The 56,369-nt window shown below is 63.9% G+C and carries 52 protein-coding genes and 1 riboswitch (1 of these 53 cut by a window edge); of the genes, 19 read left to right on the plus strand and 33 right to left on the minus strand.

Annotated features, from left to right (window positions below; genetic code table 11):
* The 5 genes in view from AC1RUK_RS25845 to bcoG are tightly spaced (at most 43 nt apart) and all read right to left on the minus strand, a layout consistent with a single transcriptional unit that may run on beyond the window.
* On the minus strand, positions 1-81 hold the start of the coding sequence (locus AC1RUK_RS25845; RefSeq protein ID WP_481839389.1) for an acetate--CoA ligase family protein. 1,998 nt of this gene lie to the left of the window's left edge; the window shows 81 of its 2,079 coding nt (coding positions 1-81); its start codon is at positions 79-81; its stop codon lies off the left edge, out of view.
* 43 nt (positions 82-124) lie between these two features.
* A complete protein-coding gene (locus tag AC1RUK_RS25850) occupies positions 125-1,288 on the minus strand; it encodes an acyl-CoA dehydrogenase family protein (protein ID WP_481838387.1) in 1,164 nt (387 codons plus the stop codon).
* Positions 1,289-1,292: 4 nt separating this feature from the next.
* A complete protein-coding gene (locus tag AC1RUK_RS25855; RefSeq protein WP_481838386.1) occupies positions 1,293-2,387 on the minus strand; it encodes a carnitine 3-dehydrogenase in 1,095 nt (364 codons plus the stop codon).
* Positions 2,384-3,013: an HD domain-containing protein gene (locus AC1RUK_RS25860; RefSeq protein WP_481838385.1), complete on the minus strand. Its 630-nt coding sequence runs from the start codon at positions 3,011-3,013 to the stop codon at positions 2,384-2,386. Before AC1RUK_RS25860 ends, AC1RUK_RS25855 begins: the two co-directional genes overlap by 4 nt.
* A 21-nt stretch (positions 3,014-3,034) precedes the next feature.
* Positions 3,035-3,952 carry a 3-dehydrocarnitine:acetyl-CoA trimethylamine transferase BcoG gene (bcoG, locus tag AC1RUK_RS25865; protein ID WP_481838384.1) on the minus strand — a complete coding sequence of 306 codons (918 nt, stop codon included), beginning with the start codon at positions 3,950-3,952 and terminating at the stop codon, positions 3,035-3,037.
* 135 nt (positions 3,953-4,087) lie between these two features.
* Between bcoG and AC1RUK_RS25870 the strand changes: the two genes are divergently transcribed.
* Positions 4,088-5,068: a GlxA family transcriptional regulator gene (locus AC1RUK_RS25870; protein WP_481838383.1), complete on the plus strand. Its 981-nt coding sequence runs from the start codon at positions 4,088-4,090 to the stop codon at positions 5,066-5,068.
* 9 nt (positions 5,069-5,077) lie between these two features.
* On the opposite strand, the gene AC1RUK_RS25875 is transcribed toward AC1RUK_RS25870, so the two are convergent.
* Positions 5,078-5,287 carry a hypothetical protein gene (locus tag AC1RUK_RS25875; protein ID WP_436170404.1) on the minus strand — a complete coding sequence of 70 codons (210 nt, stop codon included), beginning with the start codon at positions 5,285-5,287 and terminating at the stop codon, positions 5,078-5,080.
* Positions 5,288-5,476: 189 nt separating this feature from the next.
* Positions 5,477-6,802 carry a xylose isomerase gene (xylA, locus tag AC1RUK_RS25880; RefSeq protein ID WP_481838382.1) on the minus strand — a complete coding sequence of 442 codons (1,326 nt, stop codon included), beginning with the start codon at positions 6,800-6,802 and terminating at the stop codon, positions 5,477-5,479.
* 111 nt (positions 6,803-6,913) lie between these two features.
* Here xylA and AC1RUK_RS25885 point away from each other — a divergent pair, with 111 nt between their 5' ends.
* Positions 6,914-7,273: a nuclear transport factor 2 family protein gene (locus tag AC1RUK_RS25885; RefSeq protein WP_481838381.1), complete on the plus strand. Its 360-nt coding sequence runs from the start codon at positions 6,914-6,916 to the stop codon at positions 7,271-7,273.
* Positions 7,274-7,305: 32 nt separating this feature from the next.
* Here the strand turns inward: AC1RUK_RS25885 and xylB are convergent, their stop codons facing one another.
* The 3 genes from xylB to AC1RUK_RS25900 form a co-directional block, all read right to left on the minus strand.
* Complete coding sequence (xylB, locus tag AC1RUK_RS25890; protein WP_481838380.1) at positions 7,306-8,760, minus strand: xylulokinase; 1,455 nt, start codon at positions 8,758-8,760, stop codon at positions 7,306-7,308.
* Between the two features lie 82 nt (positions 8,761-8,842).
* Complete coding sequence (locus tag AC1RUK_RS25895; RefSeq protein WP_481838379.1) at positions 8,843-10,165, minus strand: tetratricopeptide repeat protein; 1,323 nt, start codon at positions 10,163-10,165, stop codon at positions 8,843-8,845.
* Positions 10,166-10,285: 120 nt separating this feature from the next.
* Complete coding sequence (locus AC1RUK_RS25900; protein WP_481838378.1) at positions 10,286-10,909, minus strand: LysE family translocator; 624 nt, start codon at positions 10,907-10,909, stop codon at positions 10,286-10,288.
* A gap of 325 nt (positions 10,910-11,234) precedes the next feature.
* Between AC1RUK_RS25900 and AC1RUK_RS25905 the strand changes: the two genes are divergently transcribed.
* The 6 genes from AC1RUK_RS25905 (at position 11,235) to AC1RUK_RS25930 (ending at position 17,138) form a co-directional block, all read left to right on the plus strand.
* Complete coding sequence (locus tag AC1RUK_RS25905) at positions 11,235-11,897, plus strand: L,D-transpeptidase (protein ID WP_481839388.1); 663 nt, start codon at positions 11,235-11,237, stop codon at positions 11,895-11,897.
* 87 nt (positions 11,898-11,984) lie between these two features.
* Complete coding sequence (locus AC1RUK_RS25910) at positions 11,985-13,151, plus strand: diphosphate--fructose-6-phosphate 1-phosphotransferase (RefSeq protein WP_481838377.1); 1,167 nt, start codon at positions 11,985-11,987, stop codon at positions 13,149-13,151.
* Positions 13,151-13,885, plus strand: a complete 735-nt coding sequence (locus AC1RUK_RS25915; protein WP_481838376.1) for an MBL fold metallo-hydrolase — start codon at positions 13,151-13,153, stop codon at positions 13,883-13,885. Before AC1RUK_RS25910 ends, AC1RUK_RS25915 begins: the two co-directional genes overlap by 1 nt.
* 243 nt (positions 13,886-14,128) lie before the next feature.
* Positions 14,129-15,652 (plus strand): DegQ family serine endoprotease, encoded by a 1,524-nt coding sequence (locus AC1RUK_RS25920; RefSeq protein WP_481838375.1) that lies wholly within the window; start codon positions 14,129-14,131, stop codon positions 15,650-15,652.
* Between the two features lie 131 nt (positions 15,653-15,783).
* On the plus strand, positions 15,784-16,395 hold the full coding sequence (locus AC1RUK_RS25925) for a molybdopterin-dependent oxidoreductase (RefSeq protein ID WP_481838374.1): 612 nt from the start codon (positions 15,784-15,786) through the stop codon (positions 16,393-16,395).
* Complete coding sequence (locus AC1RUK_RS25930) at positions 16,392-17,138, plus strand: ferredoxin reductase (protein ID WP_481838373.1); 747 nt, start codon at positions 16,392-16,394, stop codon at positions 17,136-17,138. Before AC1RUK_RS25925 ends, AC1RUK_RS25930 begins: the two co-directional genes overlap by 4 nt.
* Before the next feature lie 12 nt (positions 17,139-17,150).
* Here the strand turns inward: AC1RUK_RS25930 and AC1RUK_RS25935 are convergent, their stop codons facing one another.
* Positions 17,151-18,251, minus strand: a complete 1,101-nt coding sequence (locus tag AC1RUK_RS25935; RefSeq protein WP_481838372.1) for an FAD-binding oxidoreductase — start codon at positions 18,249-18,251, stop codon at positions 17,151-17,153.
* A 20-nt stretch (positions 18,252-18,271) separates the two neighbouring features.
* Entirely contained in the window at positions 18,272-19,519 is a 1,248-nt protein-coding gene (locus AC1RUK_RS25940) for an aromatic ring-hydroxylating oxygenase subunit alpha (protein ID WP_481838371.1), read from the minus strand.
* 115 nt (positions 19,520-19,634) lie between these two features.
* Positions 19,635-19,837: riboswitch (cobalamin riboswitch) on the minus strand.
* A gap of 517 nt (positions 19,838-20,354) precedes the next feature.
* Between AC1RUK_RS25940 and AC1RUK_RS25945 the strand changes: the two genes are divergently transcribed.
* The 3 genes from AC1RUK_RS25945 to AC1RUK_RS25955 all read left to right on the plus strand — a co-directional run bounded on the left by AC1RUK_RS25945 (position 20,355) and on the right by AC1RUK_RS25955 (position 21,151).
* Entirely contained in the window at positions 20,355-20,561 is a 207-nt protein-coding gene (locus AC1RUK_RS25945; RefSeq protein ID WP_481838370.1) for a DUF680 domain-containing protein, read from the plus strand.
* Between the two features lie 71 nt (positions 20,562-20,632).
* Positions 20,633-20,839, plus strand: a complete 207-nt coding sequence (locus tag AC1RUK_RS25950; RefSeq protein WP_481838369.1) for a DUF680 domain-containing protein — start codon at positions 20,633-20,635, stop codon at positions 20,837-20,839.
* Between the two features lie 72 nt (positions 20,840-20,911).
* Positions 20,912-21,151 carry a DUF680 domain-containing protein gene (locus AC1RUK_RS25955; RefSeq protein WP_481838368.1) on the plus strand — a complete coding sequence of 80 codons (240 nt, stop codon included), beginning with the start codon at positions 20,912-20,914 and terminating at the stop codon, positions 21,149-21,151.
* Positions 21,152-21,231: 80 nt separating this feature from the next.
* Here AC1RUK_RS25955 and AC1RUK_RS25960 read toward each other — a convergent pair whose 3' ends face one another.
* The 5 genes from AC1RUK_RS25960 to AC1RUK_RS25980 all read right to left on the minus strand — a co-directional run bounded on the left by AC1RUK_RS25960 (position 21,232) and on the right by AC1RUK_RS25980 (position 27,794).
* Positions 21,232-22,344 (minus strand): ABC transporter ATP-binding protein, encoded by a 1,113-nt coding sequence (locus tag AC1RUK_RS25960; protein WP_481838367.1) that lies wholly within the window; start codon positions 22,342-22,344, stop codon positions 21,232-21,234.
* 28 nt (positions 22,345-22,372) lie between these two features.
* Positions 22,373-24,037, minus strand: coding sequence for a beta-galactosidase BglA (gene bglA, locus AC1RUK_RS25965; protein WP_481838366.1), 1,665 nt, complete (start codon positions 24,035-24,037; stop codon positions 22,373-22,375).
* A 5-nt stretch (positions 24,038-24,042) separates the two neighbouring features.
* Positions 24,043-25,197 carry a carbohydrate ABC transporter permease gene (locus tag AC1RUK_RS25970; RefSeq protein ID WP_481838365.1) on the minus strand — a complete coding sequence of 385 codons (1,155 nt, stop codon included), beginning with the start codon at positions 25,195-25,197 and terminating at the stop codon, positions 24,043-24,045.
* Between the two features lies 1 nt (position 25,198).
* A complete protein-coding gene (locus AC1RUK_RS25975; RefSeq protein WP_481840318.1) occupies positions 25,199-26,200 on the minus strand; it encodes a carbohydrate ABC transporter permease in 1,002 nt (333 codons plus the stop codon).
* A 238-nt stretch (positions 26,201-26,438) separates the two neighbouring features.
* The gene (locus AC1RUK_RS25980; RefSeq protein ID WP_481838363.1) at positions 26,439-27,794 is read right to left on the minus strand and encodes an ABC transporter substrate-binding protein; all 1,356 of its coding nucleotides are present in this window, start codon (positions 27,792-27,794) and stop codon (positions 26,439-26,441) included.
* Positions 27,795-28,156: 362 nt separating this feature from the next.
* Here AC1RUK_RS25980 and AC1RUK_RS25985 point away from each other — a divergent pair, with 362 nt between their 5' ends.
* Positions 28,157-29,179, plus strand: coding sequence for a substrate-binding domain-containing protein (locus AC1RUK_RS25985; RefSeq protein ID WP_481838362.1), 1,023 nt, complete (start codon positions 28,157-28,159; stop codon positions 29,177-29,179).
* A 368-nt stretch (positions 29,180-29,547) separates the two neighbouring features.
* Here the strand turns inward: AC1RUK_RS25985 and AC1RUK_RS25990 are convergent, their stop codons facing one another.
* The 13 genes from AC1RUK_RS25990 to puuE form a co-directional block, all read right to left on the minus strand.
* On the minus strand, positions 29,548-31,023 hold the full coding sequence (locus tag AC1RUK_RS25990; RefSeq protein WP_481838361.1) for a S8 family serine peptidase: 1,476 nt from the start codon (positions 31,021-31,023) through the stop codon (positions 29,548-29,550).
* Between the two features lie 42 nt (positions 31,024-31,065).
* Positions 31,066-31,734, minus strand: a complete 669-nt coding sequence (locus AC1RUK_RS25995; protein WP_481838360.1) for an anti-sigma factor — start codon at positions 31,732-31,734, stop codon at positions 31,066-31,068.
* Positions 31,731-32,297 carry a sigma-70 family RNA polymerase sigma factor gene (locus tag AC1RUK_RS26000; protein ID WP_040582815.1) on the minus strand — a complete coding sequence of 189 codons (567 nt, stop codon included), beginning with the start codon at positions 32,295-32,297 and terminating at the stop codon, positions 31,731-31,733. The genes AC1RUK_RS25995 and AC1RUK_RS26000 overlap by 4 nt, the downstream gene beginning before the upstream one ends.
* A gap of 160 nt (positions 32,298-32,457) precedes the next feature.
* A complete protein-coding gene (locus AC1RUK_RS26005) occupies positions 32,458-33,309 on the minus strand; it encodes an alkaline phosphatase family protein (protein WP_481838359.1) in 852 nt (283 codons plus the stop codon).
* 90 nt (positions 33,310-33,399) lie between these two features.
* Positions 33,400-35,055 carry an ABC transporter ATP-binding protein gene (locus AC1RUK_RS26010; protein WP_481838358.1) on the minus strand — a complete coding sequence of 552 codons (1,656 nt, stop codon included), beginning with the start codon at positions 35,053-35,055 and terminating at the stop codon, positions 33,400-33,402.
* Positions 35,055-35,879 (minus strand): ABC transporter permease, encoded by an 825-nt coding sequence (locus AC1RUK_RS26015; protein ID WP_481838357.1) that lies wholly within the window; start codon positions 35,877-35,879, stop codon positions 35,055-35,057. The genes AC1RUK_RS26010 and AC1RUK_RS26015 overlap by 1 nt, the downstream gene beginning before the upstream one ends.
* Before the next feature lie 10 nt (positions 35,880-35,889).
* Positions 35,890-36,849, minus strand: a complete 960-nt coding sequence (locus AC1RUK_RS26020) for an ABC transporter permease (RefSeq protein WP_481838356.1) — start codon at positions 36,847-36,849, stop codon at positions 35,890-35,892.
* Between the two features lie 16 nt (positions 36,850-36,865).
* On the minus strand, positions 36,866-38,452 hold the full coding sequence (locus AC1RUK_RS26025; protein WP_481838355.1) for an ABC transporter substrate-binding protein: 1,587 nt from the start codon (positions 38,450-38,452) through the stop codon (positions 36,866-36,868).
* Positions 38,453-38,606: 154 nt separating this feature from the next.
* Positions 38,607-40,592, minus strand: coding sequence for a CocE/NonD family hydrolase (locus AC1RUK_RS26030; protein WP_481838354.1), 1,986 nt, complete (start codon positions 40,590-40,592; stop codon positions 38,607-38,609).
* An 83-nt stretch (positions 40,593-40,675) separates the two neighbouring features.
* Positions 40,676-41,269, minus strand: a complete 594-nt coding sequence (locus AC1RUK_RS26035) for a nucleoside deaminase (protein ID WP_481838353.1) — start codon at positions 41,267-41,269, stop codon at positions 40,676-40,678.
* Positions 41,269-41,772 carry an ureidoglycolate lyase gene (locus AC1RUK_RS26040; RefSeq protein ID WP_481838352.1) on the minus strand — a complete coding sequence of 168 codons (504 nt, stop codon included), beginning with the start codon at positions 41,770-41,772 and terminating at the stop codon, positions 41,269-41,271. The genes AC1RUK_RS26035 and AC1RUK_RS26040 overlap by 1 nt, the downstream gene beginning before the upstream one ends.
* Complete coding sequence (locus AC1RUK_RS26045) at positions 41,769-42,632, minus strand: bifunctional allantoicase/(S)-ureidoglycine aminohydrolase (protein ID WP_481838351.1); 864 nt, start codon at positions 42,630-42,632, stop codon at positions 41,769-41,771. The genes AC1RUK_RS26040 and AC1RUK_RS26045 overlap by 4 nt, the downstream gene beginning before the upstream one ends.
* An 11-nt stretch (positions 42,633-42,643) precedes the next feature.
* On the minus strand, positions 42,644-44,068 hold the full coding sequence (gene puuE / locus AC1RUK_RS26050; RefSeq protein ID WP_481838350.1) for an allantoinase PuuE: 1,425 nt from the start codon (positions 44,066-44,068) through the stop codon (positions 42,644-42,646).
* A 175-nt stretch (positions 44,069-44,243) separates the two neighbouring features.
* Between puuE and uraH the strand changes: the two genes are divergently transcribed.
* The 5 genes from uraH (at position 44,244) to AC1RUK_RS26075 (ending at position 50,460) form a co-directional block, all read left to right on the plus strand.
* Complete coding sequence (gene uraH / locus AC1RUK_RS26055) at positions 44,244-44,615, plus strand: hydroxyisourate hydrolase (protein ID WP_481838349.1); 372 nt, start codon at positions 44,244-44,246, stop codon at positions 44,613-44,615.
* Positions 44,616-44,618: 3 nt separating this feature from the next.
* The gene (gene xdhA / locus AC1RUK_RS26060; RefSeq protein WP_481838348.1) at positions 44,619-46,100 is read left to right on the plus strand and encodes a xanthine dehydrogenase small subunit; all 1,482 of its coding nucleotides are present in this window, start codon (positions 44,619-44,621) and stop codon (positions 46,098-46,100) included.
* On the plus strand, positions 46,100-48,448 hold the full coding sequence (gene xdhB, locus AC1RUK_RS26065; protein WP_481838347.1) for a xanthine dehydrogenase molybdopterin binding subunit: 2,349 nt from the start codon (positions 46,100-46,102) through the stop codon (positions 48,446-48,448). Before xdhA ends, xdhB begins: the two co-directional genes overlap by 1 nt.
* Before the next feature lie 61 nt (positions 48,449-48,509).
* Positions 48,510-49,496, plus strand: a complete 987-nt coding sequence (xdhC, locus tag AC1RUK_RS26070) for a xanthine dehydrogenase accessory protein XdhC (protein ID WP_481838346.1) — start codon at positions 48,510-48,512, stop codon at positions 49,494-49,496.
* Between the two features lie 127 nt (positions 49,497-49,623).
* Positions 49,624-50,460 (plus strand): PhzF family phenazine biosynthesis protein, encoded by an 837-nt coding sequence (locus tag AC1RUK_RS26075; RefSeq protein ID WP_481838345.1) that lies wholly within the window; start codon positions 49,624-49,626, stop codon positions 50,458-50,460.
* Between the two features lie 6 nt (positions 50,461-50,466).
* On the opposite strand, the gene AC1RUK_RS26080 is transcribed toward AC1RUK_RS26075, so the two are convergent.
* The 3 genes from AC1RUK_RS26080 to AC1RUK_RS26090 are packed head-to-tail and all read right to left on the minus strand — an operon-like array spanning position 50,467 to position 53,668.
* On the minus strand, positions 50,467-51,732 hold the full coding sequence (locus tag AC1RUK_RS26080; RefSeq protein WP_481840134.1) for an LLM class flavin-dependent oxidoreductase: 1,266 nt from the start codon (positions 51,730-51,732) through the stop codon (positions 50,467-50,469).
* Positions 51,729-52,688 carry an LLM class flavin-dependent oxidoreductase gene (locus AC1RUK_RS26085; protein WP_481838343.1) on the minus strand — a complete coding sequence of 320 codons (960 nt, stop codon included), beginning with the start codon at positions 52,686-52,688 and terminating at the stop codon, positions 51,729-51,731. Before AC1RUK_RS26085 ends, AC1RUK_RS26080 begins: the two co-directional genes overlap by 4 nt.
* Before the next feature lie 59 nt (positions 52,689-52,747).
* Complete coding sequence (locus AC1RUK_RS26090; protein WP_481839387.1) at positions 52,748-53,668, minus strand: LysR family transcriptional regulator; 921 nt, start codon at positions 53,666-53,668, stop codon at positions 52,748-52,750.
* A 139-nt stretch (positions 53,669-53,807) separates the two neighbouring features.
* On the opposite strand from AC1RUK_RS26090, the gene AC1RUK_RS26095 reads away from it, so the two are divergent.
* Both AC1RUK_RS26095 and guaD read left to right on the plus strand, forming a co-directional pair.
* Positions 53,808-55,025, plus strand: a complete 1,218-nt coding sequence (locus AC1RUK_RS26095; protein WP_436170365.1) for a urate hydroxylase PuuD — start codon at positions 53,808-53,810, stop codon at positions 55,023-55,025.
* A gap of 2 nt (positions 55,026-55,027) precedes the next feature.
* The gene (guaD, locus tag AC1RUK_RS26100; RefSeq protein WP_481838342.1) at positions 55,028-56,341 is read left to right on the plus strand and encodes a guanine deaminase; all 1,314 of its coding nucleotides are present in this window, start codon (positions 55,028-55,030) and stop codon (positions 56,339-56,341) included.
* The last annotated feature ends 28 nt before the right edge of the window (positions 56,342-56,369 follow it).

Genomic DNA, 56,369 nt, shown 5'->3' on the forward strand with positions numbered 1-56,369 from the left:
CTGGGCGACCACGGCGGCAGCCTGCGCCCCACCGAACACGGCAATCGATTTCGGGCGCAGGAGACGTTCGAGTTTATGCATGGTCATCTTTTCGTTTGAGCACGATCTGGATCCCGATCATGCTCTAAGCCCCGAACGGACGCAGCAGCGCCCGCGAAATAATATGTCGCTGAATCTCCGAAGTGCCTTCCCAGATGCGCTCGACGCGGGCGTCGCGCCAGATGCGCTCGAGAGGCAGATCGTCCATCAAGCCCATGCCGCCATGGATCTGGATCGCCTCATCGGCGACGAAAGCGAGCATCTCGGTGGCCTTCAGCTTGGCCATGGCCATGTCCTGATCGGTGACGCTACCCTGATCGTACTTCCAGCCGGCTTCGAACACCATCAGGTCGGCGGCCTTCAATTCCGTCGCCATGTCGGCGAGCTTGAACGACACGCCCTGGAACTTGCCGATCTGCTGGCCGAATTGCTGGCGCTGGGCGGCATATTCGACGGCATGGCCAAGCGCGCGCTCGGCGCGGCCGAGGCAGGTGGCGCCGACCTGCAGGCGGGTGGCGCCGAGCCAGGAATTGGCGACTTCAAAACCCTTGTGCACCTCGCCCAGAACCTGGCTCGCCGGCAAGCGGCAGTCGTCGAATTCCAGGATGGCGTTGGTGTAGCCGCGATGCGAAACGTTGCGGTAGCCGTCGCGCACGGCAAAGCCCTTGGTGCCCTTGTCGACGAAGAAGGCGGTGATCTTCTTGCGCTTGCCACGTGGCGAATCCTCCTCGCCCGAAGCCATGAAGACGATGGCAAAGTCGGCAAGGTCGGCGTGGGAGATAAAGTGCTTGGTACCGTTGAGCACCCAGTCGTCGCCATCCTGCACCGCGGTCGCCTTCATGCCGCGCAAATCGGAGCCGGCGCCCGGCTCGGTCATCGCCAGGCAATCCCATTTTTCGCCGCGAATGCAGGGGAAGAGATATTTTTCGCGCTGCTCGGGCGTGCCGGCCAAGAGAATGTTTGAGGGACGCGCCACGCAGGTCCAGTGCAGCGCGTAGTTGGCGCGGCCCAGTTCCTTCTCGTAGAGCAGCCAGGTCACCGTATCGAGCCCGGCGCCGCCGACGTCGGCCGGCATGTTGGCGGCATAGAGCCCGGCTTCGATCGCCTTGACCTTGATCTCCTCGATCAACTCGCGGCGTAGCACGCCGGTGCGCTCCACCTCGCGTTCATGCGGATAAAGCTCGTTTTCGACGAACGCGCGCGTCGTCTCGACGATGAGTTTTTGCTCCTCCGACAGACCGAAATCCATGGTCTCAGCCCTTCTTCTTTTTCTTCGGCTTGTCGGCTTTCCTCACCGGCTTGGTCGCCTTGGCCTTTTCGGCCGCCTTGGAGGCGGTCGGCTTCTTCGTCGCCAGCTTGGCGAGCTGCTTGGTGTAGTCCTTGTGCAAGGCGCCGGCGCCCCAGCCCTTGCCCTTGTTCTGCTTCGACAGTGCTTCCATGATGGCGACCAGATTGTCGTCGCGGATCTTTTCCAGCTCGCGGATCGACAGGCCATGCGCCTGCTCGTCCGATTGTGTGGCGATCAGGTCGACCAGCTCGTCATTGAATTCCGGCACATCCATCAGCTTGGTCCACGGCCATTGCAGGCAGGGCCCGAACTGCGCCATGAAGTGGCGCATGCCGGCCTCGCCGCCAGCGACGCGATAGACCTGGAACATGCCCATCTGCGCCCAGCGCAGACCGAAGCCATAGCGCATGATGTCGTCGAGTTCCTCGACCGTGCAGATGCCGTCCTTGATCAGCCACAGCGCCTCGCGCCACGCTGCTTCGAGCAGGCGGTCGCCGACGAAAGCCTCGATCTCCTTGCGGATGACGACAGGCTTCATGCCGATCGACGCATATATCTCCCTGGCGACCTCGATCGCCTCAGGAAAAGTCTGCTCGCCGCCGACGATCTCGACGATCGGCAAGAGGTAGACCGGATTGAACGGATGGCCGACGACCAGCCGCTCCGGATGCTTCTTCATCGCCACCTGCATGTCGGTCGGCTTGATGCCCGAAGTCGACGAGCCGACGATGGTGTTGGCCGGCGCATGGGCGTCGATCTCGGCCAGCACGCGGTGCTTGAGGTCGAGCCTTTCAGGCACGCTTTCCTGGATGAAGTCGGCGTCAGCCACCGCTTCGGCAATGGTCTTGGCGTAGGTGAGCTTGCCTTCCTTCGGCAGACCGCCGGGCAGCATCTGCTTGTAGGCGCGGCGCGCGCCCTTCATCACTTCGCCGACCTTGCGCGAGGCTTCCGGATCGGGATCGAAGATCGACACGTCGATGCCGTTCAAGAGCAGCCGCGCCACCCAGCCCGCGCCGATGACACCGCCGCCGATGGCAGCCGCCTTGTTGATGATGCTCATGCGGAGGCTCCGGTTCTTGTCCTGGCAGTTTCGGGATCGATGAGGGGCACACGTTCGCCGGCGCGGATGACGGCAGCGTCGTAGGCCTTGCGGGCAAAGACATCGAGCACGAAGGGCCGGAAGAACTCGATCGGCAGCGTCTCGTAATCCGGGTCGAAGCTCGACTGATCCCAGCGCTCGCAGAACTGGTCGCAATCGTCGAAATAGGCATGCCCGGCGAAGCGGTCGCGAGCATGGCGGTTGCCGCCGAGATGATGGGCGTAATAGAGGCGCTGAAAGTCACCGTGCTTTTCCACCACCCAGGTGCATTGCTCGCGCACGAAGGGTTTCAGGATCGCAGCCGCATATTCGTCGTGATTGTAGGGCGCGTAGATGTCGCCGATGTCGTGCAGCAGCGCGCAGGCGATCCAGTCGGTGTCGGCGCCGTCGCGCCAGGCCCGCGTCGCCGCCTGCAGCGAGTGGCCGAGCCGGGTGATCTTGTAGCCGGACAGGCCCTCGTCAAGCTGCACGAGCGCGTCGAGCAGCCGCTCGCCGGTCCTGGCGGCGTAGTCGATTTCATGCGCGGTCAGGAACTCATAGTCTTCCCGGTTGCCATCCTTCATCGCGGTGAATTTGACGGTAGCCATGCCGACCTCCCCGGCTTGAGCCTACGCGGCGATCGGTGCGCGCTTGGTCAGATTGAGCTTCTGGCGCACTTCTTCCGGCCCGAGGATCCTGGCGCCGAGATTGGTGACGATGCTGGCCGCCCGCTCGACGAGCTGCGCATTAGTCGCCAGCACACCCTTGTCGAGCCAGAGATTGTCCTCCAGCCCGACGCGGACATTGCCGCCGGCCAGAACCGCCGCTGCCACATAGGCCATCTGGTTGCGGCCGATGGCGAAGGCCGACCAGTTCCAGGTCGACGGCACGTTGTTGACCATGGCCATGAAGGTGTTGAGATCGTCGGGCGCGCCCCACGGCACGCCCATGCAGAGCTGCACCAGGGCATCGGGGTTCAGCACCTTTTCCTCGACCAGCTGCTTGGCGAACCACAGATGGCCGGTGTCAAAGGCCTCGATCTCCGGCTTGACGCCGAGCGCCGTCATCATGCCGCCCATGGCACGCAGCATGCCGGGCGTGTTGGTCATGACATAGTCGGCCTCGGCGAAATTCATCGTGCCGCAATCCAGCGTGCAGATTTCCGGCAGACACTGGCGCACATGTTCCATGCGGTTGGTGGCGCTGCCCATGTCGGTGCCTTTTTCATTCAGCGGCAGCGGTGCTTCCGGCGAGCCGAACACCATGTCGCCGCCCATGCCGGCGGTGAGGTTCAACACCACGTCGACATTGGCGTCGCGGATGCGCTCGGTCACCTCGCGGTAGAGATGGACATCGCGGCGCGGCTTGCCGGTCTCGGGGTCGCGCACATGGCAGTGGACGATCGCGGCACCCGCCTTGGCCGCGTCGATCGCCGAATCGGCGATCTGCTTGGGCGAACGCGGCACATGCGGGCTGCGGTCCTGCGAGCCGCCGGACCCGGTCACGGCACAGGTAATGAAAACCTCACGGTTCATCGCAAGCGGCATCGGTCTCTCTCCCAAATTCGACCATCATGCATGTCGCCCAAAAGTGGGAACCGGTTTTGGGACAACGACATGCACAGAAACTCCCCCAACAATGACTGACTTGCGGGAAACTGTTTTGCGTTTTACGAAGTTGTCATGATTAAAAGCGAAAACCCTGAAATCTTTCGCGCCGAGCGCTCACCACTCAAGGTGACGCTGCTGGTGTTTTCGGGCTCATCGATCATGTGCGTGGCCTCGGCTATCGACCCGCTGCGCGCCGCCAACCGCATTTCCGGCGAAACGCTGTTCGACTTCAAACTGGTTTCGGTGACCGGCGAGGCGCCGATCACCACTTGCGGCCTGCCGGTGGCGGTCAGCGGCCGCTTCGATGCCACCGAAGTCACCGACGTGCTTGTCGTGGTCGCCGGCTTTGGCACGCAGAACTATGCCACGTCGGCGCTGCTTGCCGGCCTGCGGCGCGCGGCGCGTGCCGCGCGGGCCTGCGGTGGCGTCGAGGCCGGCACCTGGCTGGTGGCACGCGCCGGCCTGCTGGAAGGGCGCAGCGCCACCACCCATTGGGAAGACATGGAGGACTTTTCCGCCGCCTTCCCCGGCGTCGATGTCCGTCCCGACCGCTATGTCATCGACGGTCGCGTCTTCACCTCGGGTGGCGCCTCGCCGACCTTCGACCTGATGCTGCACCTGATCCGCACGCGGCTCGGCATGGCGGTGGCACTCGATGTGGCGAGCGTCTTCATCTACGATCAGGCGCGCGCCGCCACCGACGCGCAGCCGCTGGTCTCGCTCGGGCGCCTCGATGGATATGATCCACGGCTGGCGCAAGCCATCCGGCTGATGGAAGCGCATGTCGACCAGCCGCTGACCATCGATGCCGTGGCCAAGCGCGCCGGTGTTACGGCGCGGACGCTGGAAAGCATCTTTCGCAAATCGATCGGCGAAACGCCTGGCGCCTATTACCTCAGGCTCAGGCTGGGTGCCGCGCGCCGGCTGGTGGTCGACACGCGCGTCGCCATGGCAGACATCGCCGGGCGGACGGGATTTTCGTCCGCCGCAGCGTTTTCCAGAGCGTTTTCAAGAGCTTTCGGCGAAGCGCCGGTGAGATTGCGCCGCGGCTGACCGCGACGACTACGCGGCGTCTTGACGAGCGCCGGCGCCGTCGATCTGTGAGCGCATCTGCCGCGCCAGATGGATCTCGAAGCGGCTGGCGACCGCGCGATCCCATTCATTCATGCGGCGCGTGCCATCCTTCGGATGCGGCAGCGCCATCAGCCGGTCGATGATCGAGCCAGCCTCGCCAGATGAGAGCAGGGCGTCGATTTCGCGTTCGTGCTGCATATCGGTTCGCCTCCTTCTTCCTGATTCCCGCCATGAGCCACACTATACGAAGTCCGTGACGGCTGTTTGAAGGCAAGAGCGAGGCGATTGAGGGGCGATGCGGGGCAGAACCGTGTCGTCGGCCCTGCCCGTCGCGCAAAGCCGTTCCGGGCAGCAATGTTTGGAACGGAATGAGACGGTTTTTCGTGCTCAGACGTAGCGGTTGACGATGTTCTCGAGCAGTTCCTGGCGGCCCGAGCGCGGTTGCGGCTCGATCTTTTTCTTCACCACGCGCTCTGCGATTTCCTCGAGCGTGCGTTTGCCCGACAGCATCGCCTTGGCCTCGGCGGAGTTCCAGCCCGCATAGCGTTCGGCCAGCGGCCCCGACAGCGCCTTGTCCTCGACCATGCGGGCAGCGGCCTTCAGCCCACGTGCACAGGAATCCATGCCGCCGATATGGCCGATCAGCAGGTCCTGCGGGTCGAGTGACTGGCGCCGCAGCTTGGCGTCGAAATTGGTGCCGCCGGTCTTGAAGCCGCCCGCCAGCAAGACATGGTAATAGGCCAGCGCCATCTCCGGCACATTGTTGGGGAACTGATCGGTGTCCCAGCCCGACTGGTAGTCGTTGCGGTTCATGTCGATCGAACCGAAGATGCCCAACGCATTGGCCAGCGCCAGCTCGTGCTCGAAGGAGTGGCCGGCCAGGATAGCGTGGCCCTGCTCGACGTTGAGCTTGACCTCCTTCTCCAGCCCGAAGCGCTTGAGGAAGCCGTACACCGTCGCGACATCATAGTCGTACTGGTGCTTTGTCGGTTCCTGCGGCTTCGGCTCGATCAGGATGGTGCCCTTGAAGCCTATTCTGTGCTTGTAGTCGACGACGAGGCTGAGGAAGCGTCCCGCCTGTTCCTGCTCGCGGGCAAGGTCGGTGTTGAGCAGCGTCTCATAGCCCTCACGGCCGCCCCACAGCACGTAGTTCTCGCCCTTCAGCCGCTTGGTGACGTCGATGCAGCTTTTCACCGTTGCCGCCGCATAGGCAAAGACATCGGGATCGGGGTTGGTGGCCGCGCCCGACATGAAGCGGCGGTGCGAGAACAGGTTGGCAGTGCCCCACAGGAGCTTGACGCCGGTCTGTTTCATCTTTCCCGCAAAATAGTCGGCGATTTCGTCGAGGCGGGCGGCGCTTTCCGAAAAATCCTTGCCTTCCGGCCGCACGTCGGCGTCGTGGAAACAGAAATAGGGTGCGCCGAGCAGCGAGAACATCTCGAAGGCGACGTCAGCCTTGAGCTTTGCCAGCTCCATCGTGTCGACACCACCGGCCTTGGCGAACCAGGGACGGTCGAAGGTCTGGCCGCCAAAGGGATCGCCGCCCTGCCAGGCGAAGGAATGCCAGTAGGCGACGGCGAAGCGCAGATGGTCCTCCAGCCGCTTGCCGGCCACCACCTCGTCGGGATTGTAGAACCGGTAGGCCAGCGGATTGGTCGAATCCGGTCCTTCATATTTGATCTTCTGGATGTCGCCGAAAAATCCGCTGCTCATGATTTTTTGTCCTCTCGAAAGTTCGCTCTGATTACCTCAGGCGTAATTGGTTTCATGCCGGCGCTGGTCGAAAAGGGTCATGTCAAAGCCACTCAACGAAGGAGACAGACCATGACCGACCTCAACACGATCGCCAAAAACTACATCACCGCCTGGAACGAGGGTGATGCGGGCCGGGCGGAATTGCTCAGGGCGACCTTCACCGAAGATGTCAGCTATCGTGACCCGATCATGCAGGGCGACGGCCACGAAGGCGTCGCCGCACTCATCGACGGCATTCAGCAACGCTTTGCCGGCTTCCGCTTCTCGCTGAAGGGCAAGCCGGACGGTTTCGCCGACACGATCCGCTTCTCGTGGAACCTCGGCCCGGAAGGCACGGAATCCGTCATCGAAGGCACCGACATCGGCGTCATCGAGAACGGCCGCCTGAAGAGCATCACCGGCTTCCTCGACAAGGTGCCGGCGCAGTGAGCCGCGACGCCGCGGCGTGGGCAAAACCCCGCTCACGCCGTGGCGCCCCTGATCGCCGGGTAAAGCGCCCGGTAGCGATGATAGGCATCGGCATAGGCGTTGATCAGCGCCGTATCCGGCTCGATGGTGGCGTCGGTGGCCGGCGCGGAGCAGACGGCAAGCGGGTCTGCGCCGGTCGCGGCAATCAGACCGAGTCGCGCGGCGCCGAAGGCAGCGCCGAAATCGCCATCGGCAGGAATGTCGACCGGCACCTGCAGCGCGGTGGCGATCGCCTTCAGCCAGTAGCGCGAACGCGAGCCGCCACCGATCGCCGTCACCCGCGTCAATGTCGTACCGGCCTTTTTCAACGCTTCGAGACTGTCGCGGAAGGCGAAAGCGACGCCCTCGAGCACGGCCTGGGTCAGCACGGCGCGGCTGGATTCGTGTGCAAGCCCTGTGAAGGAACCGCGAATGGCGGAATCATTGTGCGGCGTGCGCTCGCCCGAGAGATAGGGCAGGAAGGTAACCCCAGTCGGCGTCTTGAGCTTTTCACCGAGTTCGGCGGTCAGTTCGCCAGCGCCCTTGCCGGTGATCTCGGACAGCCAGTTGAGCGAATCGGTTGCCGACAGGATGACGCCCATCTGGTGCCAGGTGTTGGGCAGCGCATGGCAGAATGTGTGCACCGCGCTTGCCGGATTGGGCAGATAGGACGCGTTGGCGGCAAACAGCACGCCCGACGTGCCGAGCGAGACGAAGGCGTGGCCGGCACCCACCGTGCCCATGCCGCAGGCAGAGGCCGCATTGTCGCCGGCGCCGCCGGCAATCGGGATGCCGGCTGTGATGCCCCATTTTGAGGCCAGTTCGGCGCGCAGACCGCCGGCTTTCGCCGTGCCTTCGACCAGCGACGGCATCTGCTTCTCGTCGAGCGAGGTGGCGGCGAGCAGCTCCGGGGACCAGCGCCGCTTGCCGACATCGAGCCAGGAGGTGCCGGCCGAATCCGACATTTCCGACATATGCTCGCCGGTCAGCCAGAGCCGCAGGAAATCCTTCGGCAAGAGCACCTTCGCCACCTTGGCGAACACGGCAGGCTCATTGTTCTTCACCCAGGCGAGTTTTGGCGCGGTGAAGCCGGGGAAAACGATGTTGCCGGTTAGTTGGCGAAAGCGCGGGTCGGCGTCGAGCACCGCCGCTTCGGCGTGGCTGCGCGTATCGTTCCACAATATGCAGGGGCGCAGCACCTTGTCTGCAGCGTCGAGCAAGGTGGCGCCATGCATTTGGCCGGAGAGGCCGATGCCTTTCACCGCCGCGAGCTGTTTTGGATGCGATGTCTTCAGCTCGGCGATTGCCGTCTCGCAGGCTTGGATCCAATGGGTAGGATCCTGCTCGGACCAGCCGGGATGCGGCCGCGATACGTCGAGCGAACCATGGCCGGAGCCAACGACGTTCTGACCGGCGTCGATCAACAGCGCCTTGACGCCCGACGTGCCCAGATCGAGGCCGAGATACATGCATTCCTCCCACTGCCCTTAATTTTTTCGGATCTCGAAAAAATCTGGCTTGGCCAGTTTTTAAGGCAAGATTCGCCGCCGGTCAATTCTCGGACAATTCGACGGCGCGTTGCGAAAACAATGCCGAGAGCGGGCTGTCCGGTCGCGCCAGTGTGCGTTCCGCCGTTAGCGCCCGCGACAGTGCATGGTCGCCGGAACGCAGCGCCGCCTCGATCAGCGTGAGATCGATGACGTCGCGCTGCGCGTGGCTGCCGCCGAAGCGCTGGGCGATGGCGCGAATCGGCCGGATCAGGCGTACCGTCTCGGCATAATTGCCGTCGCCGAAGGCCTTGATGGCGAGTGTCAGGGGATGACCGACATCCCGGGTGAAGGCGGCATTGTCGTCGTTGCCGCGCATCGCCTCGCGCTGCGCTTCGAGCAGGGTTCGGGCCGGCGCTTCGAGGCCGGCACCGACGAAGGCCATCATCGCGTGGGCATCGTTGAAGGCGTAATTGCCGGCGCCGGCCTTGGGCCAGTTGTCGGCAAGTGCGCTCCAGCGGTCGCCGACATCGGCCCCGCCGAGATGAAGCCGCCACAAGATCGCCGAGGCATCGACCATATTGAGCGCCAGCATCGACGGCGTGCCGTAGATCGGCCCGTCATAGAGAGCCAGCACCTCGTCGGTCTCGCCGAGATCGTAGTGGAACAGCGACAGATGCCACCAATTGTGCACCTGCAGGAAGCTGTCCTTCGTCCACGCCTCCGGATTGGCGCGCATCCAGGCGATGCCGTCCTTTTGCCGGCTCTGCATTTCCATGACATGGGCAACGGCGTGCTGCGCCCAGCCGTCGCGCGGCTCGATGTCGACCGCCGTGCGGCCCAACCGCTCGGCGCGCGCGTAGTCGCCCATCTCCTCCAGCCCGAAGGCCTGCATGCCGAGCACGGCGTGGTAGCCGGGCATGTCCTTCTGCCAGGCGGGCAGAGCGCGGCCGATGCGGTCGCGCAGCATGCGGGCATTGCCGGTGAAGAAGTCGATCTGGTGCCCTGTCTGCAGCGCCACCATGTCGAGCGGGAAGTCGATGGCGACGTCCTCTAGCATTCGCGAGGCCTCATGCCAGCGACCGGCGGCGAGATGGCCAAGGGCCGCAACATGCGCCTGCTCGCGCGGCGTGGCAGCAAGCGGCAGCGCCGCCTCGTGACATTTCCTGGCCACCAAACTTGCCTCGCGCTCGGTGGCGAGACCGAAGAGATAGCCCTTGAACACATGCGCCATGACGAAATCGGGGTTTTCGGTGATGGCGCGGTCGGCTGAGGCGACCGGATCGCCGATGAAGCACTGCAGTTCGCGCGCGGCCTGGGCGTAGGGCGCGAAACCGGCCTCCGTCGCACCCGATAAAGTCAGGCCGAATGCGTCCTTGACCGCCATGCCTAGCCCTCCATCAGATGCCGGATCTGACCTATCTTAGGCCAACAAGAGCTGGCACGCCAACCTGAGGTCCAGGCACTTCGAGGGGCACGTGAGGCAGGGCAGGCTAGTTCTCCTGCGTCAATTACCCGGGCGCATCGCCATGGTTCCGATGCCGGCGCCGACCAGCAGCGTGCCGCCGGTGCGGTTGAAGATGCGGATCGCCCGGGGATTGCGCACGACGTTGCGCGCCCTTGCCGCGATCAGCGCGTAGCCGAAGGCATTGGCGAAGGCGAGCGCCAGGAAGGTCGTTTCGAAGACCAGCATCTGCGTCCAGAAATCCGCGTGGCGGTCGAGGAACTGCGGCAGGAAGGCGACGAAGAAGGTGATGCTTTTCGGGTTGAGAGCGGTGACCAGCCAGGCATGCGCCATCATCTTGGCCGCCGACACCGCGTCGGTGCGCGGCTCGGCCCTGAGCGCGCCGCCGGCGCGGAACAGTTTCACGCCGAGATAGATCAGGTAGCAGGCGCCGATCACCTTCAGCACCGTGAACACGGTGGCCGATGCCGCGAGCAGTGCGCCGATGCCCAGCATCGACAGCGTCATGGCGGTGAAGTCGCCCAGCGCCACGCCGACCGCCATCGGCAGCGCCGTGCGCCAGCCCTGGCCCAGCGCATAGGACACGACCAGCAGGATGGTTGGGCCCGGAATGACAAGAAGGATGGTGGAGGAGGCGGCGAAGGCGGCCCAGTTTTCGAAGGACATCGATGTCTCCTTGAGCGCAAAGAAAAGGATAAATCCTTGGGTGCGCGGGAATGTAAAGGGGCTTCTTCGAAATGTCCGGCGGGCCGTTTCGCCCTGCTGCCGCGGGCAACTGCCGAACAGGGTTAAGACCAAAGTCCGGCCCTTCACGCTTTTTCAACCATGATTGGCGAAACTGCCCCTATCCGGCCGGACCGTGTTTCCCGCCGACAGCGTAGGGTTTGGGTGCATGCGTAAGCCGCAAAATCTGACGCCGCCAGCAAATGGCGACGCGATCGAAACCGAAAATCTGCTTTCCCGCCGCGCGGTGCTGTCCGGCGCCGGCGCCATGACGCTGCTCGGCATGGCCGGCTGCAGCCAGACGCTCGACCTGCCGCAGTTGCAGCTCGATGACGTCACCACCGGCTCGGTGCAGCCAATCCGTCCCGCGATCAGCGTCGACAAGAACATCACCGGCCCGGACGTGATGTATGCCTCGCTCACCGATGGCGGCTTCGAGGTGCCTGAGGTGCCCTACAAGAAGGTCAAGCCGGAATTCCGCCGCCAGATCGTCGTCGACCAGACCGGCGAGGCGCCCGGTACCATCGTCGTGCATCTGCAGGAGCGCATGCTCTATCTGGTGCAGCCGGGCGGCGAGGCGATCCGCTACGGCGTCGGCATCGGCAAGGACGGCTTCCGCTGGTCCGGCCGCGCCAACATCCAGTACGGCAAGGAATGGCCGGTCTGGACCCCTCCGCCCGAAATGATCGCGCGCAAGCCGGAGCTGGTGAAATGGCAGGCCGGCCAGCCCGGCGGCCTCACCAACCCGCTCGGTGCAAGAGCGCTCTACATCTACCAGGACGGCAAGGACACCGGCTACCGCATCCATGGCTCGCCCGAATGGTGGAGCATCGGCCAGGCGATGTCGTCGGGCTGCGTGCGCCTGATCAACCAGGACATCATCGACCTGTACAGCCGCGTTTCCAAGAAGAACCCGGTCGTCGTCGTCTGACGCTTCCGCCAGTCGACTCTCCCGTTGCGTGATCCGGCAAGACAGGCGAATGTGCTTGCGAAGCCCATTGCTCAGGAGAGATGAAGCATGTCAGGAACGTTTGTGATCGCGCAGGGCGGCGGACCGACCGCCGTCATCAACCAGACCATGGTTGGTGCAGCACTGGAGATCCGCAAGCGGCATCCCGGCGCCAAGGTCCTGGGCTCGATCCACGGCGTGCGCGGCATTCGTGACGGCAACTATGCCGACCTTTCGGCCATTCCCGAGGAACAGCTCAGGCTGATCGCGGCGACGCCAAGTGCGGCGCTGGGCTCGACGCGCGACAAGCCCGACGCCGCCTATTGCGAGGTCATCCTCAACGGCCTGAAGAAGGCCGGCGCCGACGCCTTCATCTATATTGGCGGCAACGATACGTCCGGCACGCAGCAGATCCTGACCGATGCCGCCGGCGGCACGATGGCTTTCGTGCATGCGCCGAAAACCATCGACAACGACCTCGAGGAGAACGACCACACGCCGGGCTTCATCTCGGCGGCCGAGTTCGTCGCCGGCGCCTTCCTCTCCGTCGATCTCGATTTCCGCGCCTTGCCCGGCATCTATGTCGGCATCGTCATGGGCCGGCACGCCGGCTTCCTCACCGCCGCCGCCGCCGCATGGCAGCTCGATCCGGACAGCGGCCCGCATCTCGTCTACGTGCCGGAGCGGCCGTTCTCGGCAGCCGGTTTCATCGACGACGTGCGCGCCACGCTCGACCGCCACAAGCGCTGCATCGTGGCCGTGTCCGAAGGTGTCAGCACCGCCGACGGCAAGGCGCTGGTCGAAAGCCTGGTGCCGCCGGAGAAACTCGAGCGCGACGCGCACGGCAACGTCAAGCTGTCGGGCAGCGACCTGCCGGCAGCGCTCGAGCGGGCGCTCGCCGAAGGGCTGCCGGGCAAGCGGGCGCGCGTCGATGCGCTGGGCTACATGCCGCGCGGCTATGTCGGCGCCATCAGCGCCGTCGACGCACAGGAAGCCTTCGATGCCGGCGCCTTTGCGGTGGCGGTCGCCGAGGCAGGTGGCGGCTCGGTGGCGCTGCAGTATGACGGCACGAAGACCGTGCTGAAGAAGGTGCCGCTGAAGAATGTCGCCGGCAAGACGCGCCACATGCCCGATGATTTCATGAAGGCTGACGTCAACCAGCTGTCCGAGACCGGCATGGCCTATCTGAAGCGGCTGGTGCCGGAAAAATACAAGGTCGGAAAGCCCTTCGTTTGATGAACGACCGCTTGGTGGGCGACTGGTTCAGCAAGACCGGTATCGACGCCAGGACGACGATGCTGACCGAGCCGTTCGTGCATGATTTCGTGCGCGCCAACATCTGGCATCTCAAAGGCCGTGACGTCGACCTGCTCGTCGACACCGGCATGGGCATCTGCCCGCTGGCGCCTCAGATCGACACGCCCGCCGGCAAGCCGCTGCTGGTCGTCGCCACTCATGTCCATCTCGACCATGTCGGCTCGCTGCACGAATTTCCGCTGCGAGCAGGACCGGCAATGAGCGCCGGAAAATTCGACAGCATGGATGAGGCGGTGACCTACGCCTACATGTTCCACAATCTCGACGGCGCCGTCTCGAAATTGCCGGCGCCCGGCTGGAAAGCGGCCGACTACAGGATCCCGCCGGCACCGCTGACGAGGATGCTTGCCGAGGGCGATGTCATCGATCTCGGCGACCGGCAGTTCAAGGTGCTGCACCTGCCGGGACATTCGCCCGATTCGATCGCGCTGTTCGACGAGGCCGACGGCCTGTTCTTCGCCGGCGACGCCATCTATGACGGCATGCTGATCGACGACCTGCCGGATTCGGACCGCACCGCCTATCGCCACACCATGCAGCGGCTGCTCGACCTGCCGATCCGCATCGGCCATGGCGGCCACGGGCCGAGCTTCGACGGCAAGCGGATGCGAGAGATCGCCTCGGCCTATCTCAGGCGCACCAACGGGCGTTGATGCCCTGCCACCTGTCGTCTGACGACATTGTGATCGGTCAGTGTGCGGACATTAAATCTTCGTAAGATGGCACAAAAACCCTAATTCGGACCCATCCAGACCCTAGATGCAGGGCTGTCGATCCGGTCGGCTGCCATGCCAGGCGAGACGGGCAATCGCGACCATCGACACGCCGGATGGCCGGTTTCCCACACAGGAAAGGCGGCCGCGGCGCTGGATCAACTCTCGCCCGGACAAACGACCATGTCAGATATCCTTCGCAGACATCGCGTCGCGGCCTTGCTGGGCGCTGCGCTGATCCTATCCCCCTTCGTGGTGTCTTTCGCTGACAGTGCGAACAACATGGGCGCAAGCAGCACCGTTCCGACAACCCAGACCCCCGTCGCCGGCATAAAGGCGCCGAACGGGTCGTTCGCCCCGATCGTGGCCGCCGACAAGCCGGCGGTGGTGACCGTCACCACCGTCATGAAAGCGCAGCCGGAAACGATGAGCGAAGACTCACCCTTCGACGACTATTTCCGCCAGTTCTTCGGCGACCAGGGAACTCCCATGCCCAAGACCCCGCCGCAGCAACAGTCGCAGCGTGCAGAGGCGCTAGGGTCCGGCTTCATCGTCGGCGCCGACGGCACCATCGTCACCAACAACCACGTCATCGATGGCGCCACTTCGATCAAGGTGACGCTCGACGACGGTACCGAGCTTCCCGCCAAGCTGGTCGGCCGCGACGCCAAGAACGATCTCGCCGTGCTCAAGGTCAAGGCCGACAAGTCCCTGCCGACCGTCAAATGGGGCGATTCCGACAAGCTCATGCCGGGCGACCAGGTGCTGGCTTTCGGCAACCCGTTCGGCATCGGCACCACGGTCACCGCAGGCATCGTTTCGGCGCGCGGCCGCGACCTGCACAGCGGCCCGTTCGACGACTTCATCCAGATCGACGCGCCGATCAACCACGGCAATTCCGGCGGCCCGCTGGTGGATGTCACGGGCAATGTCGTCGGCATCAACGCGGCGATCTATTCGCCCAATGGCGGCAGCGTCGGCGTCGGTTTCGCCATCCCGTCGGACCAGGCCGAAAAGGTGGTCGCCAAGCTGATGAAGGGCGGCGACATCCAGTACGGCTATCTCGGCGTCCAGATCCAGGAGGTGACGCCGGACGTCGCCAGCGCCATGGGCCTTGACCATCCCGGCGGCGCGCTGGTTTCCGAGGTCACCGACGGATCGCCGGCCGCCAAAGCGGGGATCAAGACTGGCGACGTCATCACCAGCTTCGCCGGCCAGGAGATAAAGGATCCGAAAGACCTGTCGCGTGCCGTCGCCGATGTAGCGCCGGGCGCCAGGGAAACGCTCAATGTCTGGCGCGACGGCAAGGCCATGCGGATTTCCGCCGATGTCGGACGCAACAGCGATGATGCGAAGACCGCCTCGGCCGAAGGCGATGACGGCAAGTCCCAGGAACAGGCCTTGCGCGTGCCCTCGCTCGGCCTCGGCCTCACCGACCTCACGCCTGATGTTCGCGAGCAACTGAACCTGACCGACAACCAGCGCGGCGCGCTGGTCGAGCGCGTCAATCCGGACAAGGCGGCCTCGGCGGCCGGCATCCAGCCGGGCGACGTCATCGTCGGCGTCGACCAGACACCGGTGAAGAACGCCAGGCAGGCAAACCAGGCGATCGCGCAAGCCGGCAGGTCCGGCAGGAAATCCGTGCTGCTGCTCGTCGATCGCGGCGACGCTCAGATCTTCGTCGCAGTGCCCTTCGCCGCCGGCTGAGGACGAGCAACACAGGCTTGCCGCGTCTGCGGCGAGCCGGTTGGGCCGGTAAGATTCCTGTTGCCCCCCGGGATATCTTCTTGAACACTGGCTGAGGTCGATTTCGGCCGCAGCGCAAACGGATTGTCCCGATGGTTACCCGCGGCTTCTTTTCCGGACGAAAGCCCCCGACGGTCACGGACGCGCGCATCCCGCCCGGGCAATATCTCGAGCAGGGCTTTCCCGTGCTGTCGGCCGGACCGACACCGCGCGTGCGCACCGAGGATTGGTCGTTCACGCTCAAGCACGGGCCGCGGCCGATCAAGAAATGGAACTGGGCCGAGTTCAATGCGCTGCCGCTGAGCAGGATGACGCGCGACATACATTGCGTGACCGCCTGGACCAAGTTCGACACGGCATGGCAGGGCGTGCTGGTCGACGACATCCTCGCCGATGCCGGCATCGAGCCGCCGACCGCCTTCACGTTGGCGCACTCGTTCGACGGCTACGCCACCAATGTGCCGGCAAAGGACCTTGTCGCCGGCAAGGCCATGGTGGCGCTGCTCTATGAAGGCAAGCCGATCACGCCAGACCATGGCGGGCCGGCGCGGCTTCTGGTGCCGCATCTCTATTTCTGGAAATCGGCCAAATGGCTGAACGGGCTGCAGTTCACCGAACGCGACGAGCCGGGCTTCTGGGAATTGCGCGGCTATCATATCTATGGCGACCCGTGGCGCGAGCAGCGCTATACGGACGACCTATGAGCGAGGCTTCGGCGGCGCAATCGCCCTGGCAGACGGCGAAGATCACTCGCATCGAAAAGCGCACGCCGCGCGTCACCAGTTTTTTCTTCCGGCTGTCGCGGCCCTTCGTCCACCAGGCCGGGCAGCATGTCGATGTCCGGCTGACGGCGCCGGACGGCTACCAGGCGCGGCGCTCCTATTCCATTGCTTCTGCGCCGGAGAGCGGCGGGACGATCGAGCTGGCGATCGAAAGGCTTGAGGAGGGCGAGGTCTCGCCCTTCTTCCACGAGGTCGCGGCTGTCGGTGACGAGATCGAATTGCGCGGTCCGCTCGGCGGCCATTTCATCTGGTCCGACAGCGACGGCGGGCCGATCATCCTGGTCGGAGGTGGCTCCGGCGTGGTGCCGCTGATGGCGATGGTGCGCCACCGGACGGCGCGGAAATCCTCCGTGCCGGGCGCGCTGGTGTTTTCGGCGCGGATCTGGGACGAGGTGATTTTTCGCGATGAGCTGATCGGCCTCGACGACCGCCGCGACGGCTTCGAGCTGGTGCTGGCACTGACGCGCGAGGCCGCACGGCGGCCCGAGGACTATTCGCGGCGGATCGACGCCCAGATGATGATGCAATCCCTGACGCGACTGCCCGAGCCGCCGAGGCTTGCCTTCGTCTGCGGCTCGAACGCCTTCGTGTCGGCCGCCGCCCAGGCTTTGATCGATGCCGATGTCCCGGCCGGCCTTATCCGCACCGAGCGCTACGGGGTGTGAGCCGCCTGCCTTTCAGGCTTCGATTTCGAGCGCCGACAGCGGCTTAGAGCAGCAGGCAAGGATAAAGCCGTCGTCGATCTCGTGGTCGAGGATGCCGCCATTGTGGCTCATCTCGACGTCGCCCGAGACCTTCTTCACCTTGCAGGTTCCGCACAGGCCGAATTCGCAGGCCGCGGGGATCCTGAGCCCGGAAGCACGCGCCGTCTGCAGCACGGTCTGCCCGGCGACGCATTCGGCGTCGACATCCGAAAGCGCGAAGCGGATCGGGGTCGCGGCCTCGGCAGGCTCTCCCGTGCTGCCGTCCACTGGTACGGCAAACGGCGCGGGTATTTCCTCGATCGCGGGAGCGGCAAAGCTTTCCTGGTGGTATCTGGCCATGTCGAAGCCCGAGGCTTCAAGCATGCCGCGCACCGCGCGCATGAACGGATCCGGGCCGCAGCAGAAGATTTCGCGCTCGCGGAAATCGGGCGCCAAGAGCGGCAGCCGGATGGCGTCGATGCGGCCCATATGGCCGAACCAACCTTCACGACTCGACCGTTCCTCGATCATGAAGCCGAGCGACAGGCCGGGCATTCGGCTGCCCAGCAATTCCAGCTCCTTGCGGAAGATGATCTCTTCCGGCCGGCGCGCGCAGTTGACGAAGCCGACATCGGTCCATGGCGCGCAGTCGTTCAGCCAGCGCAGCATCGACATCATCGGCGTGACGCCGGAGCCGGCCGAGATAAGCAGATACTTCGCCGCAGGATGGCTGTGCAGCGAGAAGTCGCCCACCGGCCCGTAGGCCTTTACGTGGGTGCCGGGCTTCAGATGATCGAACATCCAGCGCGTGCCGATGCTGCCGGCCTGTGCCTTGACCGTCACCGCGATCGAGAAGGGCCGCGACGGCGACGACGACAGCGTGTAGGTGCGCATCAGCGGACCGTCGGCGGTCGGCAGCTCCAGCGTCACGAACTGGCCCGGCTTGTAGCGGAACCAGGTCTGGTTGTCGGAGCGGAAGGTGAAGGTCTTGACGTCGGGCGCCTCGTCGGCGACGCCGATCACCTCCAGCACCTGCAGCCTGTCGTTCCAGGGCGCCATCTCGTCGAGGTGGCGGTAGAGGCCGAGATCGGTCATCGCATTCATCCCCTCACCCCTCAGGCGACACTGCGCAACGCCGGCCGGCCGCCTTCGGCAAGGCGCGGGCCGATGAAGGACGCGTACCATTCGACGAACTGGATGACGCCGCCTTCATGCAGTTCCGAATAGGGGCCGGGTTCGTAGGCCGGCGACAGGATGCCGAAGGCGTTTTCCTCGACGATGCGGCGGTCCTGGTCGTTGGTCTCGGTCCAGACATGGGTGAGGTCTTCGAGGTTGTAATCGACGCCCTCGACCGCATCCTTGTGCACCAGCCACTTCGTCGTCACCGCGGTTTCCGTGGCGCTGATCGGCAGCACGCGGAAGGTCACCGCGTGGTCGATGAGAATGTGGTTCCATGTCGTTGGGTAGTGATAGTGCATCAGGGTGCCGATCCGATCGGCCGAGACCGTATCGGACAGGTTCTTTGTCACCGCGCGCTTGCCGTTCATCGTGTAGCTGACGGCATCGCGCAGCAGCGGCGCGCGGGTGGCGCGATATTGTCCGGCCGGGTCGATGCGGAACTTGCTCGGCAGGCCCGCCGCCTCGCATTTCGCCCAGTGCGCCAGCATTTCCGGGTCACTGTCGGCACCTTGCATGCCGGTCACCGTCGGTGCTTCCGGAAAAGTCTTGCACAGTTCGGGATGATTGCCGGCGCAGTGGTAGCACTCACGGTTGTTCTCCCAGACGAGCTTCCAGTTGCCCTTCTCGACGATAGTCGATTCGAAGGCGACCTTTGCCTCGCGCAACCGGTGCGGCAGGAGGTAAGGCTCGATCATCGCCCGCATCGGCGCGAAGTCGGCCGCCTCTTTTGCCAGGCAGATGAAGATGTAGCCGCCGACGCTTTCGCAAGCGACCGGCTTCAGGCTGAACTGGCTCTTGTCGAAACCATCGGCCATCTGCCGGGCGAACAACAGCCGGCCGTCGAGTTCGTAGGTCCACTGGTGATAGGGGCAGACCAGCTTTGCCGCAGTGCCCTTCTCGAAGTTGCAGACGCGGCTTCCGCGATGGCGGCAGGAATTGTGGAAGGCGTTGATCTTGCCTTGCTGGTCGCGCACCAGCACGACCGGATAGTCGCCGATCTGGGCGGTGATGAAGCTGCCGGGCTTCGGCAGTTCGCAATCATGGCCGATGAACAGCCAGTCGCGATACCAGATCAGCTCCATGTCGAGCTTGAAGAAATCGGCGTCGGTATAAAAGGGCTGTTCCAACGAGTAGCCCTGCTTGCGGCTGTGCAGCAGCCTCAGCATGTCGTTGCGCGCATCCATGTCCTGTCCTTATCTTTTAAGGACTGAACTGGTGGTGATGGAGGAAAGATCGGCGGCAATCCGGCGGCAGACCGGACATGCACCATCCACCTCTTGACCGCCCACCGCGATCAGTCGAGTCTAGAAATCTCCGGCTGGTTTCCGGGCTCTGGAGTGTCCTTGCGGACGGTCGCGACACCTTCCCAGGCGGATTGCCCAGTGGTCTCCCGTTGCGACTTGAACTCCACCACCGTTGCGGGGGCAGCGCCGGGTTTTGACCGGCTTCCCAATTCTCCGCTTCGTCGGCGACGAGGCGGCACCTGAGATGAATTGATCTAACCATGACGGCCGGATTGCCGGCGGTATGAAAACGACATCGCATCCATGTGTCGCGACACGGATGGTGATTACCGCAGCCAAACTCCAGGGACGCCGATTTTCGCTTCTGCCGCACTTGGTGCCCGTCACGAATCGCTCGCCGATCAGCCTTTTGCCGACGTCTAAATGGTTAACAGTATCGAAAAGTGACTATTAGCGGATTCTAAAATCGAACCGAACGGTTCGTTTCTGTTGACGGTGCGTGCAGGACGGTGTGAACGCTGGCACTCCGACACAGTTGGTGATGCATAGGCGGCTTTTTGATAACCAATTGATAAAGTTGATAAAAGGTTCGGTGGTAGTAGGCTCTGGTACAATTTCAAGATGCAGAGTCATGGTCCACGCGGAACAACTTCGTGATTGGAAACCGCCACTTGGCTTTCCCACATCGGGGCTGTCCGAACGACGCGAATTCCTTCCCAAGACACGCCGCTAGACGGACGGAAAAACTGAAATAGAAATACTGGAGTATTTAAAAATGAAAAAGATTGTTCTCACTGCCGCCGCCCTTCTGGCCATTTCCGGCAGCGCCTTCGCTGGTAGCGACAACTATGGTTCCAACGGTGCGAACCAGCCTGCCGCCGCGGTCGACAGTTCGCACACCGCTTCGATCCAGAAGCCGGCTCATGCCGACAACCAGCCCGTCGTTCAGGGCAGCGACCGCAACCTCTTTGGCAAAAACTAAGCCTGTGCCCGGCTAAGAAGGCGGCAGGCAGGGCCTGCCGCCCGGGACACCAAAATTCAGGAGTATTTGACATGAAAAAGTTCATCCTTGCCACCGCCGCCGTTCTGGCCATCTCCGGCAGCGCTTTCGCAGGCAGCGACAACTATGGCTCCAATGGCGCCGACCAGCCGGTTGCTGCAGTGGACAGCTCGTACACCGCTTCGATCAAGAAGTCGGAACCGGCCACCGAGAAGCCTGTCGACCAGGGCAGCGACCGCAACCTGTTCGGCAACAACTAACAGCCGATCCCAAGACGCAGAGCGGCGGTCAAGCCCGCCGCTCCGGGAACTGAAAATCCAGGAGCACCCAAAATGAACAAGATTGTCCTTACTGCCGCCGCGCTTCTGATCGCCGGCGGCAGCGCCTATGCCCGCAACGACAGCGTTGGTGCGAGTGCCGTCAACAAGCAGACGACCGCCAACATCGACACTACGCAGACCTCGTCTGTGCGTAATACCGGCTCGCCGGTCTACAAGCTGCTGAACTCGTCGGGCGACGTGCAGAAGTCCGCCCCTCAGGGCAGCGACCGCAACCTCTTCGGCAACAACTAACCGCCGAGGTCGTTAGCAAAACAAGAGCGGCGGGCTAGGCCCGCCGCTCTTGTTTTTATGCAATGCCAGATGGCCTGTCTTCAGGCCGCCTTCACTTCCGGCGCGTGGAGCGAGAAGGAGTGGCCGTCCGCGTCGAAGATATGCAGGTCGCCGGCGTCCGCGCTCAGCCGCAGCGTCGTCCCGCGCTTGACCTCGACATTGCCCGGCATCTTCGTCACCAGCGGCAGGTCGGCCCGGCCGATATCGACATAGACGAGCTGGACCTCGCCGAGCTGCTCGACATAGTCCACGGTTCCCTCGAACAGATAGTCCGCGCCGGTAGCAATCACCAGATCCTCCGGTCTGACGCCGAAGCTGACCGCAGCGCCTTTCGCCGATGCCGGCGTGGCGATCGGCACCGTCGCCTTGCGGCCGCCGACATGGCTGACAATGGTCGGGTTGCCGGTCTTGTCGATGGTCGCCGGCAGGATGTTCATGGCCGGCGAGCCGATGAACTGGGCGACGAACAGATTGCCCGGCCGCTTGTAGAGCTCCATCGGCGTGCCGACCTGCTCGATATGGCCTTCCTTCAGCACCACGATGCGGTCGGCCAGCGTCATCGCCTCGACCTGGTCGTGGGTGACGTAGATCATCGTCGTATTCGGCATCGATTCCTTCAGCTTGGCGATCTCGATGCGGGTGGCGACGCGCAGTGCCGCGTCGAGGTTCGACAGCGGTTCGTCGAACAGGAACACTTTCGGATTGCGCACGATGGCGCGGCCGATGGCGACGCGCTGGCGCTGGCCGCCCGACATCGCCTTGGGCAGCCGGTCGAGATATTTGGTCAGTTGCAGGATCTCGGCCGCCTGCCGCACCCTCTTGTCGATCTCGGCCTTGCTTTCCTTGCCGATCTTCATCGAGAACGCCATGTTGTCGTAGACCGTCATGTGCGGGTAGAGCGCGTAGGACTGGAACACCATGGCAATGCCGCGCTTCGACGGCGGCACATCGTTCACCACCTCGCCGGCAATCTTGAGCTCACCGGAGGTGATCTCCTCCAGCCCGGCGATGGACCTCAGCAAGGTCGACTTGCCGCAGCCCGAAGGGCCGACAAAGACGATGAACTCGCCCGACTTAATGTCGAGGTCGATGCCGTGGAGAATGTGCAGATTGCCGTATGATTTCTTCACCTGTCTCAGCGTGACATCGGCCATGATTTCCTCCTGGTGGTTTCCCTGCGAATTAATCGATGCGCCCGAACCAGGCGCCGTAGCCGCCGAGGCGGACCGAGCCTGTGCCAGACTGTCCTGAAAAGCCGTGCCCGGGCAAGGGCTGCAGCGCCTGGCCGCCGAGGGCGACCTCGGCCGGTTTGCTGCCCAGGTTGAAGACGCAGACGACCTGTTCGTTGCCCTCGCGGCGGGTGAAGGCGACGGTGTCGCCCTCGCTTTCGATGAAGGTGATGTCGCCCTTGGCCAGCGCCGCATGCTGGCGGCGGAAGGTGAGAAAGCGCCGGTAGTGCTCGAGCAGCGAGTTGGCGTCGCCCTGCTGCACGTTGACGGCTTGCGAGAGATGCTTGCCGGGCACCGGCAGCCAGGGCTTTGCGGTCGAGAAGCCGCCGTTGCTGGCGGCGGCATCCCATACCATCGGCGTGCGGCAGCCGTCGCGGCCCTTGAACTCAGGCCAGAAGCGGATGCCGTAGGGATCCTGCAGGTCCTCGAACTGGAGCTCCGCCTCGCCGAGGCCGAGCTCCTCGCCCTGATAGATGCAGACCGAGCCGCGCAGCGACATCAGCAGCGCCGAGATGACCTTGAGATAGGCGGTCGGATCGGCTTCGCCGGCGGCCCAGCGCGAGGCCGGCCGCATCACGTCGTGGTTGGAAAAGGCCCAGCATGACCAGCCATCGCTGGCGACCTTGCCGAAGGCTTCCAGAACCGAGCGTACTTTGGCGGCGCTGATCTTCTCCGGCGCCAGGAAGTCGAACGAATAGCACATATGCACGCGCTTGCCGCCGGCGGTGTAGGCCGCCACCACTTCCAGCCCGCGCTGCGAATCGCCGACTTCGCCGACCGCGGCCTGTGCCGGATACTCGTCGAGCAGGGCGCGGAAGCGTTCGAGGAAGCCGAGATTTTCGGGGCGGCTCTTGTCGTATAGATGGTCCTGGTAATTGTAGGGGTTGACTGCCGGCGCCGTCTGGTCGTTGCGCTCTTCAGGCGGCAGCGGCGGGTTGTTTTCCAGCCCCTGGCTGTGGAAGTAGAAATTGATGGTGTCGAGGCGGAAACCGTCGACGCCGCGCTCCAGCCAGAAACGCGTGACGTCTAGCAGCGCGTCCTGGACTTCCGTGTTGTGGAAGTTGAGATCGGGTTGCTCGGCCAGGAAGTTGTGCAGGTAATATTGCTGGCGGCTGGTGTCCCATTGCCAAGCCGAACCGCCGAAGATCGACAGCCAGTTGCTGGGCGGCGTGCCGTCGGGTTTTGCATCGGCCCAGACATACCAGTCGGCCTTCGCATTGGTGCGGCTCGAGCGGCTTTCCTTGAACCACGGATGGATGTCGGCGGTATGCGACAGAACCTCGTCGATCATCACCTTGAGGCCCAGCCGGTGCGCTTCCGCCGTCAAGGCGTCGAAATCGGCCAGCGTGCCGAACATCGGGTCGACGTCGCAATAGTCCGACACGTCGTAGCCGAAATCCTTCATCGGCGACTTGAAGAAGGGCGATATCCAGATGGCGTCGACACCGAGCGAAGCGATGTAGGGCAGCCGTTGGACAATGCCTTTCAGGTCGCCGATGCCGTCGCTGTTTGAGTCCTGATAGGAACGCGGATAGATCTGGTAGATCACCGCGCCCCGCCACCAGTCACGATCGACGGCGGGGTCCGGTCTGGATGTCACCTTCAAAGCCGATTGCATTACTCTCAACCTCCTTTCACCGAGCCGGCAAGCAGCCCGCGTACGAAATAGCGCTGCAGCGAGAAGAACACGATCAGCGGCACGATAATGGTCACGAACGCCGATGTCGTGAGGATCTCCCAATCGCCGCCGCGCGAACCGAGCAACGCATTGAGCTTGGCGGTCAGCACGATCTGATCCCCCTCGGTACCGAGGAAAACCATCGCCACCAGAAGATCGTTCCATACCCACAGGAATTGGAAGATGGCAAAGGAGGCGAGCACCGGGAAGGACAGCGGCAAGACGATCTTGACGAAGATCTCGAAATCGCTGGCGCCGTCGATGCGCGCCGATTCCATGATCTCGCGCGGCAGGCCGGCAATGTAGCTGCGCAAGAGATAGATGGCGAAGGGTAGGCCGAAGCCGGTATGCGCCAGCCAGATGCCGAGATAGGTCTTCGACGGCACGCCGAAGAAAGTGCCGACGCCGTTGTAGAGCTTCAACAGCGGGATCAGCGACATCTGCAGCGGCACGACCAGCAAGCCGATGATGACCGCGATGAGCAGCGCGCGGCCGGGAAAGCGCATCCAGGCCAGTGCATAGGCGGCGAAAGCCGCGATCAGGATCGGGATGACGGTCGCCGGAATGGTGACGGTCAGCGAGTTCATGAAGGAGCGGCCGATGCCTTCCGAAAACAGCACTGTCTGGTAATTGTCGGTGGTGAATTTCGGCGGCGCCGACGAGGCATAGTAGACGCGCTGGCCACGGTCGCCCTCGAACGCTTTTGGCGAGGCCATGACGAACGTTCCGTCGGCGTTGAGCTGCAAGGTCACGCCGTCGCCGAGATCGGCGGTCGTGCCGGCGGGATATTGCGTCGGCGCGGCCGACTTGACGCCGAAGGCGCTGATGTCGCGGGCAGCGCCATCGCCGAAGATGTTGCCGGCAAGCACGAACTTGCCGTCCTTTTCGACTTGCGCCGAGGCCGGCGGCAGCCGGCCGGCTTCGGTCTGGCTGGAACTGGCGAACGAGTTCCACCAGCCGGAGGCGATGATCTGGTCCTTGTCGCGCAGCGACGAGACGAGGATGCCGAGCGTCGGCACGGTCCAGATCGCCACGAAGATGAGCACCGCGATGTGGACGCCGAAGCGGCTGGCAAACGACTTTCCGGTTGCGACGGCCATCTCAGTGCCCTCCCGTCTCTTTGTTGGCCTGGCGGATGTTCCAGACCATGATCGGAATGACCGCGATCATGATGATGATGGCGATGGTGGCGCCGCGGCCGAAATCGCCGCCGCCGCGGAACATCCAGTCGAACATCAGATTGGCCAGCACCTGGCTGTTCCACTGGCCGTTGGTCATGGTCAGCACGATGTCGAACACCTTCAGCACCAGGATGGTGATCGTCGTCCAAACCACGGCGATGGTGCCCCATATCTGCGGCACCATGATCTTCCAGAAGATCTGGAACGGGTTGGCGCCGTCGATGACGGCGGCTTCCAGCGTCTCTTCCGGAATGCCGCGCAGCGCCGATGACAGGATGACCATGGCAAAGCCGGTCTGGATCCAGATCAGGATGATCATCAGGAAGAAATTGTTCCAGAACGGCAGCGATATCCAGACCTGTGGCTGGCCGCCGAAATACTGGATGATGGCATTGAGGAGGCCGATCTGCGTCTGGCCCTCGCCGCGATATTCGTAGATGAATTTCCAGATGACGCTGGCGCCGACGAAGGAGATCGCCAGCGGCAGGAAGATCAGGCTTTTGGCGATCGTGCCCCACCAGATCTTGTCGGTGAGCACGGCGATGATCAGCCCGAGGAAGGTGCAGGCTGCCGGCACCACCGCCAGCCAGACGATGTTGTTGAGGATCGAGTTGCGGAACTCGCGGTCGCCGAATGCCCATTCGTAGTTGGCGAAGCCGACGAAATTGCCGCCGCCGCGATCGAGGAAGGACAGCCGCAGCGTCTCGACCACCGGGTAGATCAGATAGATGGTGAGGATGATCATGGCCGGGCCGACGAACAGCCAGGGGCGAATCATTCCTTGCCGTCGCAGATTGTCGATGGCTGCCGCACCCTGGACGCCGCGCGACGGGAAAATAATGTCGACAAGCTTGTTGGCGCCCCAGAAATAGGCGACGCAGCCGCCGACGCCGACGATGATGACGAATATGGCCGAAAAAATCTAAGTCGCCATGGGTCCCTCTCCCCTGCGCATGATCCGCCGCTCGAGAAAAAGCCTTGGCGACGGGATCACGAGCCGATTCAGTTGTGAAGCGCGAGCGGGTGCCAGTCGGGTTCTCGCCGCGGCAGGCCACGCTTCATGCCGGAACTCTATGCTTCACGAAAAACGCTACAGTTGGCCGACGGTGGGACCCGGGCCATCGCGGCCCGGATCCAGTCAGGACGGGTAAGCCGACGGCTTACTTGATCGCGTCCCAGCTCTTCTGGATGTCGGTGGCGACATCCTGGGCCGACTTGCCGCCGACCAGGTCGATCATGCCGGTCCAGAAGGAGCCGGCGCCGATCTTGCCGGGCATCAGGTCGGAGCCGTCGAAGCGGAAGGTCGAGGCATTGGCCAGGATCTCGCCCTGCTTCTTCAGCGCATCGCTGGCATAGGCGTCCTTGTTGACCGACTTGAGCGGCGTCACGAAGCCGCCCTGAGCCATCCAGATCTCATGCGCCAGCGGCATCTTCAGGAATTCGATGAAGGCGCGCGCGGCCTTGCTGTCCTTGGTAATCATGGCGAGCGTTCCGGCGCCGAGCACCGGCGTGCCAAGCTCAGGCTTGGAGGCGTAAGGCGGGAAGTAGAAGAAGTCGGCGTCCTGGCCAACCTTCGTGCCTTCCGGGAAGAAGGTCGGGATGAACGATGCCTGGTGGTGCAAATAGCATTTCGGCGGCACCGCGAAGAGGCCCTTCGGGCTGTCGCGGAAGTCGGTCGCGGCAACCGCCTTGGCGCCGCCGTCGACCATCTTGTCGTCGGTCGCTATCTTGCCGAAGATGTCGATGGCGTTGACGACCGCCGGATCGTTGAACGGGATCTCGTTCTTCACCCATTTGTCGTAGGTTTCCGGGGGTTGGGTGCGCAGCATGATGTCTTCGACCCAGTCGGTCGCCGGCCAGCCGGTGGCGCCGCCGGAGCCGAGCCCGATGCACCACGGCGTGCCGCCGTCGGCGATGATCTTCTTCTCGAGTTCGGCCAGTTCTTCCTGCGTCTTCGGTACCTTGTAGCCGGCTTCCTCGAAATTGTCCGGCGAGTACCAGACCAGCGACTTCACGTCGGCCTTGTAAGGGAAGGCGAAGAAGCCCGGCTTGCCGTCCTTGTCCTTGAATGTGCCGAGGTCGACCCAGGACTGGCCGGCGCCGTAATTGTCCTTGACCCATTTGGCGGTGTCGTCGCCGAGCGGCGTCAGAAGGCCCTTGGAGGCCAGGTCCTGGATCAGGCCGGGCTGCGGCAGCACGGCGATGTTGGGCGGGCTGCCGGCCTGGGTGTCGATGACGATCTGCTGTTCGTAATTCTCGGACGAGGAGTATTTGATCTCAACGCCGGTGGCGTCCTGGAAATATTCGAGAACGGTGCGCACAAGGCCTTCGTCCTCGCCGCGCCACGGCCCGAAGATGGTCAGCGTCTCACCCTTGAGGTCGACCTTCTTCAGCTCTTCGTAATTCGCCCAGTTGAAGCGCGGATCCTCACCCGGCTTGAACTTCAGTTCGGCTTGCGCCGGCAGGCTCAGGGCGAGCGTTGCGAACGCAGCGCCCAGCAGAAGCATTTTCTTCATCGCTATTCCTCCCAGTGGTCATGAACACCCGGACGGAACCTCCATTCCGCCCGCCGACGCCGCAGGACTGTGACTCAGTCAGAAAGGAACCGCAACCTTTCGAAGAGTCTTCCAAAGCGCTTTGGTCTTTTTGATCTCGCCATTGAATCGCTTCGGAGTCAAGAGGGTGGCTGGCTAATCGATTTAGTTTCGGCAAATAAGCGAGAACTAAACTGCACTGCAGCACAGTTTTATGGCGACGCAACAGCAATTCTGCTTCAAACTGGCCAGACCAGTGCGTATGCTCGCTCTGTTCGGCAGCGCCAGCCTTGGTGCCCGCTCGGATTCAAAATTAAAAGCGCTTTGAGGCTTGGAGGCCTCCGGTGAACCTGAAACAGCTGTCGCACATGCTGGCGCTTTCGCAGACCACGGTAAGCCGCGCGCTGAACGGCTATCCGGAGGTCAACGAGGAAACGCGGCGCCGCGTGATGGACGCCGCCAAGCGCCACGGCTACCGCCCCAATCCGAGCGCGCGCCGGCTGGCGACCGGCAAGACCGGAATGATCGGCTATGTCCTGCCGACCGGTGCTGCCGTCGAGATCGACCCGCATTTCGTCGAATTCCTCTCCGGCCTCGGCGACTATGCCCGCTCGCACGAGCTCGACCTGGTGCTGTCGCCGGCCGACGCCGACGACCAGGAGACCACCTACCGCCGCATCGTCGCCAACCGGCAGGTCGATGCCGTCTACATCTCCTCACCGCGGCCCGTCGACCGGCGGGTGGCGTTGCTCAATACGCTCGGCATCCCCTTCATCGTCCACGGCCGCAGCGAAGGCTTCGGCTTCGACTACCCTTTCACCGACATCGACAATGAGGGCGCCTTCCACGAGGCGGCGCGGCTGCTGATCCAGCTCGGCCACCGGCGGCTGGCGCTGATCAATGGCGACGACCGCGAGACCTTCGCCATCCATCGCGAGCGCGGCATGCGCCGGGCGCTCACTGCCAGCGGGTTGACGCTCGGCGAGCGCCATATCTGCTCCGTGACGATGACCGAGGAGAACGGCTACCGCGCCGCCCGGCGCCTGCTGGAGCAAAACGAGCCGCCGACGGCGATCGCCTGCTCCAGTCTGATCATGGCACTGGGCGTCGTGCGCGCGGTGCGCGATCTCGGCCTGACCATTCCGGGCGACCTGTCGCTGATTGCCCATGACGATGTTTTTCCGTGGCTGAAACCGGAGAATTTTTCCGTGCCGCTGTCGACGACGCGATCGTCGATCCGCCTCGCCGGCGCGCGCGTCGCCGAGCGGCTGGCGGCGCGAATATCGGGGCTGGAAGAAGGCGCGCGCGGCGAGGTCTGGCCGGTCGACCTGGTGGTCAGGGGATCGGTCGCCGGCGCGCCGGCGTAGAGGTCCAGAATGACCGCGTTCGATCCCTTTGCGGACGTCTGCCACCCTCATTCATAAAAACCGCTCTAGAGATTGCAAACCCCTCGGTAACTAGTCGTCCAATCCCCGTTGAGCCAATTTCATTTGATAGACGCTTCTCGGATGCCTTCTCCGTCGCCATATGTTGAGAGAATAAATCAGTATAACATATCCGAATAGTGCGACCAAACTCCACAGGCCGCCAAGTGTGTCGATCGAGATAGAAATCATCACAAATGCGACTGCGACCACGGTGTAATATAAGACCGAGGACCAGACATATTTTTCCATTTGAGAGCTACGCATCTATCAACCTTGTTGTAGACAACTCAATTCACAATTCGATTGGACTATTCCTTCGCCGTCTCGGCTGCCTTGATGTCCAGCAGGCCATAGCCGAAATCATTGTCGCGGCCCTTGGGGCCGAGATCCCTGGCTGTTTCGGCGAGCGCCTTCTCGATCTCGTCGGCCGAGCGGTCGGGCGCGACGTGAATCAGATTGGCGACGGCTCCGCTGACGATGGCCGCCGCGAACGAGGTGCCGGTCACCACTTCCGAGCCGGTGCCGCTCGGCGCCACCATCTCGACGCCCGGCGCCGAGATGAAGACATAGGCGCCGCGATTGGCTTGCGGCATCAGCCCGTCCTTGGCATCGGTGGCGGTCACGGCGATGACGCCATCGAAAGCGGCCGGATAGCCGTAGGGCGCCTTCGGTCCGTTGTTGCCGGCGGCGGCGACCAGGACGATGCCGAGCGCGCGGGCATTGCGGCAGGCGATGCCGAGCAGGTCGTTCTTGGGGCCGACGAAGCTCATATTGATGATGCGCACATCCTGCTCGGCCGCCCAGTCGAGCGCCGAAAGGATAACGTCCATGGTCGACTTGCCGCCCTCGAAGGCGCGGGCGTGGTAGATCTTCGCGCCCGGCGCCATGCCCTTCAGCGCACCGACGCCGGCGATCAGGCCGTCGATCGAGGTGCCGTGATCGCGCTTTTCGATCGGCACTTCGGGCATGGCGTCGAACTGATCGGCGATGACGCCGGAGAGCGCCGGATTGGTGTCGTCGATGCCGGTGTCGATCACGGCGACGCGCACATTCTCGCCGCTGGCCTGTTTCTCGTCGAGCTCGATGCGGTCGAAGGCATAGTTGACGATGCCGGCCGCCTGCTGCAGCGAATAAACATGGTTGGGCTCGCGCCGCCTTGTGCGGCCGTCGGCGGCCAACTGCGCCAGCACGACGCCGACCGGACGGCCGTCGAGAATGCCGAAGCGCGCCAGCGTGGTGCCGAGCAGCCGCGACTGGCGCTGCGAGCGGACTTCGAGGCCGAAGGAAGCGGCGATCTGCTGCACGACGCCGGCGTCGCCGTCGACCGTCACCAGCACCTCGTCGGGCACGTGATCACCGACGATGGCGCGCTGCGGCTCGGTGGCGACGAGATCGGTCGGCGAAATGACCGGACCGCCAGGCACGGCGGCCGGAACCACCGGTGCATCGGCGGGCGCAGTCGGCGAAGGCAAAGCGCTGGCCAGGTCGCGACGCGGGTCGGGCGTCGGCAACGGCGTCCCGCCGCCGCCGGCAGGATTGGGGAACAGGTCGATGATCAGCGCCGGCAGGAAGACGGCGCCCGTCGCGGCAGGCTCCGCGCCTGGCGTTCCGCCGCCGTCCTTTGCGCAATCGGCGCCGGCCGCATTCGTCCGGTCGAGACAGTCGGTTTTCGTCTGCGGCTGGTTGGGATCCTTGCTCTGCGCAAAAACAGGCGTGGCGGCGATTATCGTCGCCGCCAGCAAAAATCCAGCAAATCCGATGACAGCTCCTTTTTGTTTGAGCATGATCTTTTCCGAAAACCGGAATCCACTTTTCGGGATCATGCTCTAGCCGCCACTCGCCGGTTTCCTTCCCTCGATCACAGCTTCCGCGAAAGGCTGGGCGGCAATAAGGCTGACCAGCTTCTCGTAGTCGGCAGCGGTCTTAGCCGCTATGGCGATGCGGAAGACGCCGTCGGCGGTCGGCCCGCCAGCGACCTTCAGCCCGTTCTGGCCGAGAAAGACAGCAATATCCGACATCTTCGCCTCCGGTTTGAACTTCACCAGCGCGAACGGCATTTTCGCCAGATCGTCCTCCGTGCCGGCGATTTCAAAATCATTGCCCTTGCCACCGGGCTGCACCAAGGACTGCACCATGACGAGCGCCAGCAGCACCGCGGCCGCGGCCCAGGCGACGCCGACCGGCACCGCCATGAAGCGGTTGAAAGCCTGCGCCAGCCATGATTGACCTGCCGGAGCGCGCGCCGGGCCGGCCTCGGCGTCGAGCGCCTTGGCAAAGCGGCTGAGCGCATCGGCCGGCGGGCGGATTGCCTCGTTGGCGGCGGCGGTGCCGGAAAATTCGGCCTCGGCCTCGCCCAATGCGGCAAGTGCTGCCGGGTCGGTCGCCAGCCATTCCTCGACGGCCTCCAGTTCGGCGCCTTCCAGCGAGCCGTTCAGGTAGAACGGCAGCAGCGTTTCCATCTCGTCGCGGCGCGACATTTTTTCAGCGGCGCTCATGGCCACCCCCTGTCGTAACCGGCGGCCTTGAGGGCTTCGCCGAGTTTCTTGCGGGCGTAGAACATCCGGGTTTTGACGGTGGCGACCGGAATGCCGAGCACCTCGCCGATCTCGGTCACAGACTGCCCATGGTAATAGGCAAGGTCGATCACCGTGCGGTGCTCTTCCGGCAGCGCATCGATGAACCGCCGCAGGGCGGCAGCCTTGTCGTCCTTCATGGTGACGACTTCCGGCGTGTCGGCGCTGTCGGGGATCTGCGCCGCGTCATCGTCGTCGATCCAGTCTTCCTTTTTCTTGCGCAGCAAGGACAGCGCCTTGAAGCGGGCAATGCCGAGCAGCCATGTCGAGACTTCCGAGCGTCCTTCGAAGCCCGGCGCCTGACGCCAGAGCTCGAGAAAGACCTCGTTCGCGATATCGTCGGCCATCATTTCCGATCCCGTCTGGCGCACCACGAAGCGGTAGACCCGCGCGTGGTGGCGCATGAACAGGAGCCGCACGGCGGCCCTGTCGCCCTTCGCGACCCGGTCGACAAGCGCGCGATCGGTCTCCGTCGCCGCCGTCATGGCCGGTCGAGCCGCCTGGCTCCTGTCTGCTCTGTCGCCGATCGGTCCAAAAAGGTTCATCCTCCGCCAAGGAATTTTGGGAGGCTAACCGAAGAAGGTGAGTGTTGCCAGAGGCGCGCCTTTTTCCCCTCTCCCCTTGTGGGACTGGAAGCGCGGCCGCTCAGCTCAAGAACGGCTTCGCCTTCATCGTCCCCGGCACAGGCACGCCAAGCCGCTTCAGCACCGTCGGCGCCAGCTGCAACTGGTCGAGCAGCGTATCTGCCTGCGGTCCTTTGCCAGGCCCGAAATAATACAGCGCGAAATCCTGCATGTCGTCGTCATGGCCGCCATGATGACCGCGATCCGTCTGGCCATGATCGGCGGTGACGATGACCTCGTAGCCGGCGCCGAGCCAGCCCGGCAGGAAGGCGGCGAGCATGGCGTCCATCGCATAGACGGCATGGTCCATCTCGTGGCAGTCATGGCCGAAGCGATGGCCCATCGAATCCAGCGTGCAGCTGTGCAGGATGCCGTAGTCGATGCCGTGGCGCCTGGTCAGCATGGTCAGCGTCGCGAACAGATCGACGTCGCTCGGCGTCATCTGGTTCTCGAGATTGTAGCCAGTCATGGTGTGGAAGCGTCCATGCGTGATCGGTCCGCCCGGTTCGTCGAACTCCATGTCCTCGACCAGATCGAACGGATAGGACCGGAAGAATTCAGACCAGTAGGAATGGGTGACCGCGCCGGACTTGCCGTCGGCCCTGCTGACCTCGGAGAAGATATCCGGCTGCTTGACCCGGAACCGGTTCTCGTTGGACAGGACGCCGTGCACCTGCGGCGACACCCCGGTGTGGATCGAGGCATAGCAGCAGGCCGAGGTCGACGGCAGCACCGAGCGCATCTTCCACACGCGCGCCTCGCCCGACTGCACCCAGCCTTCGAGATTGCCCATCAGCCGGCGCCAGTTCCGATAAGGCACGCCGTCGAGGACGATGAGCAGAAGTTTGGTCTCGAGCGCCACAGGCTGCTCCATGCGATCTGGCCGTTGAGATAGAAGCGCCGTGCAACCATCGGGCAGCACGGCGCTTCAGTTTAATCAAACCAGGCAGGAACTGGCGTCGCCCTAGTTCCCCGCGCTCGCCATGCGCCGGCCCTTGATCGCCTTTTCCAGCCAGCCGATCTCCATTTCGGGAACCGATGACAGCAACAGGTCGGTGTAGGCGTCGAAGGGCGGCGTCAGCACCTTGCTCTTCGGCCCGTAGCGGACCACCTCGCCGCGATACATCACCGCGATCGAATCGGCGATCGACTTCACCGTCGCCAGATCGTGGGTGATGAACAGATAGGCGACGCTCTCCTCCTTCTGCAGCTCGAGCAGCAGCTTCAGGATGCCGTTGGCCACCAGCGGGTCAAGCGCCGAGGTCACCTCGTCGCAGATGATCAGCTTCGGCTTGGCGGCGAGCGAGCGGGCAATGCAGACGCGTTGCTTCTGGCCGCCTGAAAGCTCGGCCGGGTAGCGGTCGGAAAAGCCCTTGCCCATCTCGATCTTGTCGAGCAGTTCGGCGACGCGCTTGTCACGCTCGCGACCGCGTATGCCGAAATAGAATTCCAACGGCCGGCCGATGATGGTGCCGACGGTCTGGCGCGGGTTCATCGCCACGTCGGCCGACTGGTAGATCATCTGCAATTGGCGCAGATCCTCCTTCGGCCGGTCGGCGAGCTTGTTGGCAAGCGGCCTACCGTCGAAGGTGACAGTGCCTTCCTCGGGCGGCAACAGCCCGGTGATGGCGCGCGCCAGCGTCGACTTGCCGGAGCCGGACTCGCCGACGACCGCCAGCGTCTGGCCCGGATAGATGTCGACCGATACGTTCTTCAGCACCTTGATGTGGCTGCGGCCGTAGGCGGCGGTGACGTTCTTGACCGACAGGAACGGCGTCGTGCCAGGCTTCTGCTCGTGGTGCTCGATCTCGTGCACCGAGACCAGCGCGTTGGTGTATTCCTGGCGCGGTTCCTTGATGATCTGCCGGGTGCCGCCCCATTCGACCAGGCGGCCGTGGCGCAGCACCATGATCTCGTCCGAAACCTGGGCGACGACGGCAAGGTCGTGGGTGATGTACAAAGCCGCCACATGGGTGTCGCGGATGGCGTCCTTGATAGCCGCCAGCACGTCGATCTGCGTCGTCACATCGAGCGCCGTGGTCGGCTCGTCGAATACGATCAAGTCCGGCTCCGAACACAGCGCCATCGCCGTCATCACGCGCTGCAACTGGCCGCCCGATACCTGGTGCGGAAAGCGTTCGCCGATGGTTTCGGGGTTCGGCAGGCTGAGCTTCTTGAAGAGTGCCACGGCGCGCTTCTCGGCCTCGGCGCGCGTCGCCGTGCCGTGCAGCAGCGTTGCTTCCACCACCTGGTCCATCAGCCGGTGCGCTGGGTTGAAGGCCGCAGCCGCCGATTGCGCGACATAGCAGACCTCGCGGCCGCGCAGCTTGCGGAAACCTTCCTTGCCACCCTTGAGGATGTCGCGACCGTTGACGATGACCTCGCCACCGGTGATGCGCACGCCGCCGCGGCCATAGCCCATCGACGACAGGCCGATGGTCGACTTGCCGGCGCCGGACTCGCCGATCAGGCCGAGCACCTTGCCCTTTTCCAGCGTCAGCGAGACATCGTGGACAAGCACGATGTTCTTCGGCGCCTCGCCCGGCGGATAGACCGTGGCCTCGATGCGCAGATTGCGGATGTCGAGCAGCAGGCCGGATTTCGCTTTGCTGTCAGCCATCACCCGCGTCCTCCCTTCAGGCTTGTCGTGCGGTTGAGCACCCAGTCGGCGACGAGATTGACGGAGATCGCAAGTGCTGCGATCGTCGCCGCCGGGATGAGCGCCGCCGCTATGCCGAAGACGATGCCGTCCTTGTTTTCCTTCACCATGCCGCCCCAGTCGGCATCCGGCGGCTGCACGCCAAGACCGAGGAAGGATAGCGTCGACAGGAACAGCACCGCATAGATGAAGCGCAGGCCGAGTTCCGACACCAGCGGTGACAGCGCATTGGGCAGGATCTCGCGGAAGATGATCCAGGCCTCGCCTTCGCCGCGCAGCTTGGCCGCTTCGACGTAATCCATGACGTTGATGTCGACGGCGACAGCGCGCGACAGGCGGTAGACGCGGGTCGAGTCGAGAATGCCCATGACCAGGATCAGCGTCACCAGATTGGTGGGCAGCACCGAGAGCACGACCAGAGCCATGATCAGTGTCGGGATCGACATCAGCAGGTCGACGAGGCGCGACAAAAGCGTGTCGAACCAGCCGCCGAACACCGCCGCCGAGAAACCGAGGATGGCGCCGAGCGAGAACGACAGCGCGGTGGCGAGCACCGCGATGAACAGCGTGATGCGGGCGCCATAGATCATGCGCGACAACAGATCGCGGCCGAGATTGTCGGTGCCGAGCCAATGTGTGGCCGACATCGGTTCCCAGACGTCGCCGACAATCTCAGCATTGCTGTGCGGCGCGAGCCATGGCGCGAAGACCGCCGCCAGCACGAACAGCGTCGTCAGAACGATGCCGATCAATGCCGGGATGGGGATGCGTTTTAGATCGAGCATGCCCGCCCCCTCACTTCGGATGTCTGAGACGCGGATTGGCGAAGATCGCCGCAATGTCCGCAATGATGTTCAAGCCGATGTAGACAGTGGCAAAGATCAGGCCGACCGCCTGCACCACCGGCACGTCGCGCTTGGTGACGTGGTCGACGAGATACTGCCCCATGCCGGGGTAGACGAAGATCACTTCGACCACGACGACGCCGACGATCAGGTAAGCGAGGTTGAGCATGACGACGTTGATGATCGGTGCAATGGCATTGGGAAAGGCGTGCCTGCGAATGACATTAAAGGCCGACAGGCCCTTTAACTCCGCCGTTTCGACATAGGCCGACTGCATGACGTTGAGGATCGCCGCGCGCGTCATGCGCATCATTTGGGCGAGCACCACCAGCGTCAGTGCCGTCGCCGGCAGCGTGATCGCCTGCATGCGCTCGCCGAACGGCATACCGTCATAGACGGTGGAGATGCCCGGGAAGATCTGCCACTTCACGGCGAAGAAATAGACCAGCACATAGCCGATGAAGAACTCGGGAAACGAGGTCGATGCGAGCGCCAGTCCCGAGATCAGCTTGTCGACCCAGCCATTACGGTAACGCACCGCGATCAGGCCGAGGATGATCGCCAGCGGCACGGCGACGACCGCCGCCCAGAAGGCGAGGAACAGCGTGTTCCACAACCGTCCCTTGATCGACGTTGCAATATCCTGGCCGCTCGACATTGCAGTGCCGAGATCGCCGGTGAGCACACCACCAAGCCAGTGGAAATACCTGACATAGGCAGGGTCGTTGAGGCCGAGCTGCTCGCGCAGATTGGCGAGCGACTCCGGCGTCGCCGACTGTCCGAGGATGGCTTGCGCGACGTCGCCAGGCAGGATCTGTGTGCCGGCGAAGATCAGGACCGATACGGCCAACAGGAGAAGGATGCCCAGCGCAACGCGCTGGGCCGCCAGTTTCACAATGGGTGAGGACATCTCGGCAAGGCCAGGCTCAGGCTTCGAGCCAGCACTTCGCCAAGGCGTAGCCGTTCATCAGCTCCTGATGCGGATCGTCGACCCAGCCGCCAACCTTGGCGCCCGTCGCGTCGATGAACTGGTTGAACATCGGCAGGATCAGGCCGCCTTCGTCGCGCACCATGACGGCCATGTCGTGGTACATCTGCTTGCGCTTGGCCTCGTCGAGTTCGGCGCGCGCCGCCAGCACCATCTTGTCGAAATCCGGACGCTTGAAACGCGTGTCGTTCCAGTCGGCCGTCGACAGATAGGCGGTCGAGTACATCTGGTCCTGGGTCGAACGCCCACCCCAGTAGGAGGCGGAGAAGGGCTGCTTGTTCCAGACCTCGTTCCAATAGCCGTCGCCGGGCTCGCGCTTGAGCTCGATCTTGATGCCGGCCTTGGCGGCGCTCTGCTGGAAGAGCTGGGACGCGTCGACGGCACCCGGGAAGGCGACGTCCGAGGTCCTCAGCAGCACGGTGCCGTCGTGACCCGACTTCTTGTAGTGGAACTTGGCCTTGTCGGGATCGTACTTGCGCTGCTCGATCTCGGTGAACAGCGGGTAGGAGGCGTTGATCGGGAAGTCGTTGCCGAGCGAGCCATAGCCTCGGAGGATCTTGTCGAGCATCTCCTCGCGGTCGATCGCCAGCTTCAACGCCATGCGCAGGTCGTTGTTGTCGAACGGCGCCGTGTTGCAATGCATGATGAAAACATAGTGGCCGGGACCGGCATGGTTGCGGATGGTGACGCCGGGCAGACGCTTGATCAGGTCGACGATCTTCGGCTCGACGCGGTTGATCATGTTGACCTGGCCGCCCTGCAGGGCCGAAGTGCGCGCCGTCGCGTCGTTGATGACGATGACCTCGATCTGGTCGGCATGGCCCATCTTGTCGCCCTGCCAGTAGTTGGCGAAGCGCTCGGCGCCATGGCGCACGCCGGGCTCGTTGGTAACGATCTTGTACGGGCCAGCACCAATGCCGGCATCGGGCTTGTCCTTGCCACCGTTGGGCTGGACGATCAGGTGGTAGTCGCTGAGCAGGTAGGGAAGGTCGGCGTTGGCCTCCTTCAGCGTCAGCACCACTTCCTTGCCGCTGGCCTTGATGCTCTCGATGCCCTTCATGTAGCCGAGCGCGCCGGACTTCGACTTCTCGTCCGAATGGCGCTCGAGCGTCGCAGCGACGTCCTCAGCGGTCACGGTCTTGCCATTGTGGAATTCGACGCCGTCGCGGATCTTCAGCGTCCAAACCTTGGCGTCGTCCGACGAGCCGATCTCCTCGGCGATGCGGTTCTCGAGCTTGCCTTCGGGGGACAGCTCGACGATCATTTCGCCCCAGCACTTGCCGAAGGCGAACGGCACCTGCGTCATCATCAGCGCGGGGTCGAGGCTGTTGGTGGATTCACCACCGACCAGGCCGGCCTTCAGCGTGCCGCCCTTGACCGGGCCGGCGGCGCGCGCCGCGCTCGACAGCAGTGAGTTGGCGAAGGGGGCAGCGACGCCGAGAGCGGCGGCGCGGCCGAGAAAATCACGACGGCTGAGTTTGCCGGATGCAACGCGGCGGCTCAGATATTCCAGTTCATTGGACATGATGAGTTCCTCACTCTGTTGGTTCGACCTGAATGGTCGTTTTCTCGTTTCTTGTGAGGAGAATAATGACCGCAAGGGAAAGCAGTAAGCAAGACCGAATGCGACATGCCGTGGCGTAAATCGCACGTCGCAATTGGACCAACCGGGCGAGCACTCACAACAGCGCGCGGGGGATTTTCTCCTCGAAGTTGCGCTCGAAAACCAGCTTTTCGCCTTCATAGGCTTCGATTCTGGCGCTAACCGTGAAGCTTTGTGCGTCAGATCGCATCTCAGCCGATGTTTCGGTGCGCACCGACCATCCATTTCGCGACAAGGTCTGCGTCCAGTGGGTATTTCCCGACGCTGAAAGCGGATCGTCGGGATGGATCGCCCATGTCTCGCGCACGACGCTGCCATGGGCGAGACCGTGCTGGAGATCGCGCACCTCGCCGAAATCGTCCGTTATGGACAGCGTGACCATGCCGGTCTTCTCATCGCGGTCGATATGGCGTTCGGAATTGGCGGGCCGAATCGTCTCCGTCACCCATGGCGTGGCTCCTTCCGGAGCTGCGAACGTGATCTCGTCGCCTTGAGCCGGAGGGCGCAGCGGCAGCGTCAGCGTCGCGGCCTTGAGCTCGAGACGGACCGGTTCGGGCGACGGCCAGATCATCGGCCAATAGGCGTTCGACACGGCAACACGCAAACGGTGGCCGGCCGGCACGCGGTAGGCGCATTGGTCGAGCACGACCCTGGCGGTGGCGGGCTCGCCCGGCACCAGCGGCTCGGGGAATTCATGCGAGTTGCGATGCGTCAGGTTGAGCACGCCGTAGGAGATCAGCTCCGAGGCGCCGTCGGGATGCACATCGCATAGGCGTACGGCAATGTTCGCCTGGCGCCGATCCGCCTTGAGCCAGACCAGAACTTCCGGCGCGCCGACGATATCGATCGCTTCGCCGAGCGGCGGCTGATCGAAACAGACCGACAGCGCATCGTCCGGACGTTGGTCGCCGGGCAGTTCCGGGCCGAAGGTGAAGGGAAAATATTCGCCGCCGGCAAGGCCGCAGGACTGCGGCGAGGCGATGATGACCGGCCTGTCGCCCTCGGCGATGAGTTCGATCGTGTGCGCCTTGATGTCGGGCGATGGCCAAATCTGTTCGGCAATCCAGCGCCCCGGGCGCTCGGGATGCCAGCGCGCGGGACGGACGCTGTCCATGACATAGGCGCGATAGGCGGGATCGGCATCGAGGCCGGTGTCGAGGCCCTTCAGCCAGCGGTCCCACCAGCGCAAGGCTTCCTGCAGGAAGCCGATGGCGGGCTGCGGTGCCGCGTAATGCGGGTATTTGTGGATCCACGGGCCGACGATGCCCTTGACCGGCGCCTCGATGTTGCCGACGAGGTGAGAAATCGTGTTGCGATAGCCGTCGTGCCAGCCGCCGATCGACAGCACGGCGGCATGGATGGCGGAATAGTCCTCGCAGATCGAGCCGCGTTTCCAATAGGCGTCGCGGTGCTGGTGTTTCAGCCATAGCGGCGCCAGGAATGGCTGGTTCTCCAGCCGGGTCAGCCACAGATCGCGCCATCGGTTGTCGCCGGCGATCAGCGGATCGGGCGGCCGCGACGAATAGGACAGCATGGTCGAGGCCCAGCCGAAATTCTCGATCAGCAGGCAGCCGCCCTTGTAATGGATGTCGTCGGCATAGCGGTCGACGGTCGAGCACAGGCTGATCACCGCCTTCAGCGCCGGCGGCTGCATCGCCGCCACCTGCAGGCAGTTGAAGCCACCCCAGGAAATGCCCATCATGCCGACCTTGCCGTTGCACCAGGGTTGGGAGGCCGCCCAGGCGATGACGTCGCGGGCGTCCTGCAATTCCTGCTCGGAATATTCGTCGTCCATCAGCCCTTCGGAATCGCCATTGCCGCGCATGTCGACGCGGATCGAGGCGTAGCCGTGGCCGGCGAAATAGGGATGCGTCAGCTGATCGCGAGCGATGGTGCCGTCGCGCTTGCGGTAGGGCAAATGCTCGAGGATCGCCGGCACCGGATCGTCGCCGGCATCTGCCGGCATCCACACCCGCGCCGACAGCCGGCAGCCGTCCGGCATGACGATGCCCATATCAGGGAATTCGACGACCTTGCGCGGGAATTCGGCGACGGTTTTCATGCGAGGACTCCAGGAACGCCAGATGATGGAGCCCGCTGGGTCGCGTCGTGGGCCAGCCAACGAATTCGGCTGGTCAATCCGCGTCAGTTCAGCGGAATGTCGTTTTCGGCCTTGCTCGCCTGATAGGCGCCCGACAACTCATCGTAGCGGGCGGAAATCTTGCCGATCCGCGCTTCCAGGCGCTGTCGCTCGGCTTCCGGCAACGAGCGCGCCAATCTGCGAATCGAAAAGCTCTTCCAGTAGGCGTTCTCGGCATTGTAGCCGCCGGGATCGAGGGTGAAAACCTCCTTCAGGATCTTCAGATCGTGCGGGATGGCGAAAGAGTCGCGCGAATCCTCGTGGCTGAACAGATAGTAGAAATTGTCGAAGCCGGTCCAGGTGATCGCCGACAGGCAGAGCGAGCAAGGCTCGTGCGTGGCGAGGAAGATGGCATCCTTGGTGTCGACGCGCTCGGCCCTGGGCATTTCATAGAAGCGCTTCAGGCAGTGCACCTCGCCGTGCCAGAGCGGATTTTCCATCTCGTTGTTGGTTTCGGCCAGCACCAGCGAGTGGTCGTCCTTGCGCAGGATCGCCGCGCCGAAGAGCTTGTTGCCATGGGCGACGCCGTCGGCCGTCTTCGGCACGATGTCTTGCTCGATGACGTCGAGCAGGCGGTCGATCAGCGAAATGTCGGTCATTATTGCTTTCCCTCGGGAAGATGGATCTCGTAGGGGTGCGAGAAATGGCACTCTTCGAGGTTGGAGCCGTCGCCGCCGCGGTCGACGATGACAAAATCCTGGGCCTCGCCGATCGGCGTCAGCACGCCGTGCCAGAGGTTGCGCGGATAGTTGACGCCTTGGCCGGGCGCGGTGATGAAGGCGTGCGGTTCGCCGGGGCCATCCTTGCCGTCATGGCAGACGACGACAAGGAACGGCCGCGGCGACAGCGGGATGAAGGCCTGGCTGCCGAACGGATGGCGCTCGACCATGGTCAGCTTCAGCGGCAATTCGTAAGGCGTTCCGCGCACCATGGAGATCAGCACACGCGCGTTCGGCCCCTGCGCTTCGGCGGTGGCGAGATCGTGGTAGCGCTCGGCCTTGCCGCCATTGATCGGGTAGTGGTTGTCGCCGCCCATATCGATGACGTCGCCGAATTCGGCGAAGCTTTCGCGGGTCAGCGACCGGGCAACGATGCGGGTCACCGGGCGCGATCCCCGAGACCCGCTCCGCCGAGCTTGGCGTGCCGGTTGACGTCCTTGTAGAGCAAATAGCGGAATTTACCGGGGCCGCCGGCATAGCAGGCCTGCGGGCAGAAGGCGCGCAGCCACATATAGTCGCCGGCCTCGACCTCGACCCAGTCCTGGTTGAGGCGGTAGACGGCCTTGCCTTCCAGCACATAGAGGCCGTGCTCCATGACATGGGTCTCGGCGAAGGGGATGACAGCACCCGGCTCCAGTGTGACGATGGTGACATGCATGTCGTGGCGCATGTCGGCGGGGTCGACGAAGCGTGTCGTCGCCCAGCGGCCGTCGGTGCCGGGCATCGGGGTCGGCGCAACGTCTTGCTCGTTGGTGAAGAAGGCCTGCGGTACATCCAAGCCTTCGACCGCCTCATAGGCCTTACGGACCCAGTGGAAGCGGACCGCAGCCTTGCTTTCGTTACGGACGGTCCAGCCGCTGGCCGGCGGCAGGAAGGCAAAGCCACCCGGCTTCAGCATATGCGTCTTGCCGGCGAGCGACACGCTGAGCTCGCCCTCGACCACGAACAGCACGCCCTCGGCCCCGGCATCCGGTTCCGGCCGGTCGCTACCGCCTCCCGGCTCGACCTCTACGATGTATTGCGAAAACGTCTCGGCAAACCCCGACAGCGGCCGCGCGATGATCCAGACCCTGGTCTTGTCCCAGAACGGCAGGGCGCTGGTGACAATGTCCTGCATCACGCCCTTGGGGATGACGGCATAGGCCTCGGTGAAGACGGCGCGGCCGGTCAAAAGCTCGCTCTGGCCGGGGTGGCCGCCATGCGGCGCGTAGTAGGTTCGCTCGGGCGTCTTGATCATATCCATGTGTCCTGACCCTATTGCGGCAGCATGTCTCTCAGCCGAAGCAGCGCGATGCGCTCGACCTGTTTGCAGGCGGTGTCGAATTCGGCGCCGCGGCTGTTGCCGATGCGCGCCTCGAACTCCGCCAGGATTTCTTCTTTGGTCTTGCCCTTCACCGCGATGATGAAGGGGAAGCCGAAAGTGGTGACGTAGGCGGCGTTGAGCTTGGAGAACAGCTCGCGCTCCTTGTCGGTCAGCGCGTCGAGCCCGGCCGACGCCTGTTCCTTCGTCGATTCCGCCGTCAGCCGCCTGGCCTTCGCCAGCTTGCCGGCAAGGTCCGGGTGGGCATTGAGCACGGAGAGCCGCTCGGCCTCGCTGGCCGCGCGGAAGACGCGGCAGAGCGCGTTGTGCAGGCCGCCGGCGCTGTCATGCGCCGGGCCGAGCTCCAGCTCGTAGGCACGTTCGGCGATCCACGGCGAATGTTCGAAGGCGCCGCCGAAGGCATGCACGAACGCTTCGAATTCCATTTTCGACGGGCGCAGCGCCGACAGCCGGCGCGGATGGTTTTCGTGCCAGTGCCTAGCGATGTCGATGCGCCGCGCCAGCCACACTCTGTCATGCGACTTGACGTAGTCGACGAAGCGCTTTAGCGCCGCGACGCGGCCCGGCCGGCCGACGAGCCGGCAGTGCAGGCCGATGTTCATCATGCGCGGCCGCCCTTGCCTGCCCTCGGCATAGAGCGTGTCGAAACTGTCTTTCAGATAGGCAAAGAACTGGTCGCCCGAATTGAAGCCTTGCGGCGTGGCGAAGCGCATGTCGTTGGCGTCGAGCGTATAGGGGATGACGAGCTGCGGCTTTTCGGCACCTTCGCGCTCGAACCAGTAAGGCAATTCGTCGTCATAGGTATCGGACACGTAGTCGAAGCCGCCCTCCTCGGCCACCAGCCGCACCGTGTTGACCGAGGTGCGACCTGTATACCAGCCGGTCGGGCGTGCGCCGGTCACTTCGTAATGCAGGCGGATCGCCGCTTCGATGTCGCGGCGCTCGTCGTCCGGCGCATGGTCGCGGTAGTCGATCCATTTCAGCCCGTGCGAGGCGATCTCCCAGCCGGCCTCCTGCATCGCCGCCACCTGGTCGGGCGAGCGCGCCAATGCCGTGGCAACGCCGTAGCAGGTGACCGGCACCTGTGCTTCGGTGAACAGGCGGTGGAGCCGCCAGAAACCGGCGCGGGCGCCATACTCGTAGATCGATTCCATGTTCCAGTGGCGCTGGCCGACCCAGGGGGCCGCACCCACGATCTCGGACAGGAAGGCTTCCGAAGCCTTGTCGCCGTGCAGCACGCAGTTCTCACCGCCTTCTTCGTAGTTGACGACGAACTGCACTGCCACATGCGCGCCGCCAGGCCATTTCGGATCCGGCGGATTGGCCCCGTAGCCGCGCATGTCCCGTTCGTAACGCATTGTCACTCCTGCCGGATGTTGAGATGAAGATATCGAAAGGAGTGCTTGCGCATTCCCCCGAAAATTTTTGAAAGTGCTTTTTGTCGCGCTCCGCTCGACCGGGACTTATGCATCGCCTTTAATGGGCGCACAATTCACCAGAAACGTTCGACTGTACCGGAATGGGAGACGGCCAGTGGCAGAAACGTCGAAAGCCGATGGCGGGCGTCTGACGACCCATGTCCTCGACACCGCGACCGGGAGGCCGGCGAAAGGCCTGTCGATCGAGCTTTACCGCATCGAGCGCCAGGCCCGCACGCATCTGAAGACGGTGGTCACCAACGATGACGGCCGCTGCGATGCGCCGCTGCTTGCGGGCGCCGACTTCCGCACCGGTGAGTACGAGCTGGTCTTCGCCGCCGGCGATTATCTGCGCCGGCACGGCAAACTGCCCGAACCGGCCTTTTTGGACAGCGTGCCGATCCGCTTCGGCATGGCGGAGCCGGTGCACTATCATGTGCCGCTGCTGATCTCGCCATACGGCTATTCGACCTATCGGGGAAGCTGAGACATGGCCAGGATCAAGACCCGCAACGAGATCCGCTTCATCCTCAACGGCGAGGATGTCATGCTGGCCACCGTCGCGCCCGACGAGACCTTGCTCGACTGGCTGCGGCTCAGCCGCACGCTGCGCGGCACCAAGGAAGGCTGCGCCGAAGGCGATTGCGGCGCCTGCACCGTGCTGGTCGGCAGGCTTTCCGCCGGCAGGCTGGTCTATGAAAGCGTCAACGCCTGCATCCGCTTCCTCGGCTCGCTCGACGGAACCCATGTCGTCACCGTCGAGCATCTGCGCGGCGACGGCGAAAAGCTGCACCCCGTGCAGCAGGCAATGGTCGATTTCCACGGCTCACAGTGCGGCTTCTGCACGCCGGGCTTCATCATGTCTCTCTATGCGCTGTGGATGCGATCGCCCGAGCCTTCGGATGCTGCGATCGAAAAGGCGCTGCAGGGCAATCTCTGCCGCTGCACCGGCTACGAGGCGATCGTGCGCGCCGCCCGCGCCATCTCCAGTTACGGCAAGGCGGCAAAGGACCGGTTGGCGGCGGAGCGCAAGGCGATCACCGCCAAGCTCGCGGCGATGAAGGACGGTTCGCGCATCGAGATCGGTGCCGGCAAGCAGCGGCTGGTCGTGCCGGCCAATGCAGATGATCTGGCCAGCGTGCTCGACAAGGAGCCCGGCGCCACCATCGTTGCCGGTTCGACCGATGTCGGCCTGTGGGTGACCAAGCACATGCGCGACATCTCGCCGGCAGTCTTCATCGGCAATCTCGATGGTCTGTGCACGATCTCCGAGGACAGGGACGTGATTTCGATCGGCGCCGGCGTCACCTACAGCGAGGCGTTCTCGATGTTGGCGAAGCGCATCCCGACGCTCGGGCCGCTGTTCGACCGTATCGGCGGCGAGCAGGTTCGCAATATGGGCACGATCGGCGGCAACATCGCCAACGGCTCGCCGATCGGCGACACGCCGCCGCCCCTGATCGCGCTCGGCGCGCGCCTCACGCTGCGCCGCGGCAAGAAGCGCCGCACGATCCCGCTCGAATCCTTCTTCGTCGCCTATGGCGAGCAAGACCGACAGCCGGGCGAGTTCGTCGAGGCCGTGCATGTACCGGTGCCGGCCAAGGGCACAAAGTTTGCCGTCTACAAGATCACCAAGCGCCGTGACGAAGACATCACCGCCGCGCTTGGCGCTTTCTACCTGACCTTGGCCAAGAACGGCACAGTGGCTGATATCCGCATCGCCTATGGCGGCATGGCGGCGACGCCGAAACGGGCCTTCGGCGTGGAAAAGGCGTTGCTCGGCAATCCGTGGACGGAAGCGACGGTGGAAGCGGCGATGGCCGAATACGCAAAAGACTTCACGCCGCTGACCGATACGCGGGCCTCGGCCGAATACCGGGCGATGGCGGCGAAGAACCTGTTGCTGCGCTTCTTTGTCGAAACCACCGGAACCAAGGCGCCGTTCCAGGTTTCACGGTACGAGGCGGCGTGATGACCAAGCACACCCCCAACCTCAAGGCACAAAAAATCTCCGGCGGCGTTGCCACCGACCAGCGCCATGATTCCGCGCACAAGCATGTCAGCGGCACCGCCGTCTATATCGACGACATGCCGGAGCCTGCCGGCACGCTGCATGGATGCCTCGGGCTTTGCACGGCCACGCATGCCACGATCACAAAGATGGACCTGTCGGCGGTGCGCTCCGCCCACGGCGTCGTCGACGTGCTGACGGCGAAGGACGTCCCCGGCGAGAACGACATTTCGCCGACCGGCCGCCATGACGAGCCGGTGCTGGCCGACGGCAAAGTGCAGTTCTACGGCCAGCCGATCTTCTGCGTCATCGCCGAGACGCGCGAACAGGCGCGCCGCGCCACCAGACTGGCCAAGGTCGAATACAAGGAGCTGCCTTTTGTCACCGACATCGGCGCGCTCGATCCCCGCAAGGACAAGCTGGTCACGCCGCCGCTGACCTTGAAGCGCGGCGATGCCGCCGCCGCGATCAAGGCGGCGCCGCGCCGGCTCAAAGGGCAAATGCGTGTCGGCGGCCAGGATCATTTCTACCTGGAAGGCCATATCGCCATGGCCATCCCCGGCGAGGACGATGACGTCACCATCTATTCCTCGACCCAGCATCCGAGCGAAGTCCAGCATATGGTCAGCCATGCGCTCGGCGTGCCGAGCAATGCCATCACGGTGGAAATCCGCCGCATGGGCGGTGGTTTTGGTGGCAAGGAAACGCAAGGCAACCAGTTTGCCGCCTTGGCCGCGATCGCCGCCAAGCGCCACCATCGCGCCGTAAAAATCCGGCCTGACCGCGACGACGATATGATCGCCACCGGCAAGCGCCATGATTTCCTCGTCGACTACGAGGTCGGCTTTGACGATGACGGCAACATTTTGGGCGTCGATTTCATGTTCGCGGCGCGCTGCGGCTTCTCGTCGGACCTGTCCGGCCCGGTCACCGACCGCGCGCTGTTCCACTGCGACAACACCTATTTCTGGCCCGCCGTGCATGCGCAGTCGGCGCCGCTCTACACCAACACCGTGTCGAACACCGCCTTCCGCGGCTTCGGCGGCCCGCAAGGCATGGTCGGCGCCGAGCGCGTCATCGATGAGGTTGCCTTTGCCGTCGGCAAGGACCCGCTCGAGATCCGCAAGCAGAACTTTTATGGCACCTCGGATCGCAACATCACGCCGTATCATCAGACGGTCGAAGACAACATCATCCACCGCGTTGTCGCCGAACTGGAGGCGAGTTCGGACTACACAAGGCGCCGCCGCGTCATCGAGGCCTTCAACGCCAACAGCCGCTTCATCAAGCGCGGACTGGCACTGACGCCGATCAAGTTCGGCATCTCGTTCACCGCCACGCACTACAACCAGGCCGGCGCGCTGGTGCATGTCTACACCGATGGTTCGGTGCATCTGAACCATGGCGGCACCGAGATGGGGCAAGGCCTCTATCTCAAGGTCGCGCAAGTGGTGGCGGAAGAGTTCCAGATCGACCTCGACCAGGTGAAGATCACCGCCACGACCACCGGCAAGGTGCCGAACACCTCGGCCACCGCCGCGTCCTCCGGCTCCGACCTCAACGGCATGGCGGCGCAGAACGGCACCAGGCAGATCAAGGACCGGCTGACCGACTTCGCCGCCGAAAAATACCAGGTGCCGCGCGACCAGGTTGTCTTCCTGCCGAACCGGGTGCGCATCGGCAACCAGGAAATCGCTTTCGCCGATCTCATCAAGCAGGCCTATATGGCGCGCATCCAGCTTTCGGCGGCGGGCTTCTACAAGACGCCGAAAATCCACTGGAACCGCGACAAGGGCCAGGGCCGCCCCTTCTACTATTTCGCCTATGGCGCGTCGTGCTCGGAAGTGTCGGTCGATACGCTGACCGGCGAGTACATGGTCGAGCGCACCGACATATTGCACGAGACCGGCCGCTCGCTGAACCGCGCCATCGACCTCGGCCAGATCGAGGGTGGCTTCATCCAGGGCATGGGCTGGCTGACAACCGAGGAACTTTGGTGGGACGGCAAGGGCCGGCTGCGCACGCATGCGCCGTCGACCTACAAGATCCCGCTCGCTTCCGACCGACCGAAGATCTTCAACGTGACGCTGGCCGACTGGCCGGAGGCGAGCGAACCGACGGTGCATCGCTCCAAAGCGGTCGGCGAGCCGCCCTTCCCGCTCGGCATGTCCGTGCTGCATGCGCTGTCGGATGCGGTGGCGAGCGTTGCCGATCACAAGATCTGCCCGCGCCTCGATGCGCCGGCGACACCGGAGCGGGTGCTGATGGCGATCGAGCGGCTGAAAGTCGAGGCCAAGACGAAGGTGTGAATCGGCCAAATCGTGCAAATCCGGTCGAAAACGCCTATATTTCCCAATCGGGAACGCGAAAATGAACTCGAAAGTGCACAGCCTGAAAGCCTTTTTAGCTGGTGCCGGCCGGGTTGCCCTGGTCGAAGTGGCAGGCACGAAAGGCTCGACGCCGCGTGAGAAGGGCGCCTTCATGCTCGTCTCGCGTATGGCGATCTTTGGCACGATCGGCGGCGGCCAGCTCGAATATATGGCGATCGACAAGGCACAGCAGATGCTTCTCGGGGAGATGGCCGCGAAGCGACCAGAGGGGGCCGGTAGCGCGAGACTTGGGAAAATGTCGGGCAGTGCCGCGGCGGCCCCACCCGGCGGCTTCGCCGCCACCCTCCCCTCGAGGGGGAGGGGAGCCCGCATCGAGGTCGACGAAGTCTGCGCCACGCTTGACGTGCCGCTTGGGCCGGAAATCGGCCAGTGCTGCGGCGGCAGGGTCGAGGTGTCGATTCGGCTGCTCGACGCGGCGCTTGAGGCCGAACTGATCCGCAATGCGGAAGCGGAAGAGGCGCGTCTGCCTCACGTCTATCTCTTTGGCGGCGGCCATGTCGGCCAGGCGCTGGCATCGGCGCTGGCGCTTTTGCCCATTCATGCCGTCGTCGTCGAGACGCGCGCCGACGCACTGGAAGGCATGCCGGAAACGGTCGAGACGAGGCTGACGCCGATGCCCGAGGCCGTGGTGCGCGAGGCGCCGGCGGGATCGGCCTTCGCCATCCTTACGCACGACCATGCGCTTGATTTCCTGATCGTCGCTGAGGCGCTGAAGCGCGACGATGCCGCCTATGTCGGCATGATCGGTTCGAAAACCAAGAAGGCGACGTTCAAGAACTGGTTCCTGAAGTCGGCGGACGGCAGCGAGGCGGAATTCGCCCGCCTCGTCTCGCCGATCGGCGGCGATGCCGTCAAGGACAAGCGTCCGCAAGTGATCGCAGCGCTGGCGGCCGCCGAGATCATGACGGCGCTGGTTGCCCATGCCGCCTCGGCTTCCGTTTCAGCTGGAATGCAAGTGGCCGGGTGACTGCGCCGGCTTAGCCGGCAAATCCAGCGGGCTGTGACCCCCACTCACAGCTGCTCCTCGCTTTCTTCGTTTCCCAAATCGCCCGAAAAGACGTTTGCTGCGCGCCTTCAACCTGGGCGGAAACGAGATGAACATATTGCGAATCGCGGCCTTTTCGGATGGCGACACCGGTGGCAATCCTGCCGGGGTGGTGATAGGCGATGCCTTGCCCGATGCCGCTACAATGCAGCGTGTCGCTGCCGAGGTCGGATTTTCGGAAACCGCCTTTGCCGCCCCCGAGGGCGATGGCTGGCGGGTTCGTTACTTTTCGCCTGAAACCGAGGTTCGTTTCTGTGGCCATGCCACGATCGCGCTCGGCGCGGGCCTCGTCCGGCAATTCGGGGACGGGACTTTTCCACTGATCCTCAACCAGGCCGGGATCACTGTCGAAGGATTTCGCGACGGCACGAACATCGCCGCCGCGCTGCAGTCGCCACCGACGCGCAGCAAGGCCGCTCCGCCCGAGCTTCTCGCAGAGACGCTGACGCTGTTCGGCTACTCGGCTGAGGTTCTCGACCCGGCCATTGCGCCGGCATTGATCCATGGCGGCGCCGACCATCTCGTGCTGGCGCTGAAGTCACGCCAAGCGCTGGCTGCCATGGCTTATGATTTGAAAGCCGGGCAGGCGCTGATGCGGCGCGAAGGGCTGGTCACGATCCTGCTCGCCTATGCCGAGACGCCGCGCCTTTTGCATACCCGCAATCCGTTCGCGTCGGGCGGCGTCTATGAAGACCCGGCGACAGGTGCGGCGACCGCCGCCTTTGCCGGCTATCTGCGCGACCTCGGCTGGCCGCATGGTGGCGCCATCGATATCGTGCAGGGCGAGGATATGGGCATGCGTTCGCGGCTCCATGCCGATATCCCGCCGACGCCGGGCAGCTCGATCAGGGTGTCCGGAAGCGCGCGCATGATGGACGTGAGCTGAGGCGTTTCACACCGGCCGTTTCAGGCCGAGATGGTCGCGCAAGGTGCGGCCTTCGTATTCCTCCCGGAACAGGCCGCGCCGCTGCAGTTCCGGCACGACGAGCGTGGCAAACGAATCGAGCTCGCCGGGGAACCAGGAGGGCATCACGTTGAAGCCGTCCGCGGCGCCGCCTTCGAAGCGCGCCTGCAATTCATCGGCGATCTGCGCCGGGGTACCGACGACGCGCCAGTGGCCGCGCGCGCCGGCGAAGTGGCGGGCAAGGTCGCGGATGGAAAGATTGTCGCGGCGAGACTGCTCGATGACCAGCGCCTGCCGGCTCTTCATCCCTTCGCTGGGCGGCAGTTCCGGCAGCGGTCCGTCGATCGGATAGCGCCAGAGATCGGAGATGCTGAGATAGCTGGAGAGCAGCGCGACGCCGACGTCGTCGGGGATCAGCTCCTGCAATTCCTCATACTTCTCTTGGGCCTCGGCCTTGGTTGCCGCAACGACCGGCGCCACGCCCGGCATGATCTTGATGTCGTCCGGCTCGCGTCCATAGGCAGCCAGCCGCCCCTTGAGATCGTCGTAAAAGGCTTTTGCTTCCTCGAATGTCTGCGCCGCGCTGAACACGACATCGGCGGTCCTGGCGGCAAGGTCCTTGCCGTCCTCCGATGCTCCTGCCTGCACCATGACCGGCGCGCCCTGCGGCGAGCGCGGCAGATCGAGCGCATCCTTGACCGAGAAGCTTTGGCCATCATGGCTGAGGCCGCCAGTGTCGGCGCCGCGCCAGAGGCCTGTGACCACGGTGGCGAATTCACGTGCCCGCTCATAGCGGTCGGCATGCGGGCGCAGGCCGGTCAAGCCGAAATTGGCAGCCTCGATGTGGCTAGCCGAGGTAACCAGGTTCCAGCCGGCGCGGCCGCCGCTCAGCTGATCAAGCGACGCGAAGGTCCGCGCCAAGCCATAGGGCTCGTTGTAGCTGGTCGAGGCGGTCGAGACGAGGCCGATGCGCTCGGTCTGGACGGCGATCGCCGCAAGCAGGCTGATCGGCTCGAAGCCGATCGAGCGCGAGGTCTGGCTGGCGATGCCGACATTGGCCTCGCGCAGGCCGGCCGCATCCTCGCAGAAGATCATGTCGAGCTTGGCCGCCTCGGCCGTCCGCGCCAGCTGGATGTAATGGTCGATGTCGATACCCGCCGTGACATGCGCCTTGGGATGGCGCCAGGCGGCGATGTGGTGCCCCGTCGCCCACAGGAAGAGACCGAGCTTCATCTGTCTTTTGTGCGCGGTCATGGCCTGTTGCCTCCGCCAAGTCCGAGATGCGCGCGCAGCGTCGTGCCGGTGTAGTCGGGCCGCAGCAGGCCGCGACGGCGAAGTTCCGGCAGGACGCGATCGGCGAAATCGTCAAGCGCCGTAGGCAGCGCCGGCAAGACCAGGCTGAATCCGTCGCAGCCTTCCGGGCCGAACCACGCTTCCAACCTGTCGGCCGCAAGCTCGGACCCTGCAGCAACGGTCAGCAGCACCTTCACGGCGTCCGGGCTACGGCCATTGGCAAGCGCCCGTCGTTTCAGGTCGTCGCAAGCGGCATTCGCGCCCTCCGGCGATTGTTCCTCAAGCAGGATTACGTCGGCGATGCGGGCGGCGAAATCGAGGTCGGCTTCCGACAGGCCCGACATCACCAGCACCGGCGTGTCCTGCGGCGAGCGCGCCACATTGAGCGGGCCGCGCACCGAGAAGAACTCGCCTTTGTGGTCGAGCAGGTGCATCTTTTCCGGGTCGTGGAAGCGGCCGCCGATCTTGTCGAACAGCAGCGCATCCGTATCCCAGCCCTTCCACAAGCCCTGCACGATGCCGATGAACTCTTCCGCACGGCGGCCAAAATCATCGTCGGAAATGCCTTCCGGCCGGCTGAAATTGGCCGCTTCGCGCGGGTTTTGCGACATCGTCACGTTCCAGCCCACTCGGCCATGGCTGATGATGTCGAGGGAAGCAAAACGGCGCGCCAGATTGTAGGGCTGGTGGGCAAGCGTCGAGGCGCTGGCAACGAGCCCGATCCTTTCGGTCACGGTCGCCAGTGCCGCCAGAAGGGTCGTCGCCTCGAACGGGCTGCCCGATTGCTGGCTGCCACTGGAATCGGAAATGCTGACCATGTCCAGCCCGGCCGCTTCGGCCTTCCGCACGAAACCAGCCAAACGGCTGAAATCCAGTTCGGCAACGGAAGCAATATTGAGCGACACAGCGAGATGCATGACGCGAAGCTAAGTTCACCTGCGTTCAAGGCAACCCTGTCGAGTGGGCCAGCGGACCGTCATTTGCCGGCCAGCAGATCCTTGATCAGCCGCTGGCAGCGCTCAGCCATGAAGTCGAGCAGCAGCCGCACCTTCGGGTCCTGCAGCTTCTTGTGCGGATAGACGGCGGCGAACTGCACCGGCGTCGGCGGCGTGTCGGCAAGGATCACCTTCAGCCGCTGATCGCGGATGAACGGCTCGACCTCGAAGCGCGGCTTGTTGATGATGCCGCGGCCGGACAGCGCCCAGCCGGTCAGCACGTCGCCATCATCGGTGTCATAGGGCCCATGCACCTCGAATTTCTGCGGGCCGCCGGGCATCTGCAACGTCCACACATATTCGCGCGCACCGGAATAACGCAGCATCAGGCAGTCGTGCTTCTTGCCGATCAGTTCGTGCGGCTCGCTCGGTTCGCCGCGCGCCTCCAGATATTTCGGCGCCGCCACCAGCACGCGCTCGCATTCCATGATGCCACGCATCCGGAGGCTGGAATCCTCGATGATGCCGAGACGGAAGGCAACGTCGATGCCTTCCTTCATGATGTCGACATTGTGGTCGGAGAGGCGAAGCCTGACTTCGATATCGGGGTATTTGTCGTGGAAATCGGGAATGCCCGACGCTACCAGCCGCCGGCCAAGGCCGAGCGGCGCGGTGACCCTGATCGTCCCACGCGGCTGGCCTGACAGCGCCGAGACGGCGGCTTCCGCCTCGGTGATCGCTTCCAGCACTTGCTTGGCACCGGCATAGAACACGGTGCCATGCTCGGTCGGCATCAACTGCCTGGTCGTGCGGTTGAACAGGCGGACGCCGAGGTGCTTCTCCAACTCCTTGATGCGGTTGGAGGCGACCGCCGGCGAAATGCGCATGTCGCGGCCCGCCGCCGACAGATTGCCGAGTTCGACGACGCGGACGAAAACGGCGATGTTGTCGAGATAGGCCATGCGGATTTCGTGGCTCTCAATGCGGCTCAGTATGCCAAGCCTAGTATTTTCCATTTTTTTTTGAAAGTCATCGCGCACCTCGCCTCTTTTCGTTTGCGCCCGACACCGTAAAGTCGCGTCATCGGCAGGGACGACTTCAATGATGGATTTCGCGATTTTCTGGGACTGGCTGAGTTTCGCCGTGCGCTGGCTGCATGTCATCACAGGCATCGCCTGGATCGGCTCGTCCTTCTATTTCGTCGCGCTCGATCTTGGGCTCCGCCAGCGACCCGGCCTGCCCGCCGGCGCCTTCGGCGAGGAATGGCAGGTGCATGGCGGCGGCTTCTACCACATCCAGAAGTATCTGGTGGCGCCGGCCGAGATGCCGGAGCACCTGACCTGGTTCAAATGGGAGTCCTACGCCACCTGGCTGTCGGGCTTCGCCATGCTGTGCGTGGTTTATTATGCGGGCGCTGACCTGTTCCTGATCGATCCGAATGTGCTGCCGATGTCGGTGCCGGTCGGCATCCTGCTGTCGCTGGCGACCATCGGCGTCGGCTGGGTGGTCTATGATCTTCTGTGCCGCTCGCCGCTCGGCAAAAGCGACACCGGCCTGATGCTGGTTCTCTACGGCGTGCTGGTGTTCATCGCCTGGGGGCTGACGCACCTGTTCACCGGCCGCGCGGCGTTCCTGCATCTCGGCGCCATCACCGCGACGATCATGTCGGCCAACGTCTTCATGGTGATCATCCCAAACCAGAAGATCGTCGTCGCCGACCTGATCGCCGGCAGGAAGCCCGACCCGAAATACGGCAAGATCGCCAAGCAACGCTCGCTTCACAACAACTACCTGACGCTGCCCGTCCTGTTCCTGATGTTGTCGAACCACTATCCGCTGGCGTTTGCTACCCAGTTCAACTGGGTCATCGCCTCGCTGGTGTTCATCATCGGCGTGCTGATCCGGCACTATTTCAACAGCGTCCATGCGCGCAAGGGCAACCCGACCTGGACCTGGCTCGGCGCCGCCGTGCTGTTCGTCATCATCATCTGGCTGTCGACGGCGCCCAAGGTGCTGACCGGCGAGCCGAAGGCCTCCGCCGCGGCCGAGGTCTACATTGCCTCGGCGCATTTCCCGGCCGTGCGCGACACCGTGCTTGGCCGCTGCTCGATGTGCCACACGCAGGAGCCGGCCTATGAGGGCATCTACCACGCGCCGAAGGGGGTGATACTGGATACGGACGCCAGCATCGCCGAGCACGCCCGCGAAATCTACTTGCAGGCCGGCCGCAGCCACGCCATGCCACCCGCCAACGTCACCCAGATCAGCGACAAGGAGCGGGCGCTGCTGGTCGCCTGGTTTGAAGGCGCAGGGAAATAAGCATGACCTCCATCCTTCTGCGCGGCCGCACGCTGTCCTTCCTGCGCTGGCCTGAAAGCATCGACGACCATGCCGCCTGGCGCTACGAGGAGGATGGCGGCCTGCTGATCCGCGATGGCCGGATCGTTGCGGCCGGCGCCTATGCGCAAGTCGAGAAACAGGCGGGCGAAGGCATCGAAAAAATCGACCATCGGCCGCATCTGCTGTTGCCGGGCTTCATCGACGCGCATGTGCATTTTCCGCAGATGCAGGTCATCGCCTCCTATGGCGCCGAACTGCTCGACTGGCTGAACAAATATACCTTTCCGGAGGAGACGAAGTTCGCCAACGCTCAGCACGGCCGCCGCATCGCCAGGCTGTTCCTCGACGAGATGCTGCGCCACGGCACGACGACGGTCGCTGCCTATTGCTCGGTTCACAAGGCTTCCGCCGAGGCCTTCTTTGCCGAGTCGCATGACCGCAACATGCTCAACATCGCCGGCAAGGTGATGATGGACCGCAATGCGCCGGATGGCGTGCTCGACACGCCGCAATCCGGCTATGACGACAGCATGGCGCTGATCGCCCAGTGGCACGGCAAGGGGCGCCAACACTACGCCATCACGCCGCGCTTCGCCATCACCTCGTCGCCGGAGCAGCTGGAAATGGCCGGCGCGCTCTGCCGCGAAAACCCCGATCTCCACATGCAGACGCATCTGTCGGAAAATCATGCCGAGATCGCCTTTACCCGGGAACTCTACCCGTGGTCGCGCGACTACACCGACGTCTACGAGCATTATGGGCTGCTGGGGCGCAAAAGCCTGTTCGGCCATTGCATCCATCTGTCGGAACGCGAGGCGGACGCGCTATCGGGCTCCGGCTCGGTGGCGGTGTTCTGCCCGACCTCCAACCTGTTCCTCGGCTCCGGCCTGTTCAATTATCAGCGCTACCGCACACGTGACAAAGCTCTCCGCATCGCCGCCGCCACCGATGTCGGCGGCGGCACCAACTACTCCATGCTGCGCACCATGGACGAAGGCTACAAGGTCATCGCGCTGAATGGCGAAAAGCTGAACCCGTTCCAATCCTTCTGGCAATTGACGCGCGGCAATGCCGAGGCGCTATCTGTCGCTGACAAAGTCGGCACGCTCGATGCCGGTACCGACGCCGACATCGTTGTGCTCGACGCTCGCGCGACACCGGCCATGCGGCTCAGGATGGAAACCATCGAAACCCTGGCTGAGGAGTTGTTCCTGCTGCAGACATTGGGCGATGACCGCGCTGTCCGCGAGGTCTATGTCGCCGGGCGACCGGCCAAGCGCGACATGCCGGCCTGACCTGGTGCGTTCCCCGCTTGACCCGGCG

This window comes from Mesorhizobium monacense (genome assembly GCF_056781675.1).

Bases quoted from the DNA above. Each gene is read 5' to 3' on its own strand.
- xdhA (WP_481838348.1), top strand. From the start codon at position 44,619: ATGGCCAGGATCAAGACCCGCAACGAGATCCGCTTCATCCTCAACGGC.
- AC1RUK_RS25895 (WP_481838379.1), bottom strand. From the start codon at position 10,165: ATGGCGGTCAAGGACGCATTCGGCCTGACTTTATCGGGTGCGACGGAG.
- AC1RUK_RS26075 (WP_481838345.1), top strand. From the start codon at position 49,624: ATGAACATATTGCGAATCGCGGCCTTTTCGGATGGCGACACCGGTGGC.
- AC1RUK_RS25990 (WP_481838361.1), bottom strand. From the start codon at position 31,023: ATGCTCAAACAAAAAGGAGCTGTCATCGGATTTGCTGGATTTTTGCTG.
- AC1RUK_RS26005 (WP_481838359.1), bottom strand. From the start codon at position 33,309: ATGGAGCAGCCTGTGGCGCTCGAGACCAAACTTCTGCTCATCGTCCTC.
- AC1RUK_RS26095 (WP_436170365.1), top strand. From the start codon at position 53,808: ATGATGGATTTCGCGATTTTCTGGGACTGGCTGAGTTTCGCCGTGCGC.
- AC1RUK_RS25885 (WP_481838381.1), top strand. From the start codon at position 6,914: ATGACCGACCTCAACACGATCGCCAAAAACTACATCACCGCCTGGAAC.
- AC1RUK_RS26015 (WP_481838357.1), bottom strand. From the start codon at position 35,879: ATGCTCGATCTAAAACGCATCCCCATCCCGGCATTGATCGGCATCGTT.
- AC1RUK_RS26010 (WP_481838358.1), bottom strand. From the start codon at position 35,055: ATGGCTGACAGCAAAGCGAAATCCGGCCTGCTGCTCGACATCCGCAAT.
- xylB (WP_481838380.1), bottom strand. From the start codon at position 8,760: ATGTATCTCGGCCTCGATCTGGGCACGTCGGGCGTCAAGGCGCTGTTG.
- AC1RUK_RS25955 (WP_481838368.1), top strand. From the start codon at position 20,912: ATGAACAAGATTGTCCTTACTGCCGCCGCGCTTCTGATCGCCGGCGGC.
- AC1RUK_RS26085 (WP_481838343.1), bottom strand. From the start codon at position 52,688: ATGCATCTCGCTGTGTCGCTCAATATTGCTTCCGTTGCCGAACTGGAT.
- AC1RUK_RS25870 (WP_481838383.1), top strand. From the start codon at position 4,088: ATGATTAAAAGCGAAAACCCTGAAATCTTTCGCGCCGAGCGCTCACCA.
- guaD (WP_481838342.1), top strand. From the start codon at position 55,028: ATGACCTCCATCCTTCTGCGCGGCCGCACGCTGTCCTTCCTGCGCTGG.
- AC1RUK_RS26030 (WP_481838354.1), bottom strand. From the start codon at position 40,592: ATGAAAACCGTCGCCGAATTCCCGCGCAAGGTCGTCGAATTCCCTGAT.
- AC1RUK_RS26090 (WP_481839387.1), bottom strand. From the start codon at position 53,668: ATGGCCTATCTCGACAACATCGCCGTTTTCGTCCGCGTCGTCGAACTC.
- AC1RUK_RS26035 (WP_481838353.1), bottom strand. From the start codon at position 41,269: ATGACCGACATTTCGCTGATCGACCGCCTGCTCGACGTCATCGAGCAA.
- AC1RUK_RS26080 (WP_481840134.1), bottom strand. From the start codon at position 51,732: ATGACCGCGCACAAAAGACAGATGAAGCTCGGTCTCTTCCTGTGGGCG.
- AC1RUK_RS25960 (WP_481838367.1), bottom strand. From the start codon at position 22,344: ATGGCCGATGTCACGCTGAGACAGGTGAAGAAATCATACGGCAATCTG.
- AC1RUK_RS25900 (WP_481838378.1), bottom strand. From the start codon at position 10,909: ATGTCCTTCGAAAACTGGGCCGCCTTCGCCGCCTCCTCCACCATCCTT.
- AC1RUK_RS25855 (WP_481838386.1), bottom strand. From the start codon at position 2,387: ATGAGCATCATCAACAAGGCGGCTGCCATCGGCGGCGGTGTCATCGGC.
- AC1RUK_RS25875 (WP_436170404.1), bottom strand. From the start codon at position 5,287: ATGCAGCACGAACGCGAAATCGACGCCCTGCTCTCATCTGGCGAGGCT.
- bcoG (WP_481838384.1), bottom strand. From the start codon at position 3,952: ATGCCGCTTGCGATGAACCGTGAGGTTTTCATTACCTGTGCCGTGACC.
- AC1RUK_RS25925 (WP_481838374.1), top strand. From the start codon at position 15,784: ATGGTTACCCGCGGCTTCTTTTCCGGACGAAAGCCCCCGACGGTCACG.
- bglA (WP_481838366.1), bottom strand. From the start codon at position 24,037: ATGCAATCGGCTTTGAAGGTGACATCCAGACCGGACCCCGCCGTCGAT.
- AC1RUK_RS25910 (WP_481838377.1), top strand. From the start codon at position 11,985: ATGTCAGGAACGTTTGTGATCGCGCAGGGCGGCGGACCGACCGCCGTC.
- xylA (WP_481838382.1), bottom strand. From the start codon at position 6,802: ATGAGCAGCGGATTTTTCGGCGACATCCAGAAGATCAAATATGAAGGA.
- AC1RUK_RS25935 (WP_481838372.1), bottom strand. From the start codon at position 18,251: ATGACCGATCTCGGCCTCTACCGCCACCTCGACGAGATGGCGCCCTGG.
- AC1RUK_RS25915 (WP_481838376.1), top strand. From the start codon at position 13,151: ATGAACGACCGCTTGGTGGGCGACTGGTTCAGCAAGACCGGTATCGAC.
- puuE (WP_481838350.1), bottom strand. From the start codon at position 44,068: ATGCGTTACGAACGGGACATGCGCGGCTACGGGGCCAATCCGCCGGAT.
- AC1RUK_RS26020 (WP_481838356.1), bottom strand. From the start codon at position 36,849: ATGTCCTCACCCATTGTGAAACTGGCGGCCCAGCGCGTTGCGCTGGGC.
- AC1RUK_RS25940 (WP_481838371.1), bottom strand. From the start codon at position 19,519: ATGGATGCGCGCAACGACATGCTGAGGCTGCTGCACAGCCGCAAGCAG.
- AC1RUK_RS25970 (WP_481838365.1), bottom strand. From the start codon at position 25,197: ATGGCCGTCGCAACCGGAAAGTCGTTTGCCAGCCGCTTCGGCGTCCAC.
- AC1RUK_RS25860 (WP_481838385.1), bottom strand. From the start codon at position 3,013: ATGGCTACCGTCAAATTCACCGCGATGAAGGATGGCAACCGGGAAGAC.
- AC1RUK_RS25945 (WP_481838370.1), top strand. From the start codon at position 20,355: ATGAAAAAGATTGTTCTCACTGCCGCCGCCCTTCTGGCCATTTCCGGC.
- AC1RUK_RS25980 (WP_481838363.1), bottom strand. From the start codon at position 27,794: ATGAAGAAAATGCTTCTGCTGGGCGCTGCGTTCGCAACGCTCGCCCTG.
- AC1RUK_RS25920 (WP_481838375.1), top strand. From the start codon at position 14,129: ATGTCAGATATCCTTCGCAGACATCGCGTCGCGGCCTTGCTGGGCGCT.
- xdhC (WP_481838346.1), top strand. From the start codon at position 48,510: ATGAACTCGAAAGTGCACAGCCTGAAAGCCTTTTTAGCTGGTGCCGGC.
- AC1RUK_RS25930 (WP_481838373.1), top strand. From the start codon at position 16,392: ATGAGCGAGGCTTCGGCGGCGCAATCGCCCTGGCAGACGGCGAAGATC.
- xdhB (WP_481838347.1), top strand. From the start codon at position 46,100: ATGACCAAGCACACCCCCAACCTCAAGGCACAAAAAATCTCCGGCGGC.
- AC1RUK_RS25905 (WP_481839388.1), top strand. From the start codon at position 11,235: ATGACGCTGCTCGGCATGGCCGGCTGCAGCCAGACGCTCGACCTGCCG.
- AC1RUK_RS25995 (WP_481838360.1), bottom strand. From the start codon at position 31,734: ATGAGCGCCGCTGAAAAAATGTCGCGCCGCGACGAGATGGAAACGCTG.
- AC1RUK_RS25850 (WP_481838387.1), bottom strand. From the start codon at position 1,288: ATGGATTTCGGTCTGTCGGAGGAGCAAAAACTCATCGTCGAGACGACG.
- AC1RUK_RS26045 (WP_481838351.1), bottom strand. From the start codon at position 42,632: ATGGATATGATCAAGACGCCCGAGCGAACCTACTACGCGCCGCATGGC.
- AC1RUK_RS26025 (WP_481838355.1), bottom strand. From the start codon at position 38,452: ATGTCCAATGAACTGGAATATCTGAGCCGCCGCGTTGCATCCGGCAAA.
- AC1RUK_RS26000 (WP_040582815.1), bottom strand. From the start codon at position 32,297: ATGACGGCGGCGACGGAGACCGATCGCGCGCTTGTCGACCGGGTCGCG.
- AC1RUK_RS25950 (WP_481838369.1), top strand. From the start codon at position 20,633: ATGAAAAAGTTCATCCTTGCCACCGCCGCCGTTCTGGCCATCTCCGGC.